The sequence below is a fragment of the Nocardia uniformis NBRC 13702 genome (assembly GCF_001613345.1).
In the GTDB taxonomy this organism is placed as follows: Bacteria; Actinomycetota; Actinomycetes; order Mycobacteriales; family Mycobacteriaceae; genus Nocardia; species Nocardia uniformis.
The window spans coordinates 1-57,671 of record NZ_BDCE01000023.1; the positions used below are offsets into that span (position 1 = coordinate 1).

49 protein-coding genes (1 of these 49 running past the window's edge) are annotated in these 57,671 nt (G+C 66.5%); 13 read left to right on the forward strand and 36 right to left on the reverse strand.

Features of this window, described 5'->3' with window-relative positions:
• Positions 1–56: 56 nt before the first annotated feature.
• The 3 genes from NU1_RS07115 to NU1_RS07125 form a co-directional block, all read right to left on the reverse strand.
• The gene (locus tag NU1_RS07115; protein ID WP_067518611.1) at positions 57–1,322 is read right to left on the reverse strand and encodes a T6SS phospholipase effector Tle1-like catalytic domain-containing protein; all 1,266 of its coding nucleotides are present in this window, start codon (positions 1,320–1,322) and stop codon (positions 57–59) included.
• 299 nt (positions 1,323–1,621) lie between these two features.
• The gene (gene ilvA / locus NU1_RS07120) at positions 1,622–2,977 is read right to left on the reverse strand and encodes a threonine ammonia-lyase IlvA (protein ID WP_067518613.1); all 1,356 of its coding nucleotides are present in this window, start codon (positions 2,975–2,977) and stop codon (positions 1,622–1,624) included.
• A gap of 73 nt (positions 2,978–3,050) precedes the next feature.
• Positions 3,051–3,485, reverse strand: a complete 435-nt coding sequence (locus NU1_RS07125) for a nitroreductase family deazaflavin-dependent oxidoreductase (RefSeq protein ID WP_067518615.1) — start codon at positions 3,483–3,485, stop codon at positions 3,051–3,053.
• 86 nt (positions 3,486–3,571) lie between these two features.
• Here NU1_RS07125 and NU1_RS07130 point away from each other — a divergent pair, with 86 nt between their 5' ends.
• Positions 3,572–3,811, forward strand: coding sequence for a hypothetical protein (locus NU1_RS07130; RefSeq protein WP_067518617.1), 240 nt, complete (start codon positions 3,572–3,574; stop codon positions 3,809–3,811).
• A gap of 62 nt (positions 3,812–3,873) precedes the next feature.
• The gene (locus NU1_RS07135) at positions 3,874–4,470 is read left to right on the forward strand and encodes an MspA family porin (protein ID WP_067518619.1); all 597 of its coding nucleotides are present in this window, start codon (positions 3,874–3,876) and stop codon (positions 4,468–4,470) included.
• 111 nt (positions 4,471–4,581) lie between these two features.
• On the opposite strand, the gene dnaE is transcribed toward NU1_RS07135, so the two are convergent.
• Together dnaE and NU1_RS07145 are read right to left on the reverse strand one after the other, a co-directional pair.
• On the reverse strand, positions 4,582–8,124 hold the full coding sequence (dnaE, locus tag NU1_RS07140) for a DNA polymerase III subunit alpha (RefSeq protein ID WP_067518621.1): 3,543 nt from the start codon (positions 8,122–8,124) through the stop codon (positions 4,582–4,584).
• 298 nt (positions 8,125–8,422) lie between these two features.
• Positions 8,423–9,673 carry a serine hydrolase domain-containing protein gene (locus tag NU1_RS07145; RefSeq protein WP_067518713.1) on the reverse strand — a complete coding sequence of 417 codons (1,251 nt, stop codon included), beginning with the start codon at positions 9,671–9,673 and terminating at the stop codon, positions 8,423–8,425.
• A gap of 148 nt (positions 9,674–9,821) precedes the next feature.
• Here NU1_RS07145 and NU1_RS07150 point away from each other — a divergent pair, with 148 nt between their 5' ends.
• Both NU1_RS07150 and NU1_RS07155 read left to right on the forward strand, forming a co-directional pair.
• Entirely contained in the window at positions 9,822–11,213 is a 1,392-nt protein-coding gene (locus NU1_RS07150) for an alpha/beta hydrolase family protein (RefSeq protein ID WP_067518623.1), read from the forward strand.
• Between the two features lie 20 nt (positions 11,214–11,233).
• Positions 11,234–11,851, forward strand: a complete 618-nt coding sequence (locus tag NU1_RS07155) for a class I SAM-dependent methyltransferase (RefSeq protein WP_067518625.1) — start codon at positions 11,234–11,236, stop codon at positions 11,849–11,851.
• 20 nt (positions 11,852–11,871) lie between these two features.
• On the opposite strand, the gene NU1_RS07160 is transcribed toward NU1_RS07155, so the two are convergent.
• Entirely contained in the window at positions 11,872–12,090 is a 219-nt protein-coding gene (locus NU1_RS07160) for a hypothetical protein (protein WP_067518627.1), read from the reverse strand.
• A gap of 359 nt (positions 12,091–12,449) precedes the next feature.
• Here NU1_RS07160 and NU1_RS41160 point away from each other — a divergent pair, with 359 nt between their 5' ends.
• Positions 12,450–12,614, forward strand: a complete 165-nt coding sequence (locus NU1_RS41160; RefSeq protein ID WP_157552027.1) for a hypothetical protein — start codon at positions 12,450–12,452, stop codon at positions 12,612–12,614.
• A gap of 67 nt (positions 12,615–12,681) precedes the next feature.
• Here NU1_RS41160 and NU1_RS07165 read toward each other — a convergent pair whose 3' ends face one another.
• Together NU1_RS07165 and rarD are read right to left on the reverse strand one after the other, a co-directional pair.
• Entirely contained in the window at positions 12,682–13,086 is a 405-nt protein-coding gene (locus NU1_RS07165; protein WP_067518715.1) for a VOC family protein, read from the reverse strand.
• Positions 13,087–13,211: 125 nt separating this feature from the next.
• A complete protein-coding gene (rarD, locus tag NU1_RS07170) occupies positions 13,212–14,084 on the reverse strand; it encodes an EamA family transporter RarD (RefSeq protein WP_067518717.1) in 873 nt (290 codons plus the stop codon).
• Positions 14,085–14,274: 190 nt separating this feature from the next.
• Here rarD and NU1_RS07175 point away from each other — a divergent pair, with 190 nt between their 5' ends.
• Positions 14,275–16,740 (forward strand): HAD-IC family P-type ATPase, encoded by a 2,466-nt coding sequence (locus NU1_RS07175; RefSeq protein WP_067518629.1) that lies wholly within the window; start codon positions 14,275–14,277, stop codon positions 16,738–16,740.
• Positions 16,741–16,981: 241 nt separating this feature from the next.
• A complete protein-coding gene (locus NU1_RS07180) occupies positions 16,982–17,812 on the forward strand; it encodes a PhzF family phenazine biosynthesis protein (protein WP_067518631.1) in 831 nt (276 codons plus the stop codon).
• 24 nt (positions 17,813–17,836) lie between these two features.
• Here NU1_RS07180 and NU1_RS07185 read toward each other — a convergent pair whose 3' ends face one another.
• The 4 genes from NU1_RS07185 to lspA all read right to left on the reverse strand — a co-directional run bounded on the left by NU1_RS07185 (position 17,837) and on the right by lspA (position 21,458).
• Positions 17,837–18,748, reverse strand: a complete 912-nt coding sequence (locus tag NU1_RS07185; protein WP_067518635.1) for an ADP-ribosylglycohydrolase family protein — start codon at positions 18,746–18,748, stop codon at positions 17,837–17,839.
• A gap of 168 nt (positions 18,749–18,916) precedes the next feature.
• Positions 18,917–19,741 (reverse strand): hypothetical protein, encoded by an 825-nt coding sequence (locus tag NU1_RS07190; RefSeq protein WP_245719978.1) that lies wholly within the window; start codon positions 19,739–19,741, stop codon positions 18,917–18,919.
• Between the two features lie 122 nt (positions 19,742–19,863).
• A complete protein-coding gene (locus NU1_RS07195) occupies positions 19,864–20,790 on the reverse strand; it encodes an RluA family pseudouridine synthase (RefSeq protein WP_067518637.1) in 927 nt (308 codons plus the stop codon).
• Positions 20,787–21,458, reverse strand: coding sequence for a signal peptidase II (gene lspA / locus NU1_RS07200; protein ID WP_084521063.1), 672 nt, complete (start codon positions 21,456–21,458; stop codon positions 20,787–20,789). The genes NU1_RS07195 and lspA overlap by 4 nt, the downstream gene beginning before the upstream one ends.
• A gap of 393 nt (positions 21,459–21,851) precedes the next feature.
• Between lspA and NU1_RS07205 the strand changes: the two genes are divergently transcribed.
• The 3 genes from NU1_RS07205 to NU1_RS07215 all read left to right on the forward strand — a co-directional run bounded on the left by NU1_RS07205 (position 21,852) and on the right by NU1_RS07215 (position 23,997).
• Positions 21,852–22,745, forward strand: a complete 894-nt coding sequence (locus tag NU1_RS07205) for a hypothetical protein (RefSeq protein ID WP_067518722.1) — start codon at positions 21,852–21,854, stop codon at positions 22,743–22,745.
• Complete coding sequence (locus NU1_RS07210; protein WP_067518639.1) at positions 22,742–23,455, forward strand: hypothetical protein; 714 nt, start codon at positions 22,742–22,744, stop codon at positions 23,453–23,455. Before NU1_RS07205 ends, NU1_RS07210 begins: the two co-directional genes overlap by 4 nt.
• An 83-nt stretch (positions 23,456–23,538) precedes the next feature.
• A complete protein-coding gene (locus tag NU1_RS07215) occupies positions 23,539–23,997 on the forward strand; it encodes a VOC family protein (protein ID WP_067518641.1) in 459 nt (152 codons plus the stop codon).
• A 66-nt stretch (positions 23,998–24,063) separates the two neighbouring features.
• Here the strand turns inward: NU1_RS07215 and NU1_RS07220 are convergent, their stop codons facing one another.
• From NU1_RS07220 to NU1_RS07230, 3 genes are all read right to left on the reverse strand, one after another.
• A complete protein-coding gene (locus tag NU1_RS07220; RefSeq protein ID WP_084521054.1) occupies positions 24,064–27,327 on the reverse strand; it encodes an arabinosyltransferase domain-containing protein in 3,264 nt (1,087 codons plus the stop codon).
• 137 nt (positions 27,328–27,464) lie between these two features.
• On the reverse strand, positions 27,465–27,968 hold the full coding sequence (locus tag NU1_RS07225; protein WP_067518727.1) for a WKL family lipoprotein: 504 nt from the start codon (positions 27,966–27,968) through the stop codon (positions 27,465–27,467).
• A gap of 181 nt (positions 27,969–28,149) precedes the next feature.
• Complete coding sequence (locus NU1_RS07230) at positions 28,150–29,475, reverse strand: DNA polymerase IV (RefSeq protein ID WP_245719982.1); 1,326 nt, start codon at positions 29,473–29,475, stop codon at positions 28,150–28,152.
• Between the two features lie 278 nt (positions 29,476–29,753).
• Here NU1_RS07230 and NU1_RS07235 point away from each other — a divergent pair, with 278 nt between their 5' ends.
• Positions 29,754–30,629, forward strand: a complete 876-nt coding sequence (locus NU1_RS07235) for a UTP--glucose-1-phosphate uridylyltransferase (protein WP_067518648.1) — start codon at positions 29,754–29,756, stop codon at positions 30,627–30,629.
• Between the two features lie 114 nt (positions 30,630–30,743).
• Here the strand turns inward: NU1_RS07235 and NU1_RS07240 are convergent, their stop codons facing one another.
• Entirely contained in the window at positions 30,744–31,271 is a 528-nt protein-coding gene (locus NU1_RS07240; RefSeq protein ID WP_067518649.1) for a C40 family peptidase, read from the reverse strand.
• A gap of 244 nt (positions 31,272–31,515) precedes the next feature.
• Here NU1_RS07240 and NU1_RS07245 point away from each other — a divergent pair, with 244 nt between their 5' ends.
• Positions 31,516–32,586 (forward strand): alpha/beta hydrolase, encoded by a 1,071-nt coding sequence (locus NU1_RS07245; protein WP_245719980.1) that lies wholly within the window; start codon positions 31,516–31,518, stop codon positions 32,584–32,586.
• On the opposite strand, the gene NU1_RS07250 is transcribed toward NU1_RS07245, so the two are convergent.
• Positions 32,534–33,112 (reverse strand): TetR/AcrR family transcriptional regulator, encoded by a 579-nt coding sequence (locus tag NU1_RS07250; RefSeq protein ID WP_067518652.1) that lies wholly within the window; start codon positions 33,110–33,112, stop codon positions 32,534–32,536. The two genes, NU1_RS07245 and NU1_RS07250, sit on opposite strands and share 53 nt — an antisense overlap.
• A gap of 76 nt (positions 33,113–33,188) precedes the next feature.
• Between NU1_RS07250 and NU1_RS07255 the strand changes: the two genes are divergently transcribed.
• Entirely contained in the window at positions 33,189–33,602 is a 414-nt protein-coding gene (locus tag NU1_RS07255) for an organic hydroperoxide resistance protein (protein ID WP_067518729.1), read from the forward strand.
• Positions 33,603–33,605: 3 nt separating this feature from the next.
• On the opposite strand, the gene NU1_RS07260 is transcribed toward NU1_RS07255, so the two are convergent.
• The 19 genes from NU1_RS07260 to NU1_RS07350 all read right to left on the reverse strand — a co-directional run.
• Positions 33,606–34,412, reverse strand: coding sequence for a PLAT/LH2 domain-containing protein (locus tag NU1_RS07260; protein ID WP_157552028.1), 807 nt, complete (start codon positions 34,410–34,412; stop codon positions 33,606–33,608).
• A 260-nt stretch (positions 34,413–34,672) separates the two neighbouring features.
• Positions 34,673–36,013 carry an MFS transporter gene (locus tag NU1_RS07265; protein WP_067518656.1) on the reverse strand — a complete coding sequence of 447 codons (1,341 nt, stop codon included), beginning with the start codon at positions 36,011–36,013 and terminating at the stop codon, positions 34,673–34,675.
• A gap of 274 nt (positions 36,014–36,287) precedes the next feature.
• A complete protein-coding gene (gene ileS, locus NU1_RS07270; protein ID WP_084521058.1) occupies positions 36,288–39,524 on the reverse strand; it encodes an isoleucine--tRNA ligase in 3,237 nt (1,078 codons plus the stop codon).
• A gap of 311 nt (positions 39,525–39,835) precedes the next feature.
• Positions 39,836–40,039 carry a hypothetical protein gene (locus tag NU1_RS07275; protein WP_067518660.1) on the reverse strand — a complete coding sequence of 68 codons (204 nt, stop codon included), beginning with the start codon at positions 40,037–40,039 and terminating at the stop codon, positions 39,836–39,838.
• A 99-nt stretch (positions 40,040–40,138) separates the two neighbouring features.
• On the reverse strand, positions 40,139–40,960 hold the full coding sequence (gene wag31, locus NU1_RS07280) for a DivIVA-like cell division protein Wag31 (protein ID WP_067518662.1): 822 nt from the start codon (positions 40,958–40,960) through the stop codon (positions 40,139–40,141).
• 83 nt (positions 40,961–41,043) lie between these two features.
• The gene (locus tag NU1_RS07285) at positions 41,044–41,334 is read right to left on the reverse strand and encodes a YggT family protein (protein ID WP_067518664.1); all 291 of its coding nucleotides are present in this window, start codon (positions 41,332–41,334) and stop codon (positions 41,044–41,046) included.
• A gap of 140 nt (positions 41,335–41,474) precedes the next feature.
• Positions 41,475–42,278 carry a cell division protein SepF gene (locus NU1_RS07290; protein ID WP_067518666.1) on the reverse strand — a complete coding sequence of 268 codons (804 nt, stop codon included), beginning with the start codon at positions 42,276–42,278 and terminating at the stop codon, positions 41,475–41,477.
• 188 nt (positions 42,279–42,466) lie between these two features.
• On the reverse strand, positions 42,467–43,243 hold the full coding sequence (locus NU1_RS07295; protein WP_067518668.1) for a YggS family pyridoxal phosphate-dependent enzyme: 777 nt from the start codon (positions 43,241–43,243) through the stop codon (positions 42,467–42,469).
• The gene (gene pgeF / locus NU1_RS07300) at positions 43,240–43,980 is read right to left on the reverse strand and encodes a peptidoglycan editing factor PgeF (protein WP_067518670.1); all 741 of its coding nucleotides are present in this window, start codon (positions 43,978–43,980) and stop codon (positions 43,240–43,242) included. The genes NU1_RS07295 and pgeF overlap by 4 nt, the downstream gene beginning before the upstream one ends.
• A gap of 533 nt (positions 43,981–44,513) precedes the next feature.
• Entirely contained in the window at positions 44,514–45,083 is a 570-nt protein-coding gene (locus NU1_RS07305; protein WP_067518672.1) for a hypothetical protein, read from the reverse strand.
• A gap of 331 nt (positions 45,084–45,414) precedes the next feature.
• Complete coding sequence (gene ftsZ / locus NU1_RS07310; RefSeq protein WP_067518674.1) at positions 45,415–46,668, reverse strand: cell division protein FtsZ; 1,254 nt, start codon at positions 46,666–46,668, stop codon at positions 45,415–45,417.
• A gap of 320 nt (positions 46,669–46,988) precedes the next feature.
• The gene (locus NU1_RS07315; RefSeq protein WP_084521059.1) at positions 46,989–47,801 is read right to left on the reverse strand and encodes a cell division protein FtsQ/DivIB; all 813 of its coding nucleotides are present in this window, start codon (positions 47,799–47,801) and stop codon (positions 46,989–46,991) included.
• A gap of 7 nt (positions 47,802–47,808) precedes the next feature.
• Entirely contained in the window at positions 47,809–49,335 is a 1,527-nt protein-coding gene (gene murC, locus NU1_RS07320) for a UDP-N-acetylmuramate--L-alanine ligase (protein WP_067518676.1), read from the reverse strand.
• Positions 49,332–50,480, reverse strand: a complete 1,149-nt coding sequence (murG, locus tag NU1_RS07325) for an undecaprenyldiphospho-muramoylpentapeptide beta-N-acetylglucosaminyltransferase (RefSeq protein ID WP_067518678.1) — start codon at positions 50,478–50,480, stop codon at positions 49,332–49,334. Before murG ends, murC begins: the two co-directional genes overlap by 4 nt.
• Positions 50,477–51,988 (reverse strand): putative lipid II flippase FtsW, encoded by a 1,512-nt coding sequence (gene ftsW, locus NU1_RS07330; protein ID WP_371859773.1) that lies wholly within the window; start codon positions 51,986–51,988, stop codon positions 50,477–50,479. Before ftsW ends, murG begins: the two co-directional genes overlap by 4 nt.
• A complete protein-coding gene (murD, locus tag NU1_RS07335; protein WP_067518680.1) occupies positions 51,985–53,439 on the reverse strand; it encodes a UDP-N-acetylmuramoyl-L-alanine--D-glutamate ligase in 1,455 nt (484 codons plus the stop codon). Before murD ends, ftsW begins: the two co-directional genes overlap by 4 nt.
• A gap of 52 nt (positions 53,440–53,491) precedes the next feature.
• Complete coding sequence (gene mraY / locus NU1_RS07340) at positions 53,492–54,565, reverse strand: phospho-N-acetylmuramoyl-pentapeptide-transferase (RefSeq protein WP_067518682.1); 1,074 nt, start codon at positions 54,563–54,565, stop codon at positions 53,492–53,494.
• Positions 54,562–56,037 carry a UDP-N-acetylmuramoyl-tripeptide--D-alanyl-D-alanine ligase gene (locus NU1_RS07345; protein WP_067518684.1) on the reverse strand — a complete coding sequence of 492 codons (1,476 nt, stop codon included), beginning with the start codon at positions 56,035–56,037 and terminating at the stop codon, positions 54,562–54,564. Before NU1_RS07345 ends, mraY begins: the two co-directional genes overlap by 4 nt.
• Positions 56,034–57,671, reverse strand: partial view of a UDP-N-acetylmuramoyl-L-alanyl-D-glutamate--2,6-diaminopimelate ligase gene (locus tag NU1_RS07350; protein ID WP_084521060.1) — the 3' portion only. Its footprint extends 63 nt past the window's final position; 1,638 of the gene's 1,701 nt are visible here — the last part of the coding sequence; the start codon falls outside the window, past its right edge; its stop codon occupies positions 56,034–56,036. The genes NU1_RS07345 and NU1_RS07350 overlap by 4 nt, the downstream gene beginning before the upstream one ends.

Sequence of the window (57,671 nt, forward strand, 5' to 3'; positions counted from 1 at the left end):
GCCGGGATGACGGCGCAGTCCGGTCACGAAAACGTGCGGCGATTTCGGCCACCCGTTCAGGCGACGGATTCCGACTCGGCGCGGCTCGCCACATGCCCTGCCGGGATAAGGCCCGAAATGACCTCTCCCCCATCGGCACCGCTGCCGCCGTGGTTCGAGGCGGCGGGCGCATCGGACACCGGGAAGGCGGAGGCGGCTGGGATCGGTTCGATGAGGTGCTGCGGGATGGTGCCGTTGGCCACGTCGCGTTCGCTGAACCAGCGGCGCAGGTTGGCGGGGATATAGCCGTCGCGGAGACGGACGGTGGAGGCGAAGTAGACGCTGCGGTCGGTGCGCTCGAGGAGTTTGCGCCAGGAGTCCCAGTAGAAGCGGGGGCTGCGGGGATTGCGCAGCAGCCGGACGAAATTCAGCAGGCGGAAGCCGAGGCCGAGGGAGTCGTGCCGCTTCTCGTGTTCGGTCGGAATGCAATGGCCCATCAGGGTTCGCAAGCGGTCGTGATCGAATTCCAGCCCCTCGGCCTCCGCCTCGGCGATCATCCAGCGCAGGGTGGCGTCGGCAAGACCGCATTCGGGGTAGCCACCGCCGATATCGGTGTGCACCCCCTCGAACCAGACCTGTTTCACGCGGTCGCTGCGGCGGTACTTCTCGCGCAGTTCGACCGGGACCTCCCAGAGGCAGGGCGCGAAGGCGCGGCGGCGTTCATCGATGGCGAGGGCCTGGCGGGCGCAGTGCACGGTACTGGAGAGGCGCACATCGTGGAAGCGGTGCCGCCAGGCGGTGATGCCGGGGATGCCCATGGCCCCGACGGTGTCGAAAACCCCCAGGAAGTTGATCTTCGGGCGCACCGGATGGCTGTAGCGGGCACGGAAGGCGGCCCACTCCGGCGGCTCCGGATCGGCCGGATGCTTCTTGCGCTGCCGGTAGATGCGCTGGGCCTCGCGGTACTGGCCGCAGATCATGGCGTCATAGGTGATGATGCCGAGCCGATTGATCATTCCGGCCAGGCTGCGGGCGGTGTACGCGCCGCGGCTGAAACCGAAGATATAGATCTCGTCGCCCGGCGCCCAGTTCAGGGCCACCTGCCAGTACGCCGACCACAGATTCGCTTCCAAACCCATTCCGAAGGCGCCACCGAGTAGGCGATCGGAGGTGAACCCGCGCGCGCCGGGGCCGGATACGTAGAACAGCCGCTGTCCCACGATTTTTCCACTGCTATCCGCGCCGGTCATACGCACGGTTTGCGCGATTTTCACAATATTGGAGACCGTCGCATCGGACTCGGCCTTCCAAGTGCCGTCACAACACACAACGAGCCGTTTCATAAACCGATCCTCCCGCCCAGGCCGTTCGGTTTCGTGCGTAGTGCACTACTCGAATCATCGGCGCGGCAACCCTCCCCCGTTAACCTTCGGCGGGATCCGCGACGAGGCCGGTTCACATTCTGCGATACGCCGTCAGCACTCGGGGGCCGGATTCGCGATCGTTCACGACTTCTTCATAAACGTTCCGCCATGGTCGAGCGGCGGACGGCCATCGGACGAGCGCGCACCTGCCCACACGCGGGCCCCGAGTCGAATTCGACTCGGGGCCTTCGTCTTTCCGTATGCGATGTGGTGTCGGATCAGGTGAGGTACCGGTAGGCGGGCGTTCCCGGCTCCAGCCGAGTGCCCTGAATCGGCGACGCCTCCATCCGCTTCACCAGCGGCCCCAGCCCATCCGGCGAACCGAGTTCGATACCGACCAGCGCCGCCCCGGTCTCCCGGTTATTGCGCTTGACGTATTCGAAGAGGGTGATGTCGTCCTCGGGCCCGAGCACCTCATCCAGGAAGCGTCGTAGCGCACCGGGCTCCTGCGGAAAGTCCACCAGGAAATAGTGTTTCAGCCCCTGATGGACCAGCGAGCGCTCGATGACCTCGCCGTAGCGCGACACATCGTTATTGCCGCCCGACAGCAGGCACACCACCGTGGATCCGGGTTCCACATCGATGACCGACAACGCCGAAACCGACAGCGCGCCAGCGGGTTCGGCGACAATACCCTCACTCTGGTACAGCTCCAGCATGGTGGTGCAGATGGCACCCTCATCGATCTGCATCATGCGGAAAGTCGCTGCGCCGGAGACAGATTCGGTACTGGACAGCAAAGGCAGTGAGGCGTGCGTGCGCACCCGACCGCCGAAGCGCGAGACCGCCTGGAACGGCACCGCGCCGATCCGGCGTACCGCCGCGCCATCCACGAAGGGGTCGATCTCCGGCAGCGTCACCGGACCGCCCGCGACCAGCGCGGCGGTCATGGAGGCGGCACCCGCTGGCTCCACCCCCAGAATCGCGGTGCGCGGGGCACGTTCACGCAGGTAGGTGCCGATTCCTGCGAGGCAGCCACCGCCACCCACCGGCACCACCATCACATCGGGGGCGCGCCCCAACTGCTCCAGGACTTCGGCGGCAATGGTGCCCTGACCGGCCGCGGTGCGCGGATCGTCGAACGGCGGGACGATGGTCGCGCCGGTGCGCGCCACATCATCGACGGCGGCCGCGGCGGCCGCGTCATAGGTATCGCCGACGGCAATGAGTTCCACGAATTCGCCGCCGTGCGCGCGGATTCGATCGCGCTTCTGCTTCGGTGTGGTGGTCGGGACGTAGATCCGGCCCGTGATACCCATGGCCTTGCATGCGAATGCCACACCCTGGGCGTGGTTTCCGGCGCTGGCGGCGACCACGCCCGCGGCACGTTCGGTGGTTGTCAGCTGCACGATCAGGTTGTAGGCGCCCCGCAACTTGTATGAGCGCACCGCGGTCAGATCCTCGCGCTTGAGGTAGACATCGGCACCCGTCGCCGCCGACAGCCGCGCATTCCACTGCAGCGGCGTCGGCTCGATAATGTCGGAAATTCGCTTGGCGGCCGCATCGATCTCGTCCGCCGTCAATTCGGGCAGCGGACCGGGCACTTTCTCTGCGATATCAAGCGGGTTCGACACCCGGCCATGCTAGCCGGGCCGGATGAGACGGAATCCGGCGACCGGCAGAAGCCGGTCGCCGGGGACCTGCGATCTACTGCGGGACGAGGACGAAGATCGGAATCTCGCGGTCGGTCTTCTTCGTGTACTCGTCGTAGTCGGGCCAGACCTCGGCGGCGCGCCGCCACCACAGGGCCCGCTCCTCGCCGAATACCTCGCGGGCGGTGTAATCCCGCACGACCGCGCCGTCGCGCAGCTCGACATGCGGTTCGGCCTTGATATTCCAGTACCAGACCGGATGTTTCGGAGCGCCGCCCAGGGAGGCGACCACCGCGTACTCGCCGTTGTGCTCGACGCGCATCAGCGGGGTTTTACGGAGTTTGCCGGACTTCACGCCCACCGTGGTGAGCAGGATGATCGGCTTCCCCTGCAGGGTGCTGCCTTCGGCTCCATTGGATGCCTCGTACTTCTCGGCCTGCTCGCGGGCCCAGTCTGAAGTACTGGGTTCGTACTCTCCGGAAAGTGGCATGACCCAGCCAACACTCGGGTGTCTTGTTATGTTCCCGACAGAAAAGTTCGTTTGCCCGAACTTATCCTCGCGTATACCCTGGGTGCATGGCAGTGGTTCACCCAACGCAGGTCACCGCGCCCCGTAGCGACTCGATCGATATCGCGGGCACGGCATGGCCGATGTTCAAGCTCGAGGCCCTCGCGGCCGGGCTTGTCATCATGGTGCTGCTCATACTGATCACCGGGTCGCCGCAGATCGCGGTACTGGCGGGTGCCGCCGCGGCCGCGGTGCGCTGGATCGCGGGTCTTGTCACCCAGCAGCGGGAAGCCCAGCACTCACACTGACCGGGCTCTCGACGCCGTGTCCCGCACCGGGAAATAGCCGCTGACTATTACAGTCGGAATCCATGCGGTTGATTTTCACGATCATCGCCCCCACTCTCGCCGCCACCCTGGCCCTCGCACCTGGCGCACATGCCGAGATAGAGGCCCTCGCACCACACGAGAAGGTGTTCCCCTCACCGGTCGGCACGTTCACGATCGGCAATAGGGATGAGGCGATCAATCGAATCGCGCCCCTGAACATGATGGGAACAACGCGCGAGGCACTGGTCAGCAATGTCGCCTACGCCCGAATCGATGGCGGGGCGACCGGCACCATGACCGTCGGGTATCACATCGGATGCGCGGTGAACCTGCAGAACGGCGTCATCGGCATCACCCCGAACGTGTACCCGGAAATCCCGTCCCTCGAAACCGGGTTCCGGTCCTACGTGGCCCCGGTCTTCACGGCCACCATGGGGCCCGGGCAGGTCGCCGACGTGAAGCTCTCGGAAAAGCAGATCGTGCCCGGCGATACCGCCATGGTCATTACCCGCGACTTCCATGTGGTGGTCAATGGGTGCACCGGGCCGGTGACGCTGCGGCAGTACACAAACCTGCTGGTCAAGTCACCGCTGGTGGATGATTCCGGCTCCGTGTTCGGCGACCCGACCTGGTTGTAGACCTCTGGAAATCGAGCCCCTCGCCCGTCCGCCTTCGTCATTCCGGCGCGCTTTTGGCCGGGATGACGGGGGACGCGCCGACACCAAGCTGTCGACCCAGGGGTAGACCGGCTAGCTCGCCAGGCAGCCCGGACCGAGGAGCGCCTTCAGGTCGCCCATCAGGGCCGACGATGTCGAAACCCGTAGGTTGTCGGCGACTTTCAATACGGTGGTGCGTTCCCGGGAGCCGACGTGGCGGATATTCACGTTGGCGGTGCCGGGGTGGCTGACCAGCACTCGCTTGAGGGCACCGATCTTGTCCGGGGTGCACAGGCGGGTGGGAATGGTGACCGTGAGGGGCTTGTCCACGCCGACGGAGGAAAGGTCCGGCACCACAAGGTCATTGGCGATCAGCGAGATGCGGTCGTCGCGGGCGGAGACGCGGGCCTTCACCAGCACCACCGCGTCCTCGGTGACATCCATACCGTAGACCGAGTACGACTGCGGGAAGAAGAGCACCTCGATACCGCCGGAGAGATCCTCCAATTGCGCTGAGGCCCAGGGCAGGCCGTTCTTATTGACCCGCCGGGTCACCGAGGCGAAGATACCGCCCACGGTGACCTGGTGGCCGTCCTTGACATCACCCGCGAGGATGGTGGGAATCGCCGTATCCGACTGTGCCGCAAGTACATGTTCGACACCGTGCAGCGGGTGCCCGGAGACGTAGAGACCCAACATCTCGCGTTCCAGAGCCAGCTTGTGCTTGGTCTCCCACTCCTCGTCGGGGACCTTCACATCGAAGACGCTCGACAGCGAATCATCGCCGTCGTCCAAACCGCCGAAGAGGTCGAACTGGCCGATGGCCTCGGCCTTCTTGGTCGACATCACCGCGTCGATGGCATCGGAATGCACCACCAGCAGACCCTTGCGCGGATGACCGAGCGAGTCGAAAGCGCCCGCCTTGATGAGAGACTCGGTGACCTTCTTGGAGCAGGCCACCGCGTCGATCTTGTTCAGGTAGTCGGAGAAGTCGGTGAACTTCGACTTCTCCTTGCGCGCGGCGATAATCGAGGACACCACATTCGCGCCCACATTGCGCACCGCGCCCATACCGAAGCGAATGTCATTGCCGACGGAGGCGAATTCGATCTCGGATTCATTGACATCGGGCGGCAGTACCTGAATACCGAGGCGGCGGCAGTCGGCCAGGTAGACGGCGGCCTTGTCCTTGTCATCACCGACGGAGGTGAGCAGACCGGCCATGTACTCGGCCGGATAGTTGGCCTTGAGGTAGGCGGTCCAGAAGGAGACCAGGCCGTAGCCCGCGGCGTGTGATTTATTGAACGCGTAACCGGCGAACGGAAGAATGGTGTCCCACAGCGCCTTGACGGCGGGTTTGGAGAATCCGTTCTCGATCATGCCCTTTTCGAAGCCCTCGAATTCGGCTTCCAGGATCTCGGCCTTCTTCTTACCCATGGCGCGGCGCAGAATATCGGCTCGACCGAGCGAGTACCCGGCTACCTTCTGCGCGATCTGCATGATCTGCTCCTGATACACGATCAGGCCGTAGGTATCCCGCAGAATATCCTTCAGGGGCTCCTCGAGCTCCGGATGGATCGGTTTGACCTCTTGCCGCCCGTTCTTGCGGTCGGCGTAGTCATTGTGGGCGTTCATGCCCATGGGGCCGGGGCGGTACAGCGCGAGAACGGCGACAATATCCTCGAAGCCGGTGGGAATCATGCGCCGCAGCAGATCTCGCATGGCGCCACCGTCGAGCTGGAAGACACCGAGAGTGTCACCGCGCGCGAGCAATTCGTAGGTGGCGGCGTCTTCCAGCGGCAATGTATCGAGATCGAGTTCGATACCGCGGTTGTTCTTGATATTGACCAGCGCGTCACCGATGACGGTGAGGTTGCGCAGACCCAGGAAGTCCATTTTCAACAGGCCGATGGCCTCACACGACGGGTAATCCCAGCCGGTGATGATCGCGCCGTCCTGGTTCCGCTTCCACAGCGGAATGGCGTCCATGAGCGGTTCCGACGACATGATGACCGCGCAGGCGTGCACACCGGCATTGCGAATCAGGCCCTCGAGGCCCCGCGCGGTTTCGTAGATCTTATTGACGTCCGGGTTGGTATTGATGAGTTCCCGGACCTCGGTGGCCTCTTTGTACCGCTCGTGCTCGGAATCCATAATGCCCGACAGCGGAATATCCTTGGCCATGATCGGCGGCGGCAGTGCCTTGGAGATCTGGTCGGCAATGGCGAAACCGGGCTGGCCGAATTGGACGCGCGCCGAATCCTTCAGCGCCGCTTTGGTTTTAATGGTACCGAAGGTGATCACCTGGGCGACGCGGTCGCTGCCCCATTTCTCGGTGGCGTAGCGGACCATTTCACCGCGACGACGATCATCGAAGTCGATATCGATATCGGGCATGGAGACGCGCTCGGGATTGAGGAAGCGCTCGAACAGCAGCCCGTGTGGGATCGGGTCGATATTGGTGATACCCATGGAGTAGGCAACCAGCGAACCGGCCGCCGAACCACGACCCGGGCCGACATGGATGCCGACCGAGCGGGCGTAGTTGATGAGGTCGCCGACCACGAGGAAGTAGGCCGGGAAACCCATTTCGATAATGACGTCGAGTTCGAACTCGGCGCGCGGAATATACTCCGGCGGAATGCCACTGGGGAAGCGGCGCTTCAGGCCGTTCATGACCTCGTGGCGCAGCCAGCTGGCCTGGGTCTCGCCCTCGGGGACCGGGAAGATGGGCATTCGGTCGCGGTGCGCCCAGACCTCGTCGTAGGACTGCACCCGTTCACCGATGAGCACCGTATTGTCGCAGGCCCCTGGGACTTCCGCATCCCAGAGGGCGCGCATCTCCGCGGCCGACTTCAGGTAGTAGCCGCTGCCATCGAATTTGAAGCGGGTGGGGTCGGAGAGGGTTTTACCGGTCTGGATGCACAGCAGCGCCTCGTGGTTGCCCGAATCCGTCTCGTGGACGTAGTGGCAGTCATTGGTGGCCAAGGGCGGAATGCCCAGCTTCTTGCCGAGATCGATGAGCCCCTCGCGCACCCGGCGCTCGATGGACAACCCATGGTCCATGATCTCGAGGAAGAAGTTCTCCGGTCCGAAGATCTCCTGCCATTTCGCGGCCGCCTCGAGGGCTTCGCGGTCGTGGCCGAGGCGCAGCCGGGTCTGGACCTCGCCGGAGGGGCAGCCGGTGGTGGCGATAATGCCCTCGTGGTGTTCGGCGATGATGTCGAGGTCCATCCGCGCCCACTTGCCGAGCTGACCCTCGAGCGAGGCGAGGGACGACAGCTTGAACAGGTTGCGCAGCCCGGTCGCGTTCTCCGCGACCATGGTCATATGCGTGTACGCACCGGAGCCGGACACATCGTCGCTCTTCTGCGACGGGTCGCCCCACAGGACACGCTTGTTGTTGAACCGGGACTCCGGCGCGATGTAGGCCTCGATGCCGATAATCGGCTTGATGCCCTGCTTCTTCGCCGAGTTGTAGAACTCGGAGGCACCGTACATATTGCCGTGGTCGGTCATTCCCACCGCGGACATGCCGAGCCGGGTCGCCTCTTTGAAGAGGGGCGTGATCTTCGCCGCGCCGTCGAGCATCGAGTACTCGGTGTGGTTATGGAGGTGGACGAATGATCCCGACACGGCAGACATCGTAAGCGCCAGCCCCGACAGAAAACCAAGTGCCACTCCGAGATCGATCGGAAGCCCACGTCGGCGAACTCAATGACCGGCGCGTCGCTTCCGGCGTGTTGTGTCGGAGCTCACGAAAGTGCCCGCGCGGCCATAGATTTCCACAGAGAATGCCGCACCCCCTGCGGTTCGGATCGCAGGGGGTGCGATGTTCCGGGACGGAGTAGGCGCAGGGGTTCGCCGTCCCGGAACGGCCCGGTGCGAATCAGGCGGTAGAGGCGACCGCCCGGACTCGCGGGCCCGCCGCCGGCTATGCCGCGCGGCGGGTGCTGGTTGCAGTGGTGCGGTGCGCGGCGCGAGCACCGCGTACCGCCAGCGGCAGCACCCAGGCCGACGCCATCTGGTCGGCGGCGAGGGAGTTCATGGCGAGTCGGTTGTGGACGAAACCGACCGAGAGGCCGGAGCGGGGGTCGGCCCAGCCGAAGGAGCCGCCCAGGCCGATATGGCCGAGGCCCGCGCGGGCGCCCGGTATGGGCAGCGAGTGGTAGCCCATGTGCCAGAGCATCGGGATATAGAAGAGGGCGTGGTCGAGGTGGTAGCTCTCGACCTTGCGCAGTGCCCGGATGGTGGTCGGCGAGAGGAACCGGCGGCCGTTGCTCATGCCCTCGTTGGCGATGGCGCTGTAGAGGGTGGCGAGGCCGGTGGCGGTGCAGACGCCATTGCCCGCGGCGAGTTCGGTATCGAGGATCGGCGGATTATCGCCGTCCAGGAGGACTTCCAGTCCGGGGAGGAACAGCGCGCGGGCCGCGGCTCCGGCCGCCCCGGGAATGCCGTAGGCGCGGCCGAGGAACATGGCGGCGTAGGGGGCGCCGACCAGTTCGAGGTGATTACCGGCGAGCGTGGCCACCCGGGTGGTCGATCCGGGCACCGGGCGACCGAGGTGGATGCCGTCGGTGCCGAGGGGTTCGGAGACCTCGGTGCGGAACAGCTCGGCCATACCGCGCCCGGTGACGGCACGGGCCAGCCCAGCGCACAGCCAGCCGAAGGTGAGCGCGTGATAGGTCGGAATGCCCAGCAGGCGATCGGGTTCGGCGGCGGCCAGCCGATCCTCCATCAGCCGGTGATCGAGGATATCGTCGAGGCCCCGGGCGATGAGTGGCAGTCCGGACAGTCCGGCGCGGTGGGACAGCAGCTGCCGCACCGTGATTCGATCCTTGCCCTTGGCGCCGAACTCGGGCCAGTATTCGGCGACCGGAGCGGCGTAATCGATGAGGCCGCGATCGGCGAGACGGTGAATGACCGTCGCCGCAATACCTTTCGTGGCCGAGAACACAATGCTGCCGGTGTCGTGTCCCCACGGTCCGGCGGCACCGGCGTCACCGGTCCAGATATCGACGAGCGGTTCGCCGTGCCGGTGCACGGCGAGAGATCCTCCGGCACCTGCCCTACCGCCCATGACGCGCGCGAAAGTTCGTACCAGAGGGGCCAATTCGGGGGCGGCGTACCCACCGACACCGGCCGGAAGGTCAACGGAACCCGAGAGGGAAGCGACATTGCTCACATCGTCCACGGTACGAGTGACGCGGCGTAGCGGCAATGATCGATTCGCGAGCGTTACGGCGACGGTCCGAGAGGTTATCGGCTGTGTCCAACCGGTGATCGGCGCGTAACCGAGGCGAATGCGATCTCCCAGTGCCTACTCTGGCGATATGCGCACACTACTACGGTCGCTGCTGCTGATCCTGTCCGTCGTCCTCGCTCTGGTGGCGAGCGCCTGCTCCGGTGACGAGGACGCCGCGCCACCGAAGGTGCGGGGCGACTGGCACGGGAATATCGAATTCCCTGGTCACGCACTTGCGGTGGGGGTGAACTTCACCGATGACGGCAAGGCCACCATCGATATTCCGGAGCAGAATGTGGCCTCCATGGCGCTGACCGAGGTGAGCACCGATCCGGAGCGGGTGACCTTCGCGATGGCGGATACCCCCGGTGATCCGAAGTTCGAGGGCCGCTACGACCGCGACAGCGACACCCTTCGCGGGGATTTCACGCAGTTCGGGCAGACGGTGCCGCTGAATATGTCCCGCGGACCGGCGGAAGGACCGGCACGGCCGCAGGAACCGAAGCCGCCGTTCCCGTACCGGTCCGAGGAGGTGTCGTTTCCGAGTGGCGATATCACCATCGCCGGGACACTGACGCTGCCGAGCGGGTCCGGGCCGTTCCCGACGGTGGTCCTGATTACCGGCAGTGGGCCGCAGGACCGCGATGAGACCCTGATGGGGCACAAGCCGTTTCTGCTGCTGGCGGATACGCTGACCCGGGCCGGGTACGCGGTATTGCGCACCGACGATCGCGGGGTCGGCGGCACCGGCGGCGGCCCACTCGACGACGCCACCTACGCGGACCTGACCGGCGATGTCGAAGCCGGACTGACCTTCCTGCGTACGCGTTCCGATATCGACGACACCCGGATCGGGCTGCTCGGACACAGCGAGGGCGGCTATCTCGCACCGCCGGTGGCCGCCCGACCCGAGAGCGGAGTCGCGTTCACGATCCTCATCGCCGGGCCCGCCGTACCGGGCGCCGATGTACTGCTCGAACAGAATCGGCTCATTATGGCCGCGCAGGGCGCGACACCCGAGGAGATCAGCGAACAGATCGACTTCCTCACCGGACTGATCGACATTGTCCGCACCGGTGATCTCGCGGCCGCCCGCGAGTACCTGGTGCAACACAACAGCGGCCTGCCCGAGGGCCAGCGCCTACCGGACGCGTCCATCGAGAACATGACCAGCCCGTATATGGCCGCGCTGCTGAATTACGATCCCGCCGCGGCCCTTTCGGCCCTGCGCGTTCCGACGCTCGCGGTGTACGGCGGTAAGGATCTCCAGGTCCCGCCCGCCCAGAGCGCCGATCGAATGCGGGAACTGCTGTCCGATAACCCGGATGGGACCGTCCACGTCTTCGACGGGTTGAACCACCTCATGCAGCCCGCGGACAAGGGCTCACCCGACGAGTACGCGGGTATCGAAACCACCATGGATCCGGTTGTTCTGGACTACATCACGGCCTGGCTCACGCAACGCTTCCCGCCGCGGTAGCGGACTGGGAGAGTGGTGGGATGGGAATCTACGAAGATCGGGTGCTACCGCGCATTGTCGATCTGAGCTGTGGCATGCAGGCGATGGATCCGCAACGGGAGCGCGTGTGCGGCGGTCTGCACGGTCGAGTCGTCGAAATCGGCTTCGGATCGGGGCGGAATGTGCCGTTCTATCCGGCCGAGGTGAAATCGGTGAGCGCCGTCGAACCCGCCGATCTCGGCTGGCGGATGGCCGCGGAGCGAGTGGCGGCCTCGCCGGTACCGGTGGAACGCGCCGGGCTGGACGGCCAGCAGCTGCCGTTCGACGACAGTTCCTTCGACTCGGCCCTGTCGACTTGGACGCTGTGCACCATCCCGGATGTCCGGACCGCGCTGGCGGAGGTGCGCCGAGTCCTGGTGCCCGGCGGCACTTTCCATTTCGTGGAGCACGGCCTGGCACCGGACGCCAAGGTACGGAAATGGCAGAACCGCCTGAACCCGGTGCAGAAGACCCTGTTCGGCGGCTGCCACCTCAACCGGGATATCGGCGCGCTGGTGGCCGACGCCGGATTCGAGATCCACGAGCTGGACCGCTTCTACGCGGACCCGGCGCCGAAGACCTTCGCCGCACTCTCGCTGGGCGTCGCCGTCTCGGCCTGATCAGCCGCTGCGCCCGACTACTATTTCGAGGAGATACCGGCCGACAGGGAGGCCAGCGCGCACTCGGGCGGGGCCGGGTAGATGAGAATGCAGGCGATGCCGATCGGGCCTGCCGGTTGGGGGGCAACGACGGCGGGTTCGGTCTGGGTCAGGGGGATGGCCGTGGCGGGGGCGATGGCGGCACAGGGCGCGCCCAGGAGGGCCAGGGTCAGGACTGCGGTACGCAAGCTGCTACGCATGAATATTCCCTACTGTTGAAACATGTACATTTCAGACAATGTACCGCCGTCGGTGCTGCCTGGTGGTGGATTTCGGCAGAACGAAGGCACCGGTGCGGCGGCGCGCGTTACCGGCGGTTCGCTGCACCTGCCCCGGCCGCGGTATGCGGAGACTTCCGGGTCACCCTGCGGCGCGCGCAATGTCGAGGAGGTCCGCCTCAATTCCGCGATCTCTCGAGGAAATCTGGGAAACGCTGTGCGATCAGGTCGATGCGGCGCGCACGAACGGAGCCTCCCGTGTCGCATAGCATCGTCGAGAAGATCGACAGCCCCGCACCGGAATTCGACGTGGAGTCAAGTCCATTCACGATTCCATTGTCATGTCCAATGGTGATGGATTGATGAAACATGAAGGGGCGGAGAATGTTCTGCGAATTCTGGGACAATACTCGCGCAGTGCGAAGCCGGTGCGCGATAGCATCGATCTCGATGCCACCTACACCAACGAGTTCGTCGAGCAGGCGCTGAAAACGAAATCGCCGTAGGAGATCCGAACGGCCGCACACCCATGAGGGGGATGTGCGGCCGTTCAGTGCGACTACCGGTCTGTGACTACCGGCCCTCGGGCCAACCGCCGTATGGCACGGTGATCAACTCCAGAAAATGGCCACCGGGATCCTGGAAGTAGATCCCGCGGCCACCATCATGGTGGTTGATCTCGTTCACGCCCTTCATCTGCGGGTCCGCCCAGTAGGTTTGCCCGCGCTCCTGAATCTTGCGGTAGGCCGAATCGAATTCGTCCTCCGAGACCAGGAAGGCGTAGTGCTGCGCTGGTATCTCATCCGCGAGATGGGGAGGAAGATTGGCGAAGTCGAAGGTGACGCCATTGGCGACCTGGACCGGAAGAAACGGTCCGGCGGCTTCCCCTACTTCCAATCCCATAATGTCCGCCCAGTACGCAGCGGACTCTTCGCGGTTTTGGCACGCGACAATGGTGTGATTGAACTGAATGGACAGAGTGAATTCTCCTGTGGTCGTGACGGTCCCGACCCCGGGCCGGTACAAGGGACCAACGGGAGCACCGCCACGTATCGGACGTTAGCGCAAGATGTTCGGGGAGTTCAAGCGTCGCGTGATCGGCCTCACGCGACGACGGATTCGGCCCGGCGCCGTGACCGCCGCAGGGCGTCGACGGTGAAGATCGCCAGCGCCACCCAGATGAGCGCGAATCCGGCCCACCGCGACGGCGGCATCTCCTCGTGCACCACCAGTACGCCCCAGGCCAACTGCAATGCGGGCGTGAGATATTGCAGAAGTCCCATGGTGGACAACGGCACGCGTGACGCGGCGAGGGCGAACAGCAGCAGCGGCACCAGGGTCACCGGCCCGGTCGACATGAGCAGCGCGCTATGCGACACGCTGGACCCCATGCTCGCGTGCCCGGTCACACCGAGCACGATCACCGCCGTCAACGCGAACGGCGCGGCGACCAGGCCCTCGGCCGCCAGACCCGGCAGCGCGTCGAGGCGGATCACCTTCTTGACGAGGCCGTAGGTGGCGAACGAGCACGCCAGCACCAGCGCGATCCACGGCGGCCGGCCGTAGTCCACGGTCAGCACCACCACCGCGAACGCGCCCAGTCCCAAGGCCACCCACTGCGCGCGCCGCAGCCGCTCCCGGAAGATGATCACCCCGAACGCCACCGTGACCAGCGGATTGATGAAGTAGCCGAGGGCGGCCTCCACCACCTGCCCGGACACCACGCCGTAGACATAGGTCCCCCAGTTGATGGACAGCCCCGCCGCCGCCACGGCCGCCAGTCGCCAGGTCCGGCCGTCGATTGCCCGCAATTCGCGCAGCCGTCCGGCAACCAGCAGCAACACCAGGGCCACCACGAGGGTCCAGAGGATCCGCTCCGCCAGGATTTCCACCGGGCTAGCGAAGGCGAGCAGCCCGAAGAACGCCGGAAACGATCCCCACAGTGCGTAGCAGCCGACCCCGAACACAATGCCCATATCTCCGCTGGAGCGCTTCGTACCCGACCGCTGCTCCGGCCCGACCGTCGAATCTGCGTCCGCCACCCAATCACGTTAGCGCTCGCAACTAGTTCGCTTCGACCGGATTGCCGGATCGTCGCCCTCCTCGATCACCCCTCCAGGACCACGTGCACCAGCGACTTCACCATGGCGCTCTAGGCTGTCCGATATGTCGATCACCGCGCAGGCTCCCGAGAGCCCGCCCGCGCTCGGACTCACCTCGGCCGAGGTAGAGCAGCGCCGCCGGGACGGTTTGACCAATGACGTACCCGAGCGGGCCAGCCGCTCGGTGCGAGACATTGTGCGAGCCAATGTATTCACCCGCATCAACGCCATTCTGGGCGTGCTGTTCATCCTGGTGATGGCCACCGGATCGGTCATCGACGGCATGTTCGGCCTGCTCATTGTCGCCAATAGCGCGGTGGGCATCATTCAGGAGATCCGGGCCAAGAAGACCCTGGACGATCTGGCGATCGTCGGGCAGGCCAAACCGGTGGTGCGCCGCGACGGCCACGCCAGCGAGGTGGCGCCGCAGGAGGTCGTCCTCGACGACATCATCGAACTCGGTCCCGGCGACCAGATCGTGGTGGACGGCGAGGTCGTGGAGGCCGAACTGCTCGAGGTCGACGAATCGCTGCTGACCGGTGAGGCCGACCCGATCGACAAGACCACCGGCGCAGCCGTGATGTCGGGCAGCTACGTGGTCTCCGGTAGCGGCGCGTACCGGGCCACCAAGGTCGGCAAGGACGCCTACGCGGCCAAGCTCGCGGAGGAGGCCAGCAAGTTCACCCTGGTCAACTCCGAACTGCGCAATGGCATCAACACCATCCTCAAGGTCATCACCTACCTGCTGATTCCGGCCGGTCTGCTGTCCATCTACAACCAGCTGGTTTCCAGCGGGGAATCCTGGCGGCCCGCGGTCAACGGCATGGTGGCGGCGCTGGTGCCGATGGTGCCCGAGGGTCTGGTGCTGATGACCTCGATCGCCTTCGCGGTCGGCGTGGTGCGCCTCGGTCGACGTCAGTGCCTGGTGCAGGAGTTGCCCGCCATCGAGGGCCTGGCGCGCGTGGATGTGGTGTGCGCCGATAAGACCGGCACGCTGACCGAGAACGGAATGCGGCTGTCCGAAGTTCGCCCGATCGCCGCGGCCGGCGGTGCGCCGAGTACCAATGGCAATGGCGATGACGAGCTGAAGCGGGTGCTGGCCGCCATGGCCGCCGACGATCGGCGGCCGAATGCCAGTGTCGCCGCCATCAAGGAGGCGCTGCCGGACTCCCCCGGCTGGAAGACGACCGGCGTAGCGCCCTTCTCATCGGCCAAGAAGTGGAGTGGCTTCTCCTACGGCGAGCACGGCAACTGGCTGCTCGGCGCACCCGACGTACTACTCGACTCGACCACCGAGGCCGCCGGCACCGCACAGGACATCGGCTCGCAGGGCCTGCGCGTGCTCCTGCTGGCACGCAGCGACCGGCCGGTGGACGCCGCCGACGCACCCGGTCAGGTGACCCCGGTGGCGCTGGTGGTGCTCGAACAGAAGGTGCGGCCCGATGCGCGCGACACCCTGGAGTACTTCGCCTCCCAGCATGTCGATATCAAGGTCATATCCGGTGACAATGCGGTCTCGGTAGGTGCGGTGGCGTCCTCGCTGGGGCTCGACGGTGGCGATCGCGCCATGGACGCGCGCACCCTGCCCAGCGATCAGGAGGAGCTGGCGGACGTCCTCGACCACCAGACCACCTTCGGGCGGGTGCGACCGGATCAGAAGCGCGCCATGGTGTCGGCTCTACAGTCGCGCGGGCATACCGTGGCCATGACCGGCGACGGTGTCAATGACGTCCTCGCCCTCAAGGATGCCGATATCGGCGTGGCCATGGGCGCGGGTAGCCCGGCCACCCGCGCGGTGGCGCAGATCGTCCTGCTGGACAACAAGTTCGCCACCCTGCCGTATGTGGTGGGTGAGGGTCGCCGCGTCATCGGCAATATCGAGCGCGTCTCGAATCTGTTCCTCACCAAGACCGTGTACTCGGTAATGCTGGCCTTCCTCATCGGTATCGCCGGTGTCGGTTCGCAGATCTTCGGCTACGAGGCCATCGGCTATCCGTTCCTGCCGCGCCATGTCACCATCGCGGCCTGGTTCACCATCGGCATTCCGGCATTCGTGCTGTCGCTGGCCCCGAATAACGAGCGTGCCCGCACCGGATTCGTGGGACGCGTTATGCGACTGGCGATTCCGTCCGGCGTGGCGATCGGCGTCATGACGTTCATCTCGTATCTGCTGGCCTACCAGGGCCCCGACGCCGCCGAGATCGAGAAGGTGCAGGCGGGTACCACCGCGCTCATCACCCTGCTCATTATCGCGCTGTGGGTCCTGGCGATCGTGGCGCGGCCGTACGTGTGGTGGAAGGTGGTGTTGATCGCGGGTTCCGTTGCGGGATACCTGATCCTGTTCTCACTGCCGTTCACGCGGGAGTTCTTCAAACTCGATCCGTCGAATATCGCGCTCACCACGACGGCATTCGTGCTCGGCGGGATCGGCATTGTGCTGGTGGAGTTCGCGTGGTGGTTCAGCGCCCGGTTGCAGGGGCAGAAGCATCAACTGCTCCCATCCCCGCCCGGCGAGACGCCCGAGCAGTAGCGCGACGCCGCGGCCCCGGTTGCACCGGGGCCGCGGTGCGTTTCAGGCGTACTGCGCACCCGGAGCGCCACCCCTCTGAATGTCCGGTTTGGGCGAAAACCACTGACCGCCACCGACCTTCGACGCCGACACCGCCGCGGAGGGGGCCGCGAGAGCACAACCAAACTGGTCGCATGGTTTGGCTCGCCGTGAACTTCGTTGTGCAGGCCTGTTATTGAAGATTGTGGGTACCTTGTGCCATATGGAGGTCCTGCTGCATCAGATCGACGCGTTCGTCGACGATCCGTTCTCCGGTAACCCCGCCGCCGTCATGCCACTGCTGAAGTGGCTACCGGACGAACTACTGCAACAGCTCGCCGAGGAGAACAACCTCGCCGAAACCGCCTTCTACACTTCGGCGCTACCGCCGGAGGCCGGACACGCGCCGGATAATTCGCCCGCCTTCCACCTGCGCTGGTTCACCCCCGCCGTGGAGGTGGATCTGTGCGGGCACGCCACCCTCGCCACCGCCGCGCAGATTCTGGAGGATATGCATCCCGGCGCGGACCGCGTGCACTTCTACACCCGCAGCGGGTGGTTGCGGGTGGATCGCACACCGGACGGCGAACTGGTCATGGACCTGCCCGCCGTACCGTCGGCGGACCTCGACGTGCACGCCGCCATTCCCCGTGGACTCGCCCACGCCCTCGGCGTCCGCCCCATCCGCGCGCTCGACGGCACCGATATCGTGCTCATGGTCACCTCCGAACACGAAGTGCGCGAGGCCCGTCCGAATTTCGCGGCCTTCCCCTCCCTGCACCGCGGCGTCATCCTCACCGCCGCCGGCGAATCCGTCGACTTCGTCTCGCGGTTCTTCGCCCCCGGTGTCGGCATCCCCGAAGATCCCGTCACCGGCTCCGCCCACGCCCAACTCACCCCGGTCTGGAGCCGCGAACTCGGCCGCACCACGCTGACCGCACGCCAGCTGTCGCCGCGCGGTGGCGCCCTGCGCTGCACCCTCAGCGAGAATCGGGTACTGCTATCGGGCCGGTGCCGCCGCTACCTCGACGGGGTCGTCCGCCTGCCCGACTGACTCCCGGCGCGGAATCCGCGTGGGTCAGTGAGCCGTAATGCGCCGGGTGAGAGCCAGCAGGTCTTCGGCGCGGTAGCCCGGGTAGCCGTGCAGGAGGGCGCGCCAGTCCTCCGGGATCGCCGCGGCACCGTGGCGCGCACCCAACAGCCCGCCCGCGATGGCCGCGGTGGTATCGGTGTCGCCACCGGCGCGCACCGCCAATTCCAGTGCGCCGGGCAGGGTTTCGTCGTGCGTAATGGCCCACCAGGCGGTTTGGAGGGCGTGCACCACCCAGCCGTTCTTGGCGAAGTCGGCGGGAGTACCGGTTTCGGCCTGATCGAGCAGCGGTCCCCAGTAACTCGCGTTCACCGACGAAAGGGCCTCGCGCACACCGTCATAGGTGCCGTGCAGGACGGCGTGGCGGATGGCGAGCGACCACAGGGTGCACGCCTCCATGGCCTGTTCGTCGAAGTGGGTGAGCGAGGAGACCAGTGCGGCGGCCCGCGCGCAGTTCTGGGCGCTGCCGAGGTGGGCCAGGGCCACCGGAGCGGTGCGCATGAGCGAGCCGTTACCAGCCTTGAGGCCGTCCAGATCCGCTGCGCGCTTGCGCATTTCGCGGGCATTCGGGCTGCGCCACTCCAGCACCGACCTGGTCTGATTGCCGATATCGCGGGGGCGAGAATCCCACCATGCCACGAATTCCGCCGCTACCGCGTCGAGGCCGCTGTCCTCGTGCAGATTCCCGGCCGTGGCCGCCGCGCGGGCCACCCCGATCGCCATCGAGGTGTCGTCGGTCCATTCACCGGGGGCCCACGCGAACGTTCCGCCGCCCTTCATGAAGATCGCCACATCCGGTCCCGGGTGGGTGAATTCGTACCCGGCACCCAGCGCATCGCCCGCCGCCGTACCGAGCAGCACGCCCGCCGCGCGATCTGCCTGCTGTGCACTCAATTCCATAGCCCCAACCCTTCTCTCGAGCTCGAGACCACTGTGGCACAGAGGTCCGACAGCCCGTACGGAGGGTGATTGCGCGGACCGATCAGCCAGGCAACCGCCAACGGAACCCGAGTCGACCGGAGCCCGCCACCCGTTCACCCGCGATGACTCGGGGGCACGGGGGCACGGTCAATTCTCGGGGACCACACCGTCGTCGGGACCGGGGACAGCGAACTCCTGCCACTGGGGTAGCAGCGGCACGACGGCGAAGGTGCCGCCGCTCGCGTCCGCGGGCAGTGCCTCCACGGCGCGGATATCGGGATGTGCGGCCAGGTTTCGCAGTTCGTCGAGCGTGCCGAATACGGTCAGGCCGACCACGCAGGCACAGTCGGCGCGCAGGCGGGCGGCGGCGACGGCGGCGATCCGACCCGCGCGGCTGTCCGGCCCGGCGGTCAACGCCTGCTGGTCCAGGACTCCCGCGGCGAGTTCCGCCGAGCGCAGCGCGGCCGCGTCACCGGCCGCGACCGGGACAGCGATCATCGGCGTCACCACCGAGGATATATCCACGTGGTAGTCCACCCCGGAGATCCGCAGTCCATCCGCGTATTCCGGGATACGGTCAGCGGCAATGCCCGCAGTGAACGAAATCAGAGCCCAATGCGGATCGGAATCATTGCCTCGCAATGATTCCCGTGCCCGATCCAGATAGACGGCTATCGCCTCGCCGCTCGACGGCCCGAGCCGATCAGTACCGATCACCGCGGGAACCGGTGGTATCGCCCAACCGAGCACCAGGATAACCGCCACGAGAACCACTGCCGCCGTACCGATTCCGATGCGGCGGATGGTATCGCCGCCTGCCCTGGCCGACCGCGCGTCCGATATCGTCGACCCGGCCTCGGCGGCGGACTCACCCGATATCGTCAACCCGGGCACGGCGGACTCAGCCGATCCCTCATCGCCCTCGCGCGTGCTCGCGCTCACGTCCGCATCGCGCGCGGTGTGGTCACTCATCGATATCCCCTTGCGCGCCTACCGAGTCCGAGGTCGTGTGATCGGCACTGTCCCCGCGATCCCGGCGTGCTCTCGGCCGGGATGACGAGGGCGGGGGCTGGCGACATCGCGGCCTCAACCCGCTACGTGCTTCGCAGCACGTCCAGCGCGTGCTCGAGATCCGCCGGGTATTCACTGGTGATCTCGATCCACCGGCCGTCGGCGGGATGGTTGAAGCCGAGCTGTCGGGCGTGCAGCCACTGCCGTTGCAGCCCGAGGCGTTCCGCCAGGCGCGGATCCGCGCCATAGGTGAGGTCGCCGCAGCAGGGGTGGCGGACGGCCGAGAAGTGCACGCGGATCTGGTGCGTACGACCGGTTTCCAGATGGATATCCAGCAGACTCGCGGACTGGAAGGCCTCGACGGTGTCGTAGTGGGTGACGCTCGGACGGCCGTCCGCGGTGACCGCGAACTTCCAGTCGTTACCGCGGGCCCGGCCGATGGGTGCATCGATGGTGCCGCTGGACGGATCCGGATGCCCTTGCACCAGAGCGTGATAGCGCTTGTCCACGGTGCGTGCCTTGAAGGCCCGCTTGAGCACGGAGTACGCATTCTCGGACTGCGCGACCACCATGACCCCGGAGGTACCGACATCTAGACGGTGCACAATGCCCTGGCGCTCGTGCGCGCCAGAAGTGGAGATGCGGTACCCCATGGCGGCCAGACCGCCGACCACGGTCGGACCGGACCAACCGACACCGGTGTGCGCCGCCACACCGACCGGCTTGTCCACGGCGACGACGTCGTCATCGGCATAGAGGATCTTCATACCGTCCACGGGCGTGGCCTCGACGGTGAGTTCCCGCTTGGGCTCCGGGAATTCGACCTCCAGCCAGGAACCCGCGTTCAGGCGGTCGGATTTCCCGGCCGCGATACCGTCGAGCTGAACCGAACCGTCCTCGGCCAGCGCCGCCACCGCGGTGCGCGACAGTCCGAGCAGTCGCGACAGCCCGGCGTCGACACGCATACCGTCCAGCCCGTCGGGCACCGGCATGCTTCGGGTTTCCCTCATACGGACTTCTCCTCAGCGTTCTTGTCGGCGTGCGACTCTTCGGCGTTGTGTTCCTCGGCGTCCCGGTGCGCGCGGGTCCCGTCCGGTTCGAAACCGAATACGGTCAGCACCACCAGCAGGATCGCGCCGCACACAATGGCCGAATCGGCCACATTGAATACCGGCCACCAACCGACCGCCATGTAATCGACCACATGGCCCTGCAGCGGGCCGGGCGAGCGGAACAGCCGGTCGACGAGATTGCCCAGCGCACCGCCCAGCACCATGCCGAGGCCGACCGCCCACCACAGCGAACGCAGGGTGCGGCCGATCCGGATCACGCCGATCACCACCGCGGTGGCGACCAGCGTCAACAGCCAGGTCATCCCGGTCGCCATGGAGAATGCCGCGCCCGGATTGCGCACCAGGCTCAGGCGCACGACATCGCCGATCAGATACACCGGCTGCCCCGGCGTCAGATTCGCCACCGCGATCACCTTGGCCAGCAGGTCCACCGCGAACAGCACGGCCGCGATAATCAGGAGTGTCCGCAACCGGCGCGGATGCTGCCGCGCATCAGCGGCGGCGTCCGCCGAGCCCCCGGTCGTTTCGGTCGCGGTCGTTTCGGTCGCGGTCGTTTCGGTCGCGGTCGTTTCGGTCGCGGCACCGGCGTCGTCCGACTTCGTCAGCTTCGGCGCGGCGACCTCCACCGGATCGGTCCCCGCATCGGCCTCCGACCGTGCGGAATCCGGTTCGGCGGGGATGGAATCCGGGGCACCGGTGGCGGCGCTGTCGCCGGGCGGCTGGTCGGGTTGGTCTGCGTCGATGTCGCGCGGCCGGTCGGTACTCACGCCTGACATCATCCCCTATGGCGATTGCGGCCTCGTCGGTCGCCGGGTCGACCGCCGCGCCTGAGAAAGAGGTAGGCGCACCCGGCCCCGCAACAAAGCTGATCCTCAGGATCGCGCCGTACGCTGATCGACGTGACGGTGTTGTCTTCTCCCCCCTGCCCGGCGACTGCTATCGCACACTCCGGCAGACCACGTCACGGGCTGCGCTGCGCCCGCTCCGGTGTGCTGCTGATGGTGCTCGCGGTCGCGCTCTCCACCCTGGGCGCCGGCTGCGGTGATGCGTCCGAGACCACGGTCGAGAGCGAGGGCGCGGAACCGGCGGGGATAAATAAGGCCGAGGTCACCATGCCGATCGCGGCCGTGGTCACCACCGTCGTCGATCCCGGGGCCGAACCGCGCAGCACGCTGCGTCGCGAATTCCCGGTCGGCACCACCCAGCAGGTGACGCTGCGTACCGATCACCACATCGAACAGCAGATCAATGACCAGCCGGTGCGGGACTTCTCCCCGCCCGCCGTCACCATCGGGCTGAACGCGGAGACCGATGCCGACGGCGTGGAGCTGATCCTCGGCAATGTCACCTCCAATGATCCGGTGCTGGCCCAGGCGCTGCTACCCGCCGACGGCTCCCGCGCGGGCCTCGATATGAGCGCCTACGGCGCGATTACCGCGCTGCGGCTGGCGCCCAACGCGGCCACCTCCGATACCGCGCGCGCCGCCCTGGAGCAGGCGTTCTACCAGGCCGTGTACCAGTCGATCGCCTTCCCGCAGACCCCCGTCGGGGTGGGCGCGGTATGGACGGTGCGCCAGCAGGTATCGGGCAGTGTGCCCCTCGATCAGGTGACCACCGCGACCCTGACGCACCGCGAGGGCGATGAGCTCACCATTGAAATCAATGTCACCCAGACCCCGAAATCGGAGGTGTGGGATCTGCCCAATGACGCAGGCACCCTCGATATCGTCGACTACCTCATGCACGGCGATGGCGTGATCACCGTAGATCTCGGTATGCCGCTACCGGTTTCGGGTGCGGTGACGGTCGGCGGCAATCAGACCTACCAGGATCCGCGCAGTGCGGTGACGCTGCGGCAGGTGCTGCGCACGCAGGTACTGTGGGGCGAATGACCGGACGGGCCGCGACGGCCGCCTGCGCGGCGGTACTCACCGCCATGGCCGTATCGGGTTGCGGTTCCGATGATTCGACCGGGCCCACCCTGCCGCCGCTGGGTTCGACGGTGCCGCCGCCCTCAGGGCCGCCGACCGCCCACGTACCCGATTCGCCGACCCTGCGTTCGGACCTATTGGCGACCTTCCAACTGCCGCCGGGGTTCACACCGCTCGATGACCCCGAACCCGGTATCACCGGCGCGGGTGAGCGCACCGATCCGCCGCAGTGCGCGAAAGTACTGGCCCCCATTGCCGATCAGGCGTCCGGTGCGGCCGCCCGAGCCGCCGCCCAGTTCAGCGGACCAGACTTCTCGAGTATCGATATCGACGCCGCCGCGTACCTGAATGGCGCTGCCGCACAAGCATTTTCGACGGCGCAATCACTGCTGCGGGAATGCACGAGCTATTCCGGTACCGATGCCGACAACACCGTGGTGGATTTCCGGGTGGGCGGATTGGAACAGCCGACCGCGGGTGACGCGTCCACCGCGTTCCGCGTCCACACCAGCAGCGAGGGCTTCACGCTCTATTCGGCGGTCAGCGTGACCCTGGTCGGCGCGACGGTCGTGCAAGTGGCCTTGACATCACAGCGGGAGCCGGATCCGCAGCAGTTCAGCGCCCTGACGGCAGCTCAGGTACAGAAACTGCGGCATATCACAGGACCCTGATCATCGGGGAGCTTCGATGTTTCCTGTCGGTGCCCGGGCCTAGTCTCGATGTGTCCCACAACACAGCTATCGGAGGTCTTCCGATGTCCGCAGTCAATCCGTTTCCCGAGGGCTACCCCGCCGTCATTCCCGCACTCATCGTGGACGGCGCGGCCCGCGCGATCGACTTCTACAAACATGTCTTCGGCGCGGCCGAGCGCTACCGCCTGCCCGGGCCCGACGGCAAGATCGCGCACGCCGAACTGCAGTTCCGCGATTCGATGATCATGCTCAGCGATCCCGCACCATCGATGGGCTTCCTCGACCCCAGGGCGGTGGGCGGCACCCCCGTCAACCTCTACACCTACGTCGAGGACGCCGATACCGCGCACGCCGCCGCTCTGGGCGCGGGCGCGAAGGAACTCCAGGCCCCGGCCACCCAGTTCTACGGCGACCGCACCGCTTCCTTCGAGGATCCGTTCGGCCACCACTGGACGGTCTCCACCCATGTGGAGGATGTCAGCCCGGAGGAGATGGATAAGCGCGTCGCCCAAATGGGCTGATCCGTTCGAACCAGCTGCCCGGCGCACCCGCTTCGACGGCGAAACGGGTGCGCGACGCGGTCGGAACTACCGCTGCCAGCCCGCGGTATTGATGGGACCGGGACTCCACATCCCGGAATGGGTTTCGGAGGTGATGACCGGCTTCGCGGTGACGGCGGAATCGTCGCGGCGGGTGAACCGCTGCAATTCGCCCCAGTCGTTGTCCCAGTCGTCCTTCAGATAGGTGGCGACGGTCTCCGGACGCAGCAGCATGGAGGTCCAGCCGAGCGGTCCGCCACTGTCGTGGTTCTGCCAGCGGTTGGTAATGAGCGCGCCACCGCGATCGGGCAGAATGCGGTACTCCGGAACCTCCGCGATGCCGGAGCGGTGATCGAACGGCCGCTGGCACGGGAACTGCAGTCCGACCGCCCAGTCCAGCAGTACCGGCACCTCACAGCCGACCTCGTCGAGCAGCGTGCGGGTCTGCGGCATCCGCGGCGGCGTCAGAGCCACCCACTGCCGGGGGTCCTGGCTGCGGTCGGTGGCGACCAGTCGGATCACCGTGGCATCGACCGGAATATCGGTGAAGGGCACGCGCAGGTTGCGCCAGGTGGGCGCGGGACCGATATCGATCGGCGTCACCCGACCGACGGGTGTCACGACACCGGCGGAATCGGCTGTACCGTACTCGATTTCGACCGACTGGCCGGGCTTGACCACACCGTCGGCATCGACCGACCGGATACGACCGGCCGCGGTCACGGCGATAATGCCGGACCGGTCGCCCGGATTCGGCAGCTCGTACCAGCCGGTGGTCAGCGTCGCGACCGGCTCACCGGTGCCATCGGTGCCGAGCACCGGTGTGGTAGCCGGATTCAGACCGAACGGCAGTGCGGCCGTAGTGGTTCCGGACTCGTCCTCGCCGGACTCCGTGGTCTTGAGTGTTTCGGTGATTCCGCTGGTATCGACCTCGTCGTCGGAACTCAGATTGTTGGAGACACCGCCGGGAACGAAGCCGTTCGCGTCCGCGGCGAAGGTGGTGAAGGCGTCACCGCTCAGGGGGTTCAGCATGCCCGCATTGGGATCGGTCTCCACCAGCACTTCTCGTGCCAGGCCGCCGGGATTGCCGGTCACCGCGTTGATATTCGACTTGGCCAGCGAGAACGCCGGATACTGGGCGACCGCGCCCTTGGCCAGCGATGCCACCTGGAACAGCACCAGCAGCGCGGCGGCCAAGGTCAGTGGCGGCAGCACGATCAGCCGCCACAGCGGGCGTGGAATACGGTGCGGCGTACCGGGTTCCGGTGCGCGCATATGGAACCATCCGGCCAGTGCCAGCAGTAGCAGCGCCGCGAGCAGGAATACCTTGTTCAGGCCGATTCCGGCGAGCACCACCGGTTTGTCGTTCCACGAGATCGAGTAGTTCGACACATACCACCAGCCATTGATGCTGGAGAAGACGAGAGCCAGCGCGAAGGCCACGATCGCCGCGAAGAGCGCACGGTTGCGCGGGGACCGCAGGACGCGCGGACCGACCGCGACGGCGGCGACCACCGCGACCGCACCGGCCAATCCCGCGTACACGCCATTGTGGTGCGTCCACTTGGTGGGCGTGGTCATCATCAGCAGCATGACGCCGATGCAGCTGCCGAGCAGGCGTCGCACGGGCCCGGCCGCCACGAACGGAATGCGACCGCCCCGGCGCAACAGCACGAACGCGCTGACCGCCAGACCGATCCACAGCATGAATATGCCGAATCGGCGGCCCACCGAACCGTCGATGGTCGGCATCAGCAGGTACTGGTAGCGAATGTATTCGTCGTGCCACGCCACATTGGGACCGACGAATTCGTGCACCCGTCGCATCTCGAACATGGCCGAGAGCGTCTGGTCGGCGAACATGACCGCCAGTACTACGGCTCCGGCGGCGGCGATCGGCATGAGCAGGGCCGGATAGGAGATGAACGGCTTGCCCATGACGCGTGCCCGAGCATCGACAATCCGCCAGATCGGCCGAATTCCGGCCAGCAGCGGTGCGAAACAGATGAGGCCCGACGGACCGACGGTGACCGACAACGCGCCGATCGCACAGGCCACCGCGTACGGCAGCAGCCGCCGCGTGGCAATGGCCCGTTCCACCGAGCACCAGGTCAGCAGCACACCGAGCGCCACCATCGGCTCGGGGCGCAGTCCGTTGTTATAGGGCAGCCAGACGGCCAGGAAGCCGAGCGCGCCGGTCCACACCGCGATGCGGTCGCGGCGAATCCAGGCGCCCAGCCGCGGAATCACCTCACGGCTGATCACCAGCCACGACACGATTCCGGCGAGCAGCGCGGGCAGTCGCATCCACGGGCTGGCGGTGGACAGCAGCGACATCTGTCCGAGCAGGTCGTAATACGGAGTGCCGACCGGGTTCTCGGGGACGCCGAAGTAGGCGAAGTAGTTGGCCATATATCCCGCACCGATGGAGGTGCGGGCCATACCCATCTGATAACCGTCATCGGAGGTGGTGGCACCGATGAAATGCCACAGCACCAGCGTGCCGATCACCACGCCGTCGACCGGGGTGAGCGCCCACCACCGCCGCGGCAGGAAGTGCCGCTCGTGCCGGCGGTCACCGCGGTCCAAGCGGTACAGGGCGACCAGCGCGATCACGGTCGCGGCCAGAGCCAGCCAGATCGCCACCCGCTTGAGCGGACTCGGATGCGAGGAGAAGCGGCTGTCCACCTCCACGGTGACGGTGGTGCCGTCGGCCACGGCGAGATCGCTGAAAATACCGACTATTTGCGGTCGGTAGTCGCCGGAGAGGGTCACCGGCTCGCTATCGGAGCCGGTGAGAGTCGCGGTGGCCCCGGTCATTCCGGCGTGCACACTGAACGCGCATCCGGCGCCGAGCTGATCGACCGGCACGCTCACCAGCGACTGGTCGCGCAGCACCGCTTCGAGGCGACCCGGCGTGACCACCCCGTCGTCGGCCGTGGTCGCCGCGGTCACCCGCGCCTGGAATCCGTACCGCCACAGATCGGGAGCGCCGGGCGGTGCGGTCGCCACCAGATTCCCACCGGTCGGGGCCAACTGCTCGATCGCCGCACAGGGAATCTCGGCATCGAAGGTCACCGGCGCGTAGGACACCAGCGGCGCTTCCACACTGCGCGCCGTTTCCCCTTGCGGCCAGTTCAGTGTGGTCGCGTCGACGGCTACCGGCAGCAGCGGTACCGCCAGCGCCGAGAGCACCGCGATCACACCCGCGATCAGGGCGACCGGGCGTGCCCAGCCTCCCGACCGACCGTTGGTCGACGATTCCGCTCTATCGGCGGAATCGGCGTCCGCTCGCACCAACACATCGGTCACGGGGGCCGATGTTATCGAACGATTTTCAAATCAGCCGATCGCGGCGGTCGAAACGGGAATAAAGCCCGGCGGCGACGACGGAAAAACGAACGGGTCCGGCGTCCCCTCCGAGGGAACACCGGACCCGTCGGGTCGAACTAGACGCAGGCCGGAGAAGTCTGGTTGGCCAGCTGGAGCATGTTGCAGATCCACTCCTTCTGTACCTTCCACTTGCCGTCCTCGGCCACGAACGGCACCTGGGCCACCTGCGGCTCGCCGCCGGCGACCGCCACCGTGGCGTCGGCGGTAATCGTGCCGTCGCCCAGATCGGTCACACCGGTGACGGTAATGACAGCGTTGTTCTGCTGGACCGCCTCGACGAGAGCCGTGGGCAGGTTCGGGTCGGCCTCCACGCCCTGCATCAGCGCGAGCTTCTCCTCATTGGGCACGTTCGGATCCAAGCCCCGCTGGAGCTCGGCATTCAGATCGTCCACGGTCGGAACCGGCGGCAGGTCCTGGGCGGCGGTGGTGGCCGCCGCCTGGGAGGTGGTGGTCTTGGCGGGCTTTTCTGTCTTGTCACCACTGCCACACGCCGACAGTCCGAGTGCGGCCACGACAGCCACAGTGGCGACCGCGATACGTCCAGTCTTCTGAAGCTTCAACTGCTCGTCCTTTACGTTCGAGTAGGTCCGTTCGTCCATGCGGCAACGACCACCCGACGGCGACGCTGCACGAGGTGTCAGGCTAACAGTGCGGTGCCCCGAAAGATGTTCTCGAACCCGCGAACAGGGCACTTTCAGACTGAATCCACAGAGTTTCTACACGTTCCCGCCATACCGGACATCAGCGCAGACTTCCCATGGGATCCGCGCTGGACAGGTCCGGATCTCCGGCCGCGAATGTGCGTGCCGGACCCGCTCCGGTGGAACGGGTCTCGAATCGCACGGTCACCACACCGTGGCCGGCACCCTGCACCCAACCGTGCCCGAATTCACGATGCTCGACATCCAAACCGGGATACCAGGTTTGGGTCGTATAGGAGCGGGTGGCGGGCGGGACCACCGGATCCGGACCCGCGGCGAGCCCCAGTGTCGGCTCATCGGAGACGGCTTCGTCGGTTTCGACGACGCGATCGAGTTCCGGGAACAGCGATTCCTGTCGAATCTCCGACAGCCCAGCGAAACTCACGCCGACGAGTCGGATCGCACCCAATTCGGCCGGGTCGATGGCCGAGCGCTGCGCGGCGGCGGTCAGGGTGCCCAGGTCCTCGGTGGCGTACGGCAGCGTGGACGAGCGGGTCACGACGGACATATCGGTCCGTTTGAGTTTCAGCACCACCGTGCGCGCGGCCCGGCCGTCGGTAATGAGCCGCCGGTGCGCGGCGGCCGCCATGGCCTCGATGGCGGGCCGCAATTGCGCGAGATTCACGATATCGGTCTCGTAGGTCGTTTCGGCGCTGATCTGTTTGGCCTCGGCACGTTCGGCGACCGGCCGATCGTCGATACCGCGTGCCAACCGGTGCAGGGCCACGCCGATACTGCCGCCGAGCAGCGAGGCGGCCTCCGATTCCGGCAGCGCCGCCAACGCGCCTACTGTCTCGATTCCCAGTGTGCGCAAACGGCTTTCGGCCACCGGACCGATACCCCACAGGCTGCGGACCGGTAGCGCGGCCAGCATGGCATGCTGTTCGAGAGGTGAAACCACCCGCACCCCATCGGGTTTCGCCAATCCGGAGGCGATCTTGGCGAGCTGTTTACCGGTACCGGCACCAACCGAGGCCACCAGTCCGGTGCGCTCGCGCACCAGCGCCCGCAGCTCCTCACAGAATTCGAGCACCCGCTCGGCGGTGGCCCCGGCCAGTTCCGCCGGTTCGCCGAACGCCTCGTCGAAGGACAGGGTCTCGAGCACCGGAATACGGGAGCGCAGCGCCTCGAAGACCTGGCCGCTCAGCTCCGAGTACACCGCTCCGCGCGGTAGCACCACGACCGCGGACCCGCCGACCAGGCGGCGGGCCATATGCATGGGCATGGCCGAACGTGCCCCGTACACCCGAGCCTCATAGCTGGCTCCGGCGACCACGCCGCGTCCGCCCATGCCACCGACCAGTACCGGGCGACCACGCAGGGTGGGCCGGGTGAGCTGTTCGACCGAGGCGAAGAAGGCGTCCATATCTATGTGCAGCACCCAGCGGCGGCTGGCGGTGGCGGCGGGGGCCGGGTCGACAGTGATGCCGTGGGTGCGCTGGTCGTCGGCCAGGAGTTCGCTGCCGATCATCCGAGCATCCTGGGCAACCATCCAAGACGGTCCCGCCGTCACGTCGGCCGCCGTATCACCCCACTGACCAGGCGCTATCTGCCCGGCACCGGAATCGGCGGAGGATGTCATGACGGAAAATCTACGCCCGCCTACCGACAGGTAGGCACGCGCGGATGTGTGATGATCGGGTTATGACGATTCGCAAGGCCGTTATCCCCGCCGCAGGCATCGGCTCTCGCCTGCTGCCACTGACCAAGGCAATCCCCAAGGAGATGCTGCCGGTCGGGGACAAGCCGGTAATCGAGCACACGGTTCGCGAGCTGGTCGCGTCCGGCATCACCGATATCACCATTGTCGTCAGTGCCGGAAAGTCCTTGATCCAGGATCACTTCCGCCCGAATCCCGCCCTGGTGGCCCAGCTGCGCGCCGATGGCAAGCAGGCGTACGCCGATGCGGTGGAGGAGGTCTACGAACTAGGCCGCCAAGGCCACATCACCTACCTGGACCAGCACGGCCCGTACGGCAATGGCACACCCGTCCTCAATGCCGCCCGGACCCTGGGCGACGAGGCCATGCTGGTGCTGTGGCCCGACGACGTCTTCGTCGCCGAGGTGCCGCGCGCCCAGCAGCTCATCGACGCCTACGAGAAGACCGACGCCCCGGTGCTGGCGCTCATGCCCATGGACCCGGCCGAATCCCAGCGCTACGGCGTCCCGGTGGTCGAGCAGGAGCTCGATAACGGGCTCATGCGGATCAGCGGCCTCAAGGAGAAGCCCAAACCCGCCGACGCGCCGTCCTCCTTCGCCGCCATCGGCGGGTATGTGGTGACACCCGGGATTGTCGCGGAACTGCGCCGCCAGGTCGACAATTGGTACACTCATCGCACCGGTGAGGTGTACCTGACCGATGCCATCAATATCTTCGCCGCCACGAATCCGGTGTACGGCCAGGTGATTCGCGGGCGCTGGTACGACACCGGCAATCCGGCCGACTACCTGGTGGCCCAGTTCGCCTCCGCCCTCAACCACCCCGAGTACGGACCACTGCTGCGCGGGCTCTGCGAGTAGGGGAAGCCCAACTCTCGGGGGCTCTCAGGGCCGATGAAATCCACTGAACTACAGGGATTTACACAGCGATAGCCTGCGGCGGTAACGGCAGAACAAGACGTGCCGGACACCGAATCAGTAGAAGCGGCGAACGTCGAAGATCTCGAACTCCGACAGGGGCGACAGGCCCACCGGAACGCCGGGCGAGTGCGCATTGAGCACCTGCCCACCTCCGGCATAGATTCCGACATGTGAGGCGTCCTCATTGAGGATGATCACGTCACCGGGCTGCAACGCCCCCAGGGGAACCCAGAGGCCGACATCGGACTGCTGCCAGGTGGTGCGCGGCATATCGATGCCGACGCTGCGGTACGCCCATTGCACCAGGCCGGAACAGTCCCAGGCGTCGGGGCCGGTGCCACCCCACAGGTAGGGCTTTCCGATCTGCGTCGAGGCCAATCCCAGTGCCGCCATGGCACGGGGGCTCGCTACCGGCAGTTGGGCCGAGCCGGAGGCGGAACCGCTCGCACTGCCGGAAGCGGATCCGGAGGCGGCGCTACCGGTATCCGCGTGGGCGATACCCGCCCAACCGGTTCCGGTCAGTAGCAGGGTCAATGCGGCCGAGGCGGCCCGGGTCATGCGGTGGATCGGCTTTCGTTTCACGTGCTCGCCCTTCGGTCAGCACTGCAACGATCATTTGCCACGCATTAACTGTTCTTCTGTTGTAGCTCAAAAATCCAGGTAGCGGTCGAACCGAGCCACAGGCGTGTCCTGAGATGCCGGTCACAAATCGACGTCTGGACACCCCATGAAAATCGGGGCATTAGTACCATTTCGACGTTCCCGTCGGGGGTCCACCGCGTCCACTACCGCATGTCCATACCGCCCAGCTATCACAGGGGCCCTGTTGACTCCTCGAGCACGGGTGCGAGCGCTATTGCTCGCGCCGATCGTCGCTTTCGCCTGCACACTGCCCGTCACCGCGGGTCCGGCCACGGCGGGACCGCCTCCCGATCCGGTCACCGGCTCCGGAACCCTGGTCTCCACACCGGTTTCGGAGAACGGCTCGAAAATCTCCGCATATGAGATCGTCGATGCCCGCACACTGAAGATCACCGTCCGGTCCGCCGCCATGAGCCGCGAGGTCGTGGTCGTGGTGCAGCGCCCCGCCGATACCTCCGAGCCACGACCGGTGCTGTACCTACTCAATGGCGCTGGGGGCGGCCAGGATACGGCCACCTGGCGGCGCAATACCGATGCCACCCAGTTCTTCGCCGATAAAGATGTGAATGTGGTGCAGCTGATCGGCGGCGGCTTCACCTATTACACCGATTGGCGCGCACCGGATCCCGTACTCGGAACCAATATGTGGCGCACCTTCCTCACCGAGGAGCTGCCGCCGATTGTCGATGGCGCGCTGGGTACCAATGGAATTCGCGCCATCGCCGGAATGAGCATGTCCGGTACCTCGGTCTTGCAGCTGCCGATCGCCGCCCCGGGCCTGTACCGGGCGGTCGCCGCCTACAGCGGCTGTGCGCGCATCAGCGACCGAATCGGCCAGCAGTTCGTGAAATTGGTGGTCGCGGCCGGTGGTGGCGATGCCGAGAATATGTACGGCCCGCCCGAGGATCCGATGTGGGCCGCCAATGATCCGTACGTCAATGCCGACGGCCTGCGCGGACTGGAGCTGTACCTGTTCAACGGCACCGGCCTACCCGGTCCGCGGGACACCCCGGGCGAAGTCCGCAGTCTCGGCCCGGCCGACGGCGGCCTCATCCAGCAGTTGGTGTTCGGCGGCATTATCGAGGCGGCCACCGACTGGTGCACCCGCAGCCTGGTCGCCAAGCTCGGCGAACTCGATATCCCGGTAACCGCAGATTTGCTACAAACTGGCACGCACTCCTGGGGCTACTGGGAGGACGCGCTCAAGAAGTCGTGGCCGGTGCTGGCGCGGGGCCTGGAGCTACCCGAGAACTGATCTGCGCCAATGCGGTTCGCACCCCGGCCCGCACGGTATCGACATCGCCCACCCCACCACTGAGGGCTACACCGTCCCGCACCAGCAGCAGGTAGTGGGCCGCGGTGTCGACATCGTCGTGTCCGGCCGCCACCAGCTGCGCGCGCATGAGATCGAGGAACCAGGCGCGATATTCGGCCACCACCGTGCGCACGGCATGCGCCGGATCGGGAAATTCGATGGCCGCGTTGAGGAATGGGCAGCCACGGAAGCCGGGACCGCAGCTCAACTCCCCCAGTGTCTCGAAAATCGCGGAGAGCCTGGCCATTCCGGCCTCGGGCGCCGCGTCCAGGCGCTCGCGCTGCCGGGCGTATTCGCGCGTCAGATATGCGACAACCAGATCGTCCTTGGTTTTGAAGTGCCGGTAGAAGGTCGCCTTGGCGATCTCGGCCTCGGCAATGATCCGGTCGATGCCCACGGTGTGGATGCCCTCGGCATAGAACAGCCGAGCGGCGGTCTCCAGCAGTCTGTCGCGGGCGGCACTCATACCCTTGACGATAACAGACAGACCTGTCTACCCTAAGCCTCGGAAGTGAACAGACAAGTCTGTCTAGGAGATGCTCATGGCACCGATGTACACCGCAGTAGCCACCTCGATCGGCCGCGACGGCCGTTCCTACAGCAACGACGGCATTCTCGACCTCGCCCTGGCCCGACCCAAGGCCATGGGCGGCGACGGCGCGGGCACCAACCCGGAACAGCTCTTCGCCGCCGGCTACTCAGCGTGTTTCGCCGGCGCCCTGCAGGTGGTCGCCAAGCGCATGAAGCTCGAGGCCGAGGAGGCGTCCGTCACCGCCGAGGTGGGGCTCAATTCCATCGACGGCGGCGGCTTCGGCCTCTCGGTGGTCCTGCGGGTCGAACTGCCCGAGCACCTGCGCAATGAATCCGGGCGCGAACTCGTCGAGGGCGCCCATCAGGTGTGCCCGTACTCCAATGCCACGCGCGGCAATATTCCGGTGGAACTGGTCGTCGAGTAGTACCTAGCCGACGCCGTTCTCCACCAGGGGGAAGGTCTGCTGTGGCGAGGTCCAGTCGAACCAGTTGTCACAGTCGGCGACCCAGCTGCGGCCCGTCTCGATATCTTCGATGCCGACCCGAAGGAGTTGCCAGCGGTCCGAGTCGACGGTCATTTCGTCGAGTCGGACCTCCACCTCGGTCGGCGGGTCGTGTTCGACATAGGTGAACGGGCCGTAGCGCAACCGCGCGCCGGTTTTCACCTTCTCGTTCGGATTGTTCAGCGCCAGCCATGTGAGATGGCAGTCGGTGGGGCCGAGCAGCCGCACCATCACGTTCGCGGTGGTGCCCGCACCGGGCTCGGTGCCGGTCTCGATGGTGATCCGATACCGCGCCGACGGGAGCCGATTCAGGGCAAAATCCCTGGTGAGTACGGTTTCTCGACTACCGGTTCGCTCCCGTCGCACACTGGCGGCGAAGCCCTGTTCGGTCTCCGCCACCGGCTCGCTCTGCCAGAGCGCATGCGTTTCGAGGTCCTCGATCTGGAACCAGTCGATTGCCGCCAGGGTCCAGGTCGAGGTCGCCGCGTCCACGCGCGCCTCGAGGGCGTTCACCTCCGCCAGCGACGTATCGAAGGCGATCTCGCCGGTCTCCTCCCGACCGAGCTCGGCGGGATCACCCGGCAGGTGCACCGCCACTTCACCGGTGCTCACCCCTGCGGTGGAGTCGCCGAGCCGTAAATAGACATTCCCGTTCGAACCCGATCTGTCCGCACCGCCGTATCTGACGGTGACGGCGAACTTCGGCCCATAGGCTGCTGCACTCGGGGACATGGTGGCCACCTCCTAAGCGTCTCTGATCAGCTTAGTGAAGCTATGCCAGACCTAGTGGCCTGGCATAGGTTCTGCCCATCGTGGTGGGGGTGTTGATCGTGTGCACGCCCTGGTGCCGGTGGGCTGCGCGGGGCAGCCGGGTCCGGTCCGTGGGTGCGTGTCCCTCCGGACGCTGATCACTAGGGAATTCGGTAAGCCTCAGAGTAGCCCGCCGATCACACGGGAAACGCCTGGCCGGTCTGGAAGGAGGTGGCGGGTGATCATGCCTTGGCGGCCACGTCGCGGGCGGGTCCCGGCACCACCGGCAGCGCGTCGGCGGTGGGCACCTCGGTTCCGCGCAGCGACGCACCCACGGTCTCCCGCAGGAATGTCCAGGCGATCAGTCCGATACCGCAGCCGAATACCATGTACAGCGCAGGAAACAGGGTCCAGCCGGTGCCCTCGATGACCGCCTCGTTCACCAGGGGCGCGGTACCACCGAAAATCGCGGTGGAGACGTTGTAGCCGAGCGCGAAACCCGCATAGCGGACATGGGTCGGGAAGATGGCGGGGAAGGTGGCGGTAATCGTCGACAGCTGCGGCAGGTACAGCAGACCCAACACAATGAAACCGACTACGGCCCATATGGTCCCGCGACCCATCAGCCAGTACATCGGAATGGCGAGCACGGCCAGGCCGACCAGGGAGACCAGCCACATCGGGCGGCGGCCGACCCGATCGGAGAGGCGACCGAAGAACGGCAGCGTCAGCATCATGATCAGCTGGCCGATCAACATCATCGCGGTGGTGGTGGATTCGCCGACGCCGATGGTGTTCTGCAGGTAGGTCGGCTGGTAGGTCAGCAGCGTGTAGTTCACGATATTGAGCGCGACCACCAGGCCGGCCAGGGTGAGCAGCTCACGCCGGTATTCGGTGACCAGCACCCGCAAACCGGTCTTCGGGTGCTCCTGGGCCTGCATCTCGGTGAATACCGCGGATTCCTCCAGCCGGGTGCGCAGGTACCAGCCGATCAGTCCGAGCGGTACGGCCAGCAGGAATGGAATACGCCAACCCCACTCGTACATGGCGTCCGAGCCCAGGGCGAGCTGACAGGTCAGCACGACGGCCGAGCCGCCGACGAAACCACCCAGGGTGCCGAATTCCAGGAAGCTACCCAGGAAGCCGCGCCGGCGATCACTGGAGGATTCCGCGAGATAGGTTGCGGCTCCGCCGTATTCGCCGCCGGTGGAGAAGCCCTGCACCACCCGCAGACCGATGAGCAGGATGGGGGCGAGCGTACCGACGGTGGCATGGCTGGGCAGCAGGCCGATGGCGCCCGTCGCGGCGGCCATGAGCAGAATTGTGGTGGCCAGTACGGCTTTTCGGCCGATGCGGTCACCGAGTGGCCCCCACACCATGCCGCCGAGCGGGCGCAGTACGAAGGAGACGGCGAAGCCGAGCATGGTGCCCAGCGCGCCCAGCGTGCCCGGGAAGAACGCGGCGGTGATGTAGGTGGCGGCGGCGGCGTAGACGCCGTAGTCGAACCATTCGGTCGCATTTCCCATGGCCGCTGCGGCCACCGAACGGGTCTGTTGTCCGGATTTCGGGTTGCGGCTCGTCATGCGCGCTCCTCTTCCCTGATCGCGAATATCGGTCGCGCACGCACAGACGGCCGCGCACACAAGAATATTGCGTACCCGGGAGGCCGATTCAGCAAACATGAGCTAACTCGCGGCACCCTCGGAAAGACTGGCGCTACCTGTGCGTTCAAGGGGTTTGTGACATGGATCGCACGGGCTCGAATGTGATGCGCAAACCAGGCGGGCAGTGGGGTTGCCGCCCGGATACGAAACGGCCGGGACGGAATAGCCGCCCCGGCCGCCTGTCACGCCTTACTCAGACCTTGGTGACCGAAACCCTTACGCCACCGACAATCTCATTGGCGTCCGCGCCCGCCGCACCGAATGTCAATGCGGTGGCGAGGATTTCACCGGCGATCAGATCGCGGTGCGTTTGCGCCCACGACAGCCGTTCGGCGGGCACCTCGAGGACCACAGCGATGCGGTCGGAGACGTCGAGTCCCTTGTTCTTTCGCGTTTCCTGCAGGTCGCGAATGAGGTCGCGCGCCCAGCCCTCGGCCTCCAGTTCCTCGGTGACCACCGAATTCAGCACCACCAGACCGGCATTGCCGGGCAGGGCGGCGGTGGAATCGGGTTCGGCGGCGACCAGGCGCTGGGTATACTCCTCGGGCAGCAGGGTGATCCCCGCGGCGCTGACCACACCATCGGCCGATTCGGTCCACTCCCCCGCCTTGACCGCCTTGATGACCGTCTGCACCTCTTTGCCGATCCGCGGACCGGCGGCGCGGGCATTGACGGCCAGTTCGAACCGGCCGTGCGCGGCCACATCGGTGGTCAGGTCGACCTTCTTGACATTGACCTCGTCGGCGATGAGATCGGCGAAGGGGCGCAGGCGTTCCGCGTCGTCGGCGGCGACGGTCACCTCGGCCAGCGGCAGGCGCACCCGCAGGTTCTGGGCCTTGCGCAGACTCAGCACCGTGGAGCACACCGTGCGCACCTCATCCATGGCGGCGACGAGTTCCGGATCATGCGGAAGACCGGCCGCTGTATTGTTTGGGCGCTCCGCAAGCTCCGCACCCGTCGGCCAGTCGGTCAGGTGCACCGAACGGCCACCGGTGAGGCCACGCCAGATCACCTCGGTGACCAGGGGCAGCAGCGGGGCGGCGAGCCGGGTGGTCACCTCCAGCACGGTGTGCAGGGTGTCGATGGCGTCGCGGTCCTCTTCCCAGAAGCGCGAACGCGACCGGCGCACATACCAATTGGTGAGCGCGTCGGCGAAGGCCCGCAATTCCTCACAGGCACCGGCGATATCGTTGACCTCGAGGGCCTCGGTCATGATGTCGCGGGTCTGCGCCAGCTTGGCCAGGATGTATCGGTCCAGGACATGCTGCGAATCCGTGCGCCAGGTACCGGGTTTCGAGGCGTAGAGCTGCAGGAAGGTCCACGCGTTCCACAGCGGGCGCAGCGCATGGCTGACACCTTCGCGGATACCGCGCTCGGTGACAATGAGGTTGCCGCCGCGCAGGATGGGCGAACTCATCAGGAACCAGCGCATGGCGTCGGAGCCGTCGCGGTCGAAGACCTCGTTGACATCCGGGTAGTTGCCCTTGGACTTGGACATCTTGAGGCCGTCTTCGCCGAGCACGATGCCGTGCGCCGCAACCGTTTTGAACGCCGGGCGATCGAAGAGTGCTGTGGCCAGCACATGCAGCGTGTAGAACCAGCCGCGGGTCTGGCCGTTGTACTCGACGATGAAGTCGCCCGGGTTGTGGCCGACCTGGCCGTTGCCGCCGTCGAACCAATCCTTGTTCTCGAACGGGTAGTGCACCTGCGCGAACGGCATGGAACCGGATTCGAACCAGCAGTCGAGGACCTCGGGGGTGCGCCGCATCATCGACTTCCCGGTCGGGTCATCGGGATTCGGGCGAACGAGGTCGTCGATCATGGGTCGGTGCAGGTCGTCGGGGCGCACGCCGAAGTCGCGCTCCAGCTCGTCCAGGGAGCCGTACACGTCGATGCGCGGGTAGGCCGGATCGTCGGAGACCCACACCGGGATCGGCGAACCCCAGTAGCGGTTGCGGCTGATATTCCAGTCGCGCGCACCCTCGAGCCACTTGCCGAACTGGCCGTCGCGGATGTGCTCGGGCACCCAGGTGATCTGCTGGTTGAGCTCCACCATGCGATCGCGGAACTTGGTGACGGCCACGAACCAGGACGGCACCGCCATATAGATGAGCGGCTGTCCGGAGCGCCAACTGTGCGGGTAGGAGTGCTCGATGGTTTCGTGCCGCAACAGTTTTCCGGCAGCCTTGAGGTCCTTGATGATGACCGGGTTGGCATCGAAGACCATGAGGCCCTCGTACGGCGGCACCATCGAGGTGAACTTGCCGCCCGCGTCCAGGGGCTGCACCAGTTCGATGCCCGCCGCGGCGGCGACATCCATATCCTCTTCACCGAAGGCGGGCGCGAGATGCACGATGCCCGTACCGGAGTCGGTGGTCACGTAGTCGGCGTTCAGCACCCGGTGCGCGCTGGGATGGCCGACGAAGAAGTCGAACGGCGGCTGGTAGCGCAGATCGGTCAGCGCCGCACCCGCGTGCTCGGAGAGCACCTCGAAGCCGTCGGCCTCCTCGCCGAGTTCACGCAGGTAGTGCGAGACCCGTTCGGCGGCAAGCAGGTACCGCTTCCCGTCCTTGCCCTTGACGTGTACGTAGGTGACATCCGGGTGTACGGCGATGGCGAGGTTCGACGGCAGTGTCCACGGTGTGGTGGTCCAGATCAGCGCATTCGCGCCATCCAGATCGCGCAGCGGATGGTCGGCCGGAACCTGGAGCACCATATCGACGGTGACCGCCGGGTCCTGGCGCATCTTGTACGCGTCGTCGAGCCGGGTCTCCTGATTCGACAACGGCGTCTGCTCGTACCAGCTGTAGGGCAGCACCCGGAAGCCCTGATAGATCAGACCCTTGTCGAACAACGCCTTGAAGGCCCACATGACCGACTCCATGAAGTCGAGATCGAGGGTCTTGTAGTCGTTGTCGAAGTCGACCCAACGGGCCTGACGGGTCACATAGTTACGCCACTCACCGGTGTAGCGAAGTACCGAAGACTTGCACGCGGCATTGAATTCCGCCAAGCCCATGGCATCGATCTGTGATTTGTCCGTGATACCGAGCTGCTTCTCCGCTTCGATTTCCGCGGGCAATCCGTGAGTATCCCAACCGAATCGTCGTTCGACCTTCTTCCCACGCATCGTTTGAAAGCGCGGGATCAAATCCTTGACGTAACCGGTGAGCAGATGACCGTAATGCGGCAAACCATTGGCGAAGGGGGGTCCGTCATAGAAGACGAATTCGTCTGCATCGGAACGGTTCTCGATGCTGGCGCGGAAGGTGTCGTCGGCGGCCCAGTAGTCCAGGACGCGTTGTTCCAGGTCAGGGAACGACAGCCCCACGGCGGGCCGTGAATTGGGCTCAGTGCTGGTTTGCCCCAACTCGACGCGGGGATACGCGTTTCGGGTGGCTGTGCTGTTTACAGGCGCCTCGTCCGCCATCGCGGGCTCCGTCTCCTCGTGCCATCACATGTGGGCACGGGGACGACCCGAGCGCGTCTTGCGCTCGCACCGCGGTACCACCCCGCTTGTCCGGCCACTCCCCCCTGGTATCGGGGAGGACAGAACCTCTCATAGTGAGCTGTGACGGGCTCACCCGTTCGGTTCTACTGAGCCGCGGGCGAACCCGCTGCCGTTCTTCCGAAGACTCCCCGGTGATTGCCGGATCAACGCCGTACTGATGTTTCAAGTCTAGCGAGCGCGGTCCAGGGGTTATTCCTGGGACCCACGCTCGAGATCACCGCCACGCGTCGCTAGTGCTTCGCGTGCTTCCCCCCGGGCCGCGACTGCGCATCCTCGGTGTCCTGGCGCATGGCCAGCGCGCTTGCCAGCAACAGGACCGCGCCGAGTACGCAGACGATAATGCAGGCCCACGCCCAGATCACCGAACCGGTGGTCAGGGCGGCAACCAAGAGGCCGAAGCCCACCGCCGCGAGGCCGAGCGTCACAACGAGCACGGGTAACCCCTCGTACTGTGTCGATGGCGTCCGAACCGGTGGTGGCGCTGCACTGTCTTTCTACCCAGCGCAGCGCCCGGGAGCGCCGTCAGGGCGGCTTTACTTGCCACCCTTGAGAAGTGCGCCGTTCCCGGACGGGCCCTCGCCGAATTCGCCACCGTCGACCGGCACCGCGGAACCGCGGTTCTCCAGCTCCTCGAGCTGCGATTCCAGGTAGGACTTCAGCCGCACGCGGTACTCCCGCTCGAAGGTCTTGAGCTGCTCGATCCGGCTCTCCAGCACGCTGCGCTGCTGGGTGATGGTGGCCATTATCTCGGTGTGCTTGCGCTCGGCATCGGCCTGCAGGGTGTCGGCCTTCTCCTTGGCCTGGCGCAGCTGGTTATCCGACCGGGTCTGCGCGTCCGACAGCATGGCCTCGGCCTTCTGCCGGGCATCGGAGATCATGGCCTCGGAGCGGGTACGCGCGTCGCTGACCAGACGCTCGGAGTTGGCCCTGGCATTGGCCAGCAACTGCTCGGCCTCGGTCTTGGCGTCGGAGGTGAGGCGGTCGGCCATCTCCTGTGCGAGCGAAAGCACCTTGGCGGCCTGCAGATTCGCATCCGCGGACGGGGCGTCCTTCTGGGCCACGGGTGCGGCGACCGGCATCGGGGCCGGCTGCGGCACAGGCTGGGGTTTGGGCGGCTCCGGCGGCGGAGCCTGCTTCACGGCCTGGACCGGACCGCGATTCTTCTTGGCATCAGCGAGTTCCGCGTCGAGTTCGGCGACCCGCTGGCGCAGATCGGCGTTCTCTTCGATGAGACGTGAGAGCTCCTGCTCGACCAGGTCGAGGAAGGCGTCGACTTCATCCTCGTTGTAGCCGCGCTTCCCGATCGGTGGTTTGCTGAACGCGACGTTGTGCACATCGGCTGGGGTCAGCGGCATGGACGGATCCCTTCACGCTTCGTACGGAGATCTAGCACTAGATCAGACAAGCTTTCTTCTCGGCCCATTCTGTCACATCTCAGCTACGCGGTGCCTTGGCTGCCCGCGTAAGACATCAAGATGAAGACGATGAAAAGCAGGACCATAATCGACAGATCGAGGCGAATTCCCCCAAGATTCACTGGGGGTATCAAACGCCTCAGCAGTTTCACCGGAGGATCCGTGATCGTGAAGATCACCTCCAGGATGATGACGACGAAGCCCGTAGGCTTCCAGTCCCGCGCGAACGCGCGAATGAACTCGACGATCACTCTGCTGATCAGCAGCAACCAGAAGAGGAACAGAAGCAGGTACAACACCTGGAACAGGGCCACCCGTTCACTCTGCCTGAAAATTGGTGTCCTGCAAAATGTGCGCGCCGATCAGAACGACCGGCCTTCCACCCGCTGGCAGTTGACCGAGCCAACACATGACGAAGGGTGCGGCATCATAGCCGCACCCTTATGAGAGCGCTCTATTTTTGGTTGTAGAAACCGGTTTCGGCGATGCGCCGACGCTCTTCCGCCGATACGTCGACGTCGGCCGGTGAGAGCAGGAACACCTTGGTGGCCACCTTGTCGAACGACCCACGCAGCGCGAACGCCAGACCGGCCGCGAAGTCGACCAGCCGACGGGCGTCGGAATTGCTCATTTCAACCAGGTCCATGATCACCGGAGTGCCGTCGCGAAAACGCTCACCGATAATCGCGGCCTCGGCGTAGGTGCTGGGTCGCAGCGTCGTGATCTTGGACATGGGGCCGCCCTCCTCGAAGAGCCCGGACCGGCGAGGGGCCGGCGGCTCGATCCGGCGCTCCTCCATCCGCTGCAGCTCCTCCATGCGCCGCTCGGCTTCCGGATCCACCGCCAGCGCACCACGGGTCGTGCCGCGCACCATCGCGGCGCCGCCACCCATACCGCCACCCATGCTGCGGGTGCGGCTGGACGGGGCGGTATCTATCCGGGTCGGACGACGCGGTGCCTCGTACCGATCCTCTTCGTAGGCATCGGCGTAATCATCACGACGCGCCACGCTGTACCCCGGTTGGTACGGGGCCTTGTACGCGGGCTCCGGCGCGTAGCCGGGCTCGTCGTCGTAGCGCTCATCGGCGTACCGATCGTATTCGCGCTCATATTCACGCGGACGGGGCCGGCGAGAGCCGCGTTCGTCGACAGCACCCCGGAGTTGCCCGCCCACCCCGCGGTCGTCGACGTAATCGTCTTCGTAATCCTCGAGCGGAACCATGCCGAAGTACGCCTTGAACTTGTGCAGCGTGCTCATGCTTCCACCTCGCTAGCGCTCGGTTCCAGCACGAGCACGCTCGTGGCTGCGTTATCGACTCGCTCGCTACGCTCGCTCATACTGGTCGACCTTCCTTCGGCCCCGGTTGGCCTGGGGTGTTGAAGTCCTGCTCAGTCCTCGTCCGTCACCCAGCATATGTTTCAAATGTGACTGATGAGGTTTGTTTGCTAGGCCGAGGTTATCGGTCGTTCGCCCATCAACGCGGTTCCGACACGCACACATGTCGATCCGTGGCGAACGGCGGCCTCCAAATCGCTTGACATGCCCGCGGACAGCTCGCTGGCCTGGGGATGTGCCGTTAAAAGACGCGTATGTAGTTGGGCGAGTCGGGCGAACTCGCGGTCCGGGTCGGCACCCAGCGGAGGAATCGCCATCAGGCCCCCTAGCTGCAACGATGCCGAAGATTCGACGTAATCGGCGAGGGCCGGAAGATCGTCTGAGACGACCCCGCCGCGGGTGGTGTCTCCGTCGAGGCTGACTTGCAGTAGGACGCGCATGGGAGTGGTCCGCTCCTCCGCCTCGAGCGCCGCGCCGACGGCGGCGTCAAGGGCACCTGCCAAGCGGTCGCTATCGACCGAATTGACCGTATTTGCCCAGCGTGCAACATGTTTCACCTTATTGCGCTGCAGGCGGCCGATGAATTCCCAGCACACATGGGACAGGTGTCCCAATTGCGCCACTTTCGCGGTGGCCTCCTGCTCGCGCGATTCGCCGAATTCACGACAGCCGAGTCCATAGAGGATTTCGATATCCGAGGCCGGGTGGAATTTCGTTACCGGAAGTAATCGTACCGAGCCGACTTCCCGCCCAACCGCCCGGCATGCTGCGTCGATGCGTGCGGTGAGGCTGGCGAGATTGGTCGAGAGCTCGGCGGTGCGCGCGGTGACGTGCGTCTCGTCGGTGGTTTCGGAACCCCTTGCCGCGGTGGGTGATTCGGCGGTCATGCGCTCTCCCCCTCCGATGACATCCAAATCACACCGGCAATTCGACCGGTCGGCGCGCCGCGGCGGTGCGAGAAGAGGGTTTTGTCCTCGATGGTGCAGCGCGGGTCCACGGCGACGGCGCCGACACCCGCGGCCTCCAGCTGCCGACGGATACCCGCGCGCAGATCCAGGCCGGGAGTTTTGCGCACGGTGGTGGTGGCGCTGCCCGGCAGATGCCGCTCCACATCGGCGCGCATGGCGGCGGGCACCTCGTACTGGCGGCCACTGGCGGCCGGGCCGAGGAAGGCGCCGATGCGCTCCGGCTTCGCGCCGAGGGAGATCATGACGTCGAGGACGCGCGGCACAATCCCGATCCGCGCGCCGATCCGGCCGGCGTGCACGGCCGCGATCACCCCGGCCTCGTCATCGGAGAGCAGGATGGGCACGCAGTCGGCGCTGAGTACCACCAGGGCCAGATCGGGCTGGGTCGTCACGATCGCATCGGTCGTGGGAACCGGCTCGGTGCGCGGACCATCCACGATCTCCACCGTGCGGCCGTGGATCTGTTCCATCCAGATGAGCCGCTCCGGCGGCAGCCCGATGCTCTCGGCCAGACGCAAGCGATTGCGGCGCACGGCCTCCGGATCGTCCCCCACGTGATCCCCGAGATTGAACGATTCGTAGGGGGCTTTCGAGAACCCGCCCGCCCGTGTGGTTGTCACTCGCCGAGTACGCAGCACCGATCCAGCAGCAGTCATACCCCCGAGGGTAGTAGCCACCACCGGGCAACCCGGCACCGAAGGCTGGTGCGAGATCCGTCAGGTGACGAACGGCTCAGGCGGTGAAGTCGGCACCGACAGTGAGCCAGACGGCGCGATCCGACATCCGACATACTCCGTCATCCGGCACACTCCGTCATCCGGGCTGCGGCATCCGATCGCCGCCGCCGCCGCGATGCCGCCCGAAGCGGTCGAGGGCGCGGCATGCTCCGTCATCCCGGCACGCTCCGTCATCCCGGCACGTTTTTGGCCGGGATCCACCACTGCCAGGGGTGTGGATTCCGGCCAAACGCACGCCGGAATGACGAGATGTGTGTTGGGCGACGAACGGCTCCCCACCGCCGAACAGGCGCGCGCCGGAATGGAACTCGACGACGGCCGTGGGCATCGAACATGTCCACGCCGCCAAGGACTGGGATTCGAGCTCATTCCGCTGTCGAGACGCCGCCGAGGTCGAGACGCTCGGCGCGGGCGGGTGCGCAGACCGTCGCGGCGAACGGAGCTCCGGCGGCTCAGCCGGCCGAGCCCGAGGAACCGCTGGCCGAACCGGAGGAACCCGACGAGCTGCCCGCCGAACCGGTGCCGCCGCCGGTATTGCCGGTGGCGACGACGCTGAAGTCGCCGCACCAGCCGCCGGGGGTGGAGGTGGCCTGGCAGGCGAGGTACACGGTGTCGCCGGTGGCGGTGAAGGTCTGGGTGACCGTGGTGGGGGCGGGATCGGTCACGGTGCGACTGAGGTAGGCGACGCTGGTGACCGAATCGAGGGCCAGGGCGAGCACACCGCCGCCGGGGGCCGCGCCGACGCGCATGGAGACGGTGTACTCCGAGCCCTTGGTGACCGGGACATCCTGTCCGACATAGCCGTTGTCGTGCACGACGGCATTGCCGCCATTGACATCGGCATTGTGCAGGTGCGCCTCCCAGCCCCGGACACCCTCGGCGAAGGTGGGGTTGGCGACCAGATTCTCGGCGGCGACGAGCTGTACGCCGCCGGTGGCGTGCGCGATCCCAGCCGCACCGAGGCACCCGGTCGCCGCAATCGCGATTACGCAGCGGGTGGTGCGTCGCAACGTGCTGGTCATGTAGTCCTCCTGATCGCGGCCACAGGGCCCATGAAGATTCCCGTTATCTTCGGGCAACCTAACGACCGGCCACGCTAGCAGGTGGGCGGACGAGGGCTCCGCCACCCTGGCGCGGCCGGACGCTCGTCGACTCGGGGCGTGGGTTCGGGCCGAAAGCACGCCGGAATGACGGAGATGAGTGACGGCCCCCGCGGGCGACTGCCCGCTGGACGGCGGCGGCAGGCCGCAGCTCGCGGTGCCGCCACGACGGCGCACCGTCCTGGTGCCCTCACGACAGCGCACCGGCCTCCGTAAGTCGGAGGCCGGTGCGGCGGTGTTGATTCAGTTCAGGTCAGCGGCGCATGAACGAGGGGACGTCCACATCGTCGTCGTCCGCGTCCGGCGGCTGGATGTGTGAGCGGTTGTTGTGGGTGAGTGTCGGGTCGGCGGCCGGGCGGGGCTGGCCGTAGGACGGGGCCGGGCCGCGCGAGACGGGGGCCTCCTGCGGCTGCTGGACCGGCTCGGAACGAACCGGCTCCGGAGCGCGGGGCGGGGTGTATTCGGGGGTACGCGCGGGCGGGGTCTGGCCCATTCCACCCGCACTGGCCGCACCGATGGTGGTGGTGCGGGCGATACCGGTCTCGATGCGGCGCGCAGGGCCGCTACCGTCAAAACCCGCGGCGATCACAGTCACTCGAACTTCGTCTCCCAAGGAGTCGTCGATGACCGTACCGAAGATGATGTTGGCTTCGATGTGGGCGGCTTCCTGCACCAGCGAGGCCGCCTCGTTGATCTCGAAGAGGCCGAGATCGGAACCACCCGCGATGGAGAGCAGCACACCGTGCGCACCGTCCATGGACGCTTCCAGCAGTGGCGAGTTGATGGCGGATTCGGCGGCCTTCACCGAGCGACCCTCACCGCGCGCGGAGCCGATACCCATGAGGGCGCTGCCCGCACCGGACATGACGGACTTGACGTCCGCGAAGTCGACGTTGATCAGACCGGGGGTGGTGATCAGGTCGGTAATGCCCTGAACACCATTGAGTAGCACCTCATCGGCGGAGCGGAAGGCGTCCATCAGGCTCACCGCCGCATCACCGAGCTGCAGCAGCCGGTCGTTGGGGATGACGATGAGGGTGTCGCAGGATTCGCGCAGCGACTGGATCCCGGCCTCGGCCTGATTCGAGCGGCGCTTGCCCTCGAAGGAGAACGGCCGCGTCACCACGCCGATGGTGAGTGCGCCGAGCTTGCGGGCGATACTCGCGACGACCGGGGCGCCACCGGTACCGGTGCCACCACCCTCGCCGGCGGTCACGAAGACCATATCGGCGCCCTTGAGCACCTCTTCGATCTCGTCCTTGTGGTCTTCGGCGGCCTTGCGGCCGACCTCCGGATCGGCACCGGCGCCGAGGCCGCGGGTGAGTTCACGGCCGACGTCGAGCTTGACGTCCGCATCACTCATCAGCAGCGCCTGCGCGTCGGTATTGACCGCGATGAACTCGACTCCCTTGAGTCCCTGTTCGATCATTCGATTGACGGCGTTGACGCCGCCGCCGCCGATACCGACGACCTTGATCACTGCAAGGTAGTTGTGCGGGGGCGTCATGGACTCTCGCCTTCCTTCGATCCAAAAAGCTTGTTGTCTTCGGATGCTCGACGTACGCCGGAACCTAATTTGGTCTCGGTCTTATAAACTCTCAACCACAGGTTCAGCATTATGTCAAGTATCCGACTGTTGCAGAACGCTATTCGCAGCCACCGCGATACGCGTGCAGGCGCGCCGAAACGATATTGAGAATCTTATGTGATCCCGCTCGTACGGCCCGCCTCGCATCGTATCGTGGACGGTTGCTCTCCGGTGTCGGGATGACAATCGGAAACGTCTCGGGCAACCACCGAAAATTCCGGTGGCTCAAAGGGTATCGCTCACTTTACCGTGACGAGATTCGGTGTCGATATATCGAACACGTCGCCGGGCTGCGTCAGTAGCGGGACGACCACCGCCGCCTTGCGCTCGGAATCGCCCGGCCCTCCCCAGAGCACGGTACGCCCATCACGCAGCTCGAGCTCGATATCCGAAACCGAGCGGGCCACAATCTGTCCCACGTCGAAGCGCAGGGTGCCCGGAACGGCATTGAGAACCGTGACCGCGGCCCTGGTCACGGGGTCGTTGCCACCCGGATGCTCGGTCACCAGTTTCGGCACCCCGATGGGTGCCGGTTCGATAGCGAATTCCACGCTCTCGGAATCGATCAGGTGCGCACCGTCGGGTGCTTCGAAGAACAGTACGGCGATGCGTTCGGCCACCGTCACCCGCACCGACGAGGGGAGGTTCCGCTGCACGCGGACCGAACTCACCTTGGGCAGCCGCGCGACGCGCTGCGCCAGCTCACTGGTGTCGATACGCAGTATGGAGCGGCCCTCGGGCATCTGAAGTGCCTCCAGGACCTGCTGTTCGGTGACCGCCGACAGACCCTCGACCCGCACCGAGCGCACCGACAGGATCGGCGAGAAGTAGGCCACCGAACCCAGTATCAGCGCGACGACGGCTCCGGCGGCCACGCCGATCCGAACCCGCCGCGATTGCCAGGTGTGCGACCACCACGGGTCGGCCCGATTGCGCCGCAGCCGGGCGCGACGGGCGGCGGATTCACTGCCCGGCTCGTCGTACGCCCCGCTCGCGTCCTCCGACGCACCGGTCCGGTGATCGGATTCGGTATCGGCTCCCCCGCGTCTCATCCCCGATTCACCGCCCGTGTGAGGGCCGCGCCCGCAGCCCGTCGAGGATCTGGCTGCCGAGCATGGTGACATCACCGGCGCCCATGGTGATCACGACATCACCGGGCCGGGCCAGCGCCGCCACCTGACGGCCCACCCGCGACATATCCGGCTGGTAGTGCACGGGTTTGGTGACCGACTGCGCCACCAGCGCGCCATTGACGCCCGGCAGCGGCTCCTCGCGCGCACCGTAGACATCGAGCACCACGACCTCGTCGGCGAGGCCGAGGGCGGCCCCGAACTCGGCCGCGAAAGTGGCGGTGCGGCTGTACAAGTGCGGTTGGAAGACCACGATCACCCGGCCCTGACGCGATCGGGCGCCGTCGCGTGCCTCCTGCGCCACCAGTTCCGCGGCGGCGCCGAGTACGGCGCGCACCTCGGTGGGATGGTGGGCGTAGTCGTCGAAAACGCGCACGCCGTTTTCCCGGCCGGTGAGTTGGAAGCGCCGGTGCACACCACCGAAACCTTCGAGACCCTGGATGATTTCGCCGATATCGGCGCCACCGGCCTTGGCGGCGAGCAGTGCGCCGAGCGCGTTGAGGGCCATATGGCGGCCGGGTACCGACAGCCGCAGCGTGCGCGGTGCGGCCTCGTCCGACAGTTGGAACTGCAGGACGCCACCGACATCGCGCGGCTCCCACGAATGCATCTGCGCACCGACGGGCAGTCCGGTTCCACTGAAATCGCCGGACCCGTAACCGATCACCTCGATCGCGCGCGGATCGTCGGCGAGCCGGGCCACGGTACGTTCGGCGAGGGCGAGCGAGCCCGGATCGTCCAGGCACACCACGAGTTTCCCGCCGGGTACGAGACGATCGACGAAATCGTCGAAGACCTGGACATAGGCCTCGTCGGTGCCGAAGTAGTCGAGGTGGTCGGATTCGATATTGGTGACCACCGCGACATCGGGCGCGTACTGCAGCAGCGAACCGTCGCTCTCGTCGGCCTCGGCGACGAAGATACCGCCGGTGCCGTGGTGGGCATTGGTGCCGGCCTCGTTGAGTTCGCCGCCGACCGCGAAGGACGGATCGAATCCGCAGTGCTGCAAGGCCACCACGAGCATGGAGGTGGTGGAGGTCTTACCGTGCGTGCCCGATACCAGCAGGGTGCGATGGCCCCGCATGAGCGAGGCCAGCACGGTCGGCCGCATCAGGATGGGAATGCCGCGCCGATTCGCTTCCACCAGTTCCGGATTTGTCTTGGGAATGGCCGCGTAGGTGGTGACGACGACCGTCGGCCCACCGGGTAGCAGATCCAGGGCGCTGGCGTCGTGGCCGATGCGCACCTGCGCGCCGCGCGCCCGCAGCGCCAGCACGCCGCGGCTCTCCTTGGCGTCGGAGCCGGAGACGAGTCCGCCGCGGGAGAGCAGAATGCGGGCGATGCCGGACATACCCGCACCGCCGATGCCGATCATATGCACGCGGTGCAGGTCATCGGGCAGATCGGTGCTCTGCTCGATCGAATCCCGCGCTGCCGCCGCCACATCCTCCGTCATCGGCCCGCCACCTCCAGCACAATGCGCGCTACCTCGTCGGCGGCGTCGCGGTGTCCGGCGTTCGCCGCCGCGCGTCCCATTGCCGTCAGCCGATCGGAATCCATGAGCAGCGGTATCACCTCGTCGATTACGTATTCCGGAGTCAACTCCGCGTCCACGACGATTCTGCCACCTCCCGCGGCGACCACCGGCCGAGCATTGAGTTCCTGTTCGCCATTGCCGTGCGGCAGCGGCACGTAGAAGGCGGGCAGACCCACCGCCGACACCTCGGCGACGGTCATGGCGCCGGAGCGACAGACCACCGCGTCCGCGGCGGCGTAGGCCAGATCCATCCGCGAGAGGTACGGCAGGGCACGGTATTTCGCCGTATCCGCGACCGCATCGGATTCCTCGATGCCGTCGAGGGTCAGGGTGTTCTTCGGACCGTGCGCGTGCAGCACCGAGATGCCGGCGGCGGTGAGCTGCCGCGCCGCGCCCGACACGCCCTCATTGAGGGTGCGCGCGCCCTGGGAGCCGCCGAAGACCAGCAGTACCGGTCCCTCGGCGGGCAGGCCGAATTCCGCACGCGCCTGGGCACGCAGCGCCGCCCGGTCGAGCGCGGAGATGGACCCGCGCACCGGAATGCCGACGACCTCGGCGTCGGCGCGACCACGCGCCGCGACACCCGAATTCGGCACCGCCGCCAGTACCCGCGCCGCGATGCGCGCGCCGACCTTATTGGCGATCCCCGCCATGGCATTGGCCTCGTGCACCACCACCGGCACCGCCCGACGACGGCGCAGCACACCGCGCCCGGCCGCCAGATACGCGGGCAGCGCCACATAGCCGCCGACACCGAAGACGACATCCGCCTCGACGGCATCGATGATCTCGCGGGCGCGGGTCACCGAAGCCCGCACCCGGCCCGGCAGTTTCACCAGGTCCATGGTGGGTTTGCGCGGCAGCGGCACCGGCGGAATCAGTTCCAGCGGATAACCGCGTTCGGGCACCAGGCGGGTTTCGAGTCCGCGCTGGGTGCCGAGCGCGGTCACTCGGATAGTCGGGTCGATGCGACGCAGCGCGTCGGCCACGGCCAGCGCGGGTTCGATATGTCCCGCAGTGCCGCCGCCCGCCACGATCACCGAGAGCGGCCGCTCCCCTGTCACCTCGAATTTCCCCGTTCTCTCGAATGTTTCGGCACCGGATAGCTGGGCTCCCAGGCCCGGGTGCTGCGCCACGATTCGGTGGAGGCCGATCGCCGGCGCGATGAGTCCGAATCTATCGCGCGGCGCGGGTCCGCGCTGCCACGGCCGGTCGGGGGCAGTGCGCGCCGCGGCTTGGCCGCCGCCTTGGACTTCTTCGCCGCCGCCTTCTTCGCGGCGCTGCGGGCCCGGGCGGCCGAGGCGCGGCCCGCCGAGTAGATCTCGGGTTTCGGCAGGCGCAGCATGCGGCTGAAGCGGCCGTCCTGTCCGGCGTGCAGGGCCGCCACCGCCTCCGGTTCGTGCCGGGCGCAGTTGGCGACAATGCCGAACATGAGCAGGGTGATGGCCAGCGAGGAACCGCCCGCCGACACCAGCGGCAGCTGCAGACCGGTCACCGGCAGCAAACCGACGACATAGCCGATATTGATCAGGGCTTGTCCGGTGATCCAGGTGGTGGCGGTGGCGGCGACCAACCGCAGGAAGGGGTCCACCGATCGGGTGGCGATCCGCAGACCGGTATAGGCGAACAGCGCGAAAAGCCCCAGCACCAGCGCACATCCGAGGAAGCCGAGTTCTTCGCCGATAATCGCGAAGATGAAATCGTTGTGGGCATTGGGCAGATAGCTCCACTTGGCGCGGCTCTGGCCGAGCCCGCGACCCCAGATCCCGCCGTCGGCAAGGGAATACAGGGCCTGGCGGGCCTGATAGCCGATGCCCTGCGGATCGTCGCCCGGATTGAAGAAGGCGCGCATCCGGTCGGAGCGATAGCCCGCCGACAGGGCCAGAATCGCGGCTGCCACCGCACCGGAGACGGCGATGGTGACGAACATGCGCAGCGGCAGCCCACCGAACCACAGCAGCGCCGCGAGGACGATACCGAGCGCGATGGTGGTGGACAGGTTGGGTTCGAGCACCACCAGGAAGCAGACGAGCAGACCGGCGGGCACCAGCGGCATCAGGATTTCCTTGTATCCCACATGCCCGTCGGCGTATTCGGCGCGACGCGAGGCCAGCAGGTGGGCGCCCCAGATCACCAGGGTGATCTTCACGATCTCCGACGGCTGTACGGAGACGACGCCGATATCGAGCCAGCGCCGCGAACCCTGCACCTTGGTGCCGATCCCGGGAATCAGCACGAGCACGAGCAGTACCACCGAGAGCGCGAACACCGGGAACGACAGCTGCCGCAGCAGCCGCAGCGGGACGCGCAGGGCGATATAGAACAGCACCGCGCCGAAGCAGGCGAACAGACCCTGCTGAATGAACAGCGAATACGCCGATTTGCCCCCGGCATAGGCCTCCACGCTGGAGGCCGACAGCACCATGACCAAACCCAGCACGGTCAGCAATACCGCGATGGTGACCACGAGATGGAACGACGCGAGCGGGCGGGCCAGCCAGGCGCCGAACCAACTTCCGGCCCGGGCCCGCCGCGTTGTCATCTCATTCCCGGCGCGCCGGGGCCCCGTCATTGCGGGCTCCCGATGTCCTTCTCGTCGAGGGCCGCCACGGCGGCGGCGAAACTGCGGCCGCGATGGGTGTAGTCGCTGAACATATCCAGGGACGCGGCGGCCGGTGCGAGCAGTACGGTGTCACCGCGCCCGGCGAATTCGGCGGCGGCCCGCACCGCGCGCACCATCACCGCATCCGGATCGGTTGCGGCGGGCACAGCGAGATCGGTGGCGACCATGCCATGATGGTGCCCCGAATTCAGCGTCACGACCGGGACATCCGGGGCGTGTCGCGCCAGCGCGGCCGCGATCACCGCGGCGTCCTGACCGAACAGCACGGCGGCGACGAGATGTTCGCGCACCTCCTCGACGAGATCCTCGACGCTCGCGCCCTTGAGCTGTCCGCCCGCCACCCAGATCACATTGGGGTGGGCGAGAATCGAGGACCGCGCGGCGTGCGGATTGGTGGCCTTGGAGTCATCGACGAATTCGACGCCCACCAGTTCGCGCACGAAGGCGGCCCGGTGCGGACCCACCTTGTGCTCCTGCAGGCCTTCCTTCACGAATTGCGGTGCCACATCGATGGATCGGGTGAGGGCGGCGGCGGCGAGCGCGTCGGCCACCCCGGCCGGACCCTGCGGGCTGATATCGCCCACCTCGGCCAGAATGGCGGCCTTGGTGAAGGCGCGATCGAGGAGTTTGCCGTCCACCACACCGAGTTCACCGTCGGCGGGTACGCCGATGCGGAAACCGACGGTGCGGCGCGCCTTGGACTTTCGCGCCAGTGCGGCGGCGACGGCGTCATCGAGTCCGACCACACCGACCCGGCCGGTCAGGGCCCGCGCCTTGGCGGCGGCGTAGGCGTCCAGCCCGCCGTGCCAATCCAGGTGGTCCTCGGCCACATTCAGCACGACGCCGGCTTCGGGTCGCACCGAGGGTGCCCAGTGCAGTTGGAACGACGACAGTTCCACGGCCAGCACCTGCGGTCCCGGATTGCGCCGCAGCGCGTCCAGGATGGGGGTGCCGATATTGCCGCACGCGACGCTGGCGATCCCGGCGGCGCGCAGAATGGAATGCGTCATCTGGGTGGTGGTGGTCTTGCCATTGGTGCCGGTGATCACCAGCCACTTGCGGACCGGACCGTAGATCCGCGCCTGATCCACCCACCAGGCGAATTCCACATCGCCCCAGACCGGAATGCCGGAGGTCACCGCGGTGACCAGGACCGGCGAATCCGGACGCCAGCCCGGGCTGGTGATCACCAGCGCGAACCGATCGAGCGCATCGGGTTCGAGTAGATCGTCGGAAGTGGCTGTCGCCAAACCGAGTTCGGCCGCTTCGGCCAGGGCCTTCTGCCCGCCGTCGGTGACGACCGGGCGCGCGCCGATGTCCTGGAGCGGTTCAATGAGTGAGCGCCCGGAAACCCCCCAGCCCGCGACGAGAACGTCGCGGCCGCGCAGGAATTCGAGCATGGGTCCCGGTGACCGGAGGACCCTCGGAGAATGTTCGACCATCGCCTCAGACCTAACCGACCGACAAGTACTCGCTGTAGAACAGCCCGAGACCGACTGCAGACGCCATACCCGCGAGCATCCAGAATCGGATGATCACTGTCGTCTCGGCCCAACCGCTCAATTCGAAATGGTGGTGGAACGGTGCCATCTTGAACAACCGATTCCGAGTGGTCCGGAAGACCGCCACCTGCAATACCACCGACGCCGCCTCCGCTACGAAGAGCGCACCGATCACAATCATCAGCAGCTCGGTGTGCGTGGTGATGGACAGGCCCGCGAGCAGACCGCCCAGCGCCAGCGAACCGGTATCGCCCATGAAGATCTTCGCGGGAGCCGCGTTCCACCACAGGAAACCGATACACGCCGCACCACCGGCCGCACAGACGAGAGCGAGATCCAGCGGATCGCGCACGTTGTAGCAGCCCGCCTCCGGGAAGTCGACGCAGGCATTGCGCCACTGCCAGAAGGTAATGATCATGTACGCGCCCAGCACCAGGGCGATGGAACCGGCGGCGAGGCCGTCCAGGCCATCGGTGAGGTTCACCGCATTGGACCAGGCGACCACCACCAGGCAGACGAAGGCCAGGAAGATCGCCACACTCATCGATACCGTCGTGATATCGCGAACGTAGGACAGATGCCTACTGGCCGGGGTGAGCCCGGCGTCATTGCGGAATTTCAGCGCCAGCACACCGAAGATGGCGGCCGAGGACAGCTGCCCGATGTACTTACCGGCGGCGGTGAGGCCGAGGTTGCGCTGCTTGCGGATCTTGATGAAGTCATCGAGGAAGCCGACGACGCCGAGCGCCGTCGCCAGGCCCAGGACCAGCAGACCGGACGCCGACGGCCCGGGCTGGTCATAGCTCATACCGATGAGGTGGGTACCGAGATATCCAGCCCACATACCGGCCAGGATGGCGACGCCACCCATGGTGGGGGTGCCGCGCTTGGCCTTGTGGCTTTCCGGGCCGTCGACCCGAATCTCCTGTCCGAAACCCTGTTTGGCGAACATGGTGATGAGTACGGGTGTCAGCAGAATGGAAACCGCCAGCGCGATGGCCGCGGCGAAGAGAATCTGGGTCATCGGGTGGCCTCCAGCAGATGCTCGGCCACGGTCCACAGACCCACGGACTTCGAGGCTTTCACCAGCACGATATCGCCCGCCTCGACCTCATCGTCGAGGAGGGCGATCGCGGATTCGATATCCGGCACGAGTAGTGACTCCTCACCCCAAGAACCTTCCTGCACCGCGCCCTGCCACAGTGCGCGGAGCGGGCGTCCCTGCCCGACCACGATGAGGCGGTCGACATCCAGACGCACGACGAGCCGACCGATGCGGTCGTGCTCGATAACGGATTCCTCGCCCAGCTCGCCCATTTCGCCTAGCACCGCCCAGCTGCGACGCGAGTCGGCGCCGGACTTGGACATGGTGACGAGCGCCTTGAGGGCGGCGCGCACCGAATCCGGGTTGGCGTTGTAGGAGTCATTGATGACGGTGACACCGTCGGGCCGGGTGCGCACATCCATGCGGCGCTCGGAGACGGCGTTCGCGCCGGACAGCGCCGCGGCGATGGTGGCGAGGTTCGCACCGCATTCGAGCGCCACGGCGGCGGCGGCGAGGGCATTGCCCACCTGGTGCTCGCCGTGCACGGCGAGGGAGACCTCGACGGTCCGCTCACCCTGGTGCAGGGTGAAGCTCGCCCGTGCCTGGTCATCCATCACCACATTGCTGGCCCGTACATCCGCGCCGGTGGACAGGCCGACCTGGACCACCCGCGCCGAGGTGCGCGCCGACATCGCCGAGACGAGCTGATCGTCGGCATTGAGTACCGCGAGCCCGGTGGACGGCAGTGCTTCCACCAGTTCGCCCTTGGTCTGGGCGATCACTTCGCGGCTACCGAATTCACCGAGGTGCGCGACCCCGACATTGAGCACCACACCGATGGACGGCGGGGCGATCTCGGTGAGCGCGCGAATATGGCCGGGGCCCCGGGCGGAGAGTTCGAGAACCAGGAAACGGGTTTCGGCGTTGGCGCGCAATGCCGTCCACGGATGGCCGATCTCGTTATTGAACGAACCGGGCGGGGCCACCACCGGGCCCAGCGGAGCCAGCACGGCGGCGAGCAGATCCTTGGTGGAGGTCTTGCCGGAGGAACCGGTCACGCCGATCACGGTGAGCGCACCCGCCGCGACCAGCCGGTTCACACTGGCCCGAGCCAGCTTGGCAAGGGCCTCCAGTACGGCAGCGCCGGAACCGTCGGTGTCGTGCGCCAGCGCGATGGCGCGGCTGGGTCCGCTCGACCGGGGCTCGACCACGATCGCGGGCACACCCACCGGCCGCGCGGCGAGTACCGCCACCGCACCCGCGGCCACCGCCTTCGCAGCGAAGTCGTGGCCGTCGGTCCGCTCACCCGGCAATGCCAGGAACAGATCGCCGGATCCGATACGGCGCGAATCGAATTCGACCGCACCGGTTACCGTCACCTCCGGGTCGGGACAGTCGTGCAGCGTGCCGCCCACAACGTCCGCGATTTCCCGCAGTGTCATTTCGATCATGAAACCGTCAGGTCCTTCATCTTCTCCGACAGGGCCGCCGCGAGCACCTCGCGGTCGTCGAACGGATACTTCACACCCGAAATCTCCTGCCCTGTTTCATGTCCCTTGCCTGCCACCAGCACCGCGTCACCGGGTCGCGCCCAGTCGACGGCGGCGCCGATGGCGGCCGCTCGATCCCCCACCTCCCGCACCTCGCCGCGCTTGCCCTCCACGGCTTCGGCTCCCGCGCGGACCGCGGCGCGAATAGCGGCCGGATCCTCGGTACGCGGATTGTCATCGGTAATGATCAGCAGATCCGCGCCGCGCGCACCGGCCGCACCCATGAGGGGGCGCTTACCGGCATCGCGATCCCCGCCCGCGCCGACCACAACGGCCAGTCGGCCCCCACCCTGCTCGTCGAGATGACTACGGAGCGTGGCGATTACGGATTCGACGGCCGCGGGCTTGTGCGCGTAGTCCACGACGGCCAGGAAGTCCTGGCCACCCTCGACGCGCTGCATGCGGCCGGGGACATCCACCTCGGCCAGCGCGGTGGCGGCAACGGCGGCGTCGACCCCGGCGGCCTGGCACACGGCGACCGCGAGCAGGCCGTTGGCAATGTTGTAGCTGCCCGGAAGACGCAGGCGCACCGGCAGTTTCACCTCGCCACGGGTGGCGGTGAACTGCTGGGTGCCGCCCGGTCCGGCGGTGACGTCGGTCGCGGTCCACCGGGCCGACTCCGCGGCGGCCGGGCCGGACGGTGTCGCGGCCGGAGTCGGTTCCGTGGTGGAGACCGTCACCACCTGGGTGCCGTTTTCGATCTCACCGACCAGTCGCCGCCCCCAGGCGTCGTCGACGCAGACCACCGCGATCTTCGCCGCGACCGGTGAGGCCGGATCGAACAGGCGGCGCTTGGCGCCGAAGTAGTCCTCGAAGTCGGCATGGAAATCCAGGTGGTCCTGCGACAGATTCGTGAACGCGCCCACCGCGAAATCGACGCCGTCGACGCGACCCAGGGCCAGGGCGTGGCTGGAGACCTCCATGACCACGGCCTGCACACCCTGTTCCACCATGACCGCGAACATGGCGTGCAGCTGCGGGGCCTCGGGGGTGGTGAGCGCGCTCGGCACCCGATTGCCGCCGATGCGGGTCTCGATGGTGCCGATCAGCGCGGTACGCAGTCCGGCGGCGGCCAGACCCGTTTCCACCAGGTACGCGGTGGTGGTCTTACCGGAGGTGCCGGTGATACCGATGATGCGCAACCGCTCGGACGGGTTGCCGTACAGGGCGGACGAGAGCTCCCCGAGGACGGCGCGCGGGTTCTCGCGCACCAGGACCGGGACATCGACCGCGCCGATCAGCTCGGCACCCGCGGCATCGGTGTATACCGCGACCGCGCCGCGCTCAATGGCATCCTTCGCGAATCGGGCGCCGTGTGCTTGCGCACCGGCCAGTCCGGCGAACAGATCGCCCGGCTGCACCGCGTTGGAACGCTGCTCGATCCCGGTGACCCGCACATCCGCGGCGTCATCGGTCGACCGGGCATTCGGTGCTAACCGCGCACCCGTGAGCTCCGCCACCGTACGCAGGGTGGTCGCCGGTGGTGCGGCCGGGCGAAGTAGCTGCGGCTGTGCCGAACTTCCGCTACGCGGCTG

Excerpts from the sequence above, each read along its gene's own strand:
- NU1_RS07115 (WP_067518611.1), bottom strand. The coding sequence starts at position 1,322 with ATGAAACGGCTCGTTGTGTGTTGTGACGGCACTTGGAAGGCCGAGTCC.
- NU1_RS07125 (WP_067518615.1), bottom strand. The coding sequence starts at position 3,485 with ATGCCACTTTCCGGAGAGTACGAACCCAGTACTTCAGACTGGGCCCGC.
- NU1_RS07130 (WP_067518617.1), top strand. The coding sequence starts at position 3,572 with ATGGCAGTGGTTCACCCAACGCAGGTCACCGCGCCCCGTAGCGACTCG.
- NU1_RS07135 (WP_067518619.1), top strand. The coding sequence starts at position 3,874 with ATGCGGTTGATTTTCACGATCATCGCCCCCACTCTCGCCGCCACCCTG.
- NU1_RS07150 (WP_067518623.1), top strand. The coding sequence starts at position 9,822 with ATGCGCACACTACTACGGTCGCTGCTGCTGATCCTGTCCGTCGTCCTC.
- NU1_RS07155 (WP_067518625.1), top strand. The coding sequence starts at position 11,234 with ATGGGAATCTACGAAGATCGGGTGCTACCGCGCATTGTCGATCTGAGC.
- NU1_RS07160 (WP_067518627.1), bottom strand. The coding sequence starts at position 12,090 with ATGCGTAGCAGCTTGCGTACCGCAGTCCTGACCCTGGCCCTCCTGGGC.
- NU1_RS41160 (WP_157552027.1), top strand. The coding sequence starts at position 12,450 with ATGTCCAATGGTGATGGATTGATGAAACATGAAGGGGCGGAGAATGTT.
- rarD (WP_067518717.1), bottom strand. The coding sequence starts at position 14,084 with ATGGGCATTGTGTTCGGGGTCGGCTGCTACGCACTGTGGGGATCGTTT.
- NU1_RS07175 (WP_067518629.1), top strand. The coding sequence starts at position 14,275 with ATGTCGATCACCGCGCAGGCTCCCGAGAGCCCGCCCGCGCTCGGACTC.
- NU1_RS07180 (WP_067518631.1), top strand. The coding sequence starts at position 16,982 with ATGGAGGTCCTGCTGCATCAGATCGACGCGTTCGTCGACGATCCGTTC.
- NU1_RS07185 (WP_067518635.1), bottom strand. The coding sequence starts at position 18,748 with ATGGAATTGAGTGCACAGCAGGCAGATCGCGCGGCGGGCGTGCTGCTC.
- NU1_RS07190 (WP_245719978.1), bottom strand. The coding sequence starts at position 19,741 with ATGAGTGACCACACCGCGCGCGATGCGGACGTGAGCGCGAGCACGCGC.
- NU1_RS07195 (WP_067518637.1), bottom strand. The coding sequence starts at position 20,790 with ATGAGGGAAACCCGAAGCATGCCGGTGCCCGACGGGCTGGACGGTATG.
- NU1_RS07205 (WP_067518722.1), top strand. The coding sequence starts at position 21,852 with ATGGTGCTCGCGGTCGCGCTCTCCACCCTGGGCGCCGGCTGCGGTGAT.
- NU1_RS07210 (WP_067518639.1), top strand. The coding sequence starts at position 22,742 with ATGACCGGACGGGCCGCGACGGCCGCCTGCGCGGCGGTACTCACCGCC.
- NU1_RS07215 (WP_067518641.1), top strand. The coding sequence starts at position 23,539 with ATGTCCGCAGTCAATCCGTTTCCCGAGGGCTACCCCGCCGTCATTCCC.
- NU1_RS07230 (WP_245719982.1), bottom strand. The coding sequence starts at position 29,475 with ATGGACGCCTTCTTCGCCTCGGTCGAACAGCTCACCCGGCCCACCCTG.
- NU1_RS07235 (WP_067518648.1), top strand. The coding sequence starts at position 29,754 with ATGACGATTCGCAAGGCCGTTATCCCCGCCGCAGGCATCGGCTCTCGC.
- NU1_RS07250 (WP_067518652.1), bottom strand. The coding sequence starts at position 33,112 with ATGAGTGCCGCCCGCGACAGACTGCTGGAGACCGCCGCTCGGCTGTTC.
- NU1_RS07255 (WP_067518729.1), top strand. The coding sequence starts at position 33,189 with ATGGCACCGATGTACACCGCAGTAGCCACCTCGATCGGCCGCGACGGC.
- NU1_RS07260 (WP_157552028.1), bottom strand. The coding sequence starts at position 34,412 with ATGTCCCCGAGTGCAGCAGCCTATGGGCCGAAGTTCGCCGTCACCGTC.
- NU1_RS07265 (WP_067518656.1), bottom strand. The coding sequence starts at position 36,013 with ATGACGAGCCGCAACCCGAAATCCGGACAACAGACCCGTTCGGTGGCC.
- ileS (WP_084521058.1), bottom strand. The coding sequence starts at position 39,524 with ATGGCGGACGAGGCGCCTGTAAACAGCACAGCCACCCGAAACGCGTAT.
- wag31 (WP_067518662.1), bottom strand. The coding sequence starts at position 40,960 with ATGCCGCTGACCCCAGCCGATGTGCACAACGTCGCGTTCAGCAAACCA.
- NU1_RS07290 (WP_067518666.1), bottom strand. The coding sequence starts at position 42,278 with ATGAGCACGCTGCACAAGTTCAAGGCGTACTTCGGCATGGTTCCGCTC.
- NU1_RS07295 (WP_067518668.1), bottom strand. The coding sequence starts at position 43,243 with ATGACCGCCGAATCACCCACCGCGGCAAGGGGTTCCGAAACCACCGAC.
- pgeF (WP_067518670.1), bottom strand. The coding sequence starts at position 43,980 with ATGACTGCTGCTGGATCGGTGCTGCGTACTCGGCGAGTGACAACCACA.
- NU1_RS07305 (WP_067518672.1), bottom strand. The coding sequence starts at position 45,083 with ATGACCAGCACGTTGCGACGCACCACCCGCTGCGTAATCGCGATTGCG.
- ftsZ (WP_067518674.1), bottom strand. The coding sequence starts at position 46,668 with ATGACGCCCCCGCACAACTACCTTGCAGTGATCAAGGTCGTCGGTATC.
- NU1_RS07315 (WP_084521059.1), bottom strand. The coding sequence starts at position 47,801 with ATGAGACGCGGGGGAGCCGATACCGAATCCGATCACCGGACCGGTGCG.
- murC (WP_067518676.1), bottom strand. The coding sequence starts at position 49,335 with ATGACGGAGGATGTGGCGGCGGCAGCGCGGGATTCGATCGAGCAGAGC.
- ftsW (WP_371859773.1), bottom strand. The coding sequence starts at position 51,988 with ATGACGGGGCCCCGGCGCGCCGGGAATGAGATGACAACGCGGCGGGCC.
- murD (WP_067518680.1), bottom strand. The coding sequence starts at position 53,439 with ATGCTCGAATTCCTGCGCGGCCGCGACGTTCTCGTCGCGGGCTGGGGG.
- mraY (WP_067518682.1), bottom strand. The coding sequence starts at position 54,565 with ATGACCCAGATTCTCTTCGCCGCGGCCATCGCGCTGGCGGTTTCCATT.
- NU1_RS07345 (WP_067518684.1), bottom strand. The coding sequence starts at position 56,037 with ATGATCGAAATGACACTGCGGGAAATCGCGGACGTTGTGGGCGGCACG.